53 protein-coding genes and 1 tRNA gene are annotated in these 55730 nt (G+C 72.8%); 26 read left to right on the top strand and 28 right to left on the bottom strand.

All coding sequences use genetic code 11. The features are described 5' to 3' along the window. Positions 1-1068 (bottom strand): homocysteine S-methyltransferase family protein (locus ACZ3IG_RS32845; RefSeq protein ID WP_467436682.1); only part of this gene is annotated, 1068 nt, incomplete at its 3' end. A gap of 390 nt (positions 1069-1458) precedes the next feature. Here ACZ3IG_RS32845 and ACZ3IG_RS32850 point away from each other — a divergent pair. From ACZ3IG_RS32850 to ACZ3IG_RS32875, 6 genes are all read left to right on the top strand, one after another. Next, on the top strand, positions 1459-2223 hold the full coding sequence (locus ACZ3IG_RS32850; RefSeq protein ID WP_215173705.1) for an IclR family transcriptional regulator: 765 nt from the start codon (positions 1459-1461) through the stop codon (positions 2221-2223). 355 nt (positions 2224-2578) lie between these two features. Further along, positions 2579-3373 carry an MIP/aquaporin family protein gene (locus ACZ3IG_RS32855; protein ID WP_467436683.1) on the top strand — a complete coding sequence of 265 codons (795 nt, stop codon included), beginning with the start codon at positions 2579-2581 and terminating at the stop codon, positions 3371-3373. A 47-nt stretch (positions 3374-3420) separates the two neighbouring features. Then, entirely contained in the window at positions 3421-4959 is a 1539-nt protein-coding gene (gene glpK, locus ACZ3IG_RS32860; RefSeq protein ID WP_467436685.1) for a glycerol kinase GlpK, read from the top strand. 8 nt (positions 4960-4967) lie between these two features. Then, the gene (locus tag ACZ3IG_RS32865; RefSeq protein WP_467436686.1) at positions 4968-6584 is read left to right on the top strand and encodes a glycerol-3-phosphate dehydrogenase/oxidase; all 1617 of its coding nucleotides are present in this window, start codon (positions 4968-4970) and stop codon (positions 6582-6584) included. Between the two features lie 90 nt (positions 6585-6674). Next, positions 6675-7346: a FadR/GntR family transcriptional regulator gene (locus ACZ3IG_RS32870; protein ID WP_467436687.1), complete on the top strand. Its 672-nt coding sequence runs from the start codon at positions 6675-6677 to the stop codon at positions 7344-7346. A 135-nt stretch (positions 7347-7481) separates the two neighbouring features. After that, positions 7482-8480 (top strand): PAC2 family protein, encoded by a 999-nt coding sequence (locus tag ACZ3IG_RS32875; RefSeq protein WP_467436688.1) that lies wholly within the window; start codon positions 7482-7484, stop codon positions 8478-8480. 41 nt (positions 8481-8521) lie between these two features. On the opposite strand, the gene ACZ3IG_RS32880 is transcribed toward ACZ3IG_RS32875, so the two are convergent. The 5 genes from ACZ3IG_RS32880 to ACZ3IG_RS32900 form a co-directional block, all read right to left on the bottom strand. Continuing rightward, a complete protein-coding gene (locus ACZ3IG_RS32880) occupies positions 8522-9472 on the bottom strand; it encodes an SMP-30/gluconolactonase/LRE family protein (protein ID WP_467436689.1) in 951 nt (316 codons plus the stop codon). A 130-nt stretch (positions 9473-9602) separates the two neighbouring features. After that, entirely contained in the window at positions 9603-10832 is a 1230-nt protein-coding gene (gene mshC / locus ACZ3IG_RS32885; protein WP_467436690.1) for a cysteine--1-D-myo-inosityl 2-amino-2-deoxy-alpha-D-glucopyranoside ligase, read from the bottom strand. A 96-nt stretch (positions 10833-10928) separates the two neighbouring features. Beyond that, complete coding sequence (locus ACZ3IG_RS32890; protein ID WP_467436691.1) at positions 10929-11771, bottom strand: SCO1664 family protein; 843 nt, start codon at positions 11769-11771, stop codon at positions 10929-10931. Beyond that, the gene (locus ACZ3IG_RS32895) at positions 11735-12325 is read right to left on the bottom strand and encodes a DUF3090 domain-containing protein (protein WP_467436692.1); all 591 of its coding nucleotides are present in this window, start codon (positions 12323-12325) and stop codon (positions 11735-11737) included. The genes ACZ3IG_RS32890 and ACZ3IG_RS32895 overlap by 37 nt, the downstream gene beginning before the upstream one ends. A gap of 65 nt (positions 12326-12390) precedes the next feature. Continuing rightward, positions 12391-13077 carry a histidine phosphatase family protein gene (locus tag ACZ3IG_RS32900; RefSeq protein ID WP_467436693.1) on the bottom strand — a complete coding sequence of 229 codons (687 nt, stop codon included), beginning with the start codon at positions 13075-13077 and terminating at the stop codon, positions 12391-12393. Between the two features lie 61 nt (positions 13078-13138). On the opposite strand from ACZ3IG_RS32900, the gene corA reads away from it, so the two are divergent. Then, positions 13139-14131, top strand: a complete 993-nt coding sequence (gene corA / locus ACZ3IG_RS32905; RefSeq protein ID WP_467436695.1) for a magnesium/cobalt transporter CorA — start codon at positions 13139-13141, stop codon at positions 14129-14131. Between the two features lie 13 nt (positions 14132-14144). On the opposite strand, the gene ACZ3IG_RS32910 is transcribed toward corA, so the two are convergent. Next, positions 14145-14936: a ferritin-like domain-containing protein gene (locus ACZ3IG_RS32910; protein ID WP_467436696.1), complete on the bottom strand. Its 792-nt coding sequence runs from the start codon at positions 14934-14936 to the stop codon at positions 14145-14147. Between the two features lie 245 nt (positions 14937-15181). Then, complete coding sequence (locus ACZ3IG_RS32915) at positions 15182-16237, bottom strand: LLM class F420-dependent oxidoreductase (RefSeq protein WP_467436697.1); 1056 nt, start codon at positions 16235-16237, stop codon at positions 15182-15184. A gap of 111 nt (positions 16238-16348) precedes the next feature. Here ACZ3IG_RS32915 and ACZ3IG_RS32920 point away from each other — a divergent pair, with 111 nt between their 5' ends. Continuing rightward, complete coding sequence (locus ACZ3IG_RS32920) at positions 16349-17335, top strand: aldo/keto reductase (protein WP_467436699.1); 987 nt, start codon at positions 16349-16351, stop codon at positions 17333-17335. Then, positions 17332-19737 (top strand): helix-hairpin-helix domain-containing protein, encoded by a 2406-nt coding sequence (locus ACZ3IG_RS32925; protein WP_467436700.1) that lies wholly within the window; start codon positions 17332-17334, stop codon positions 19735-19737. The genes ACZ3IG_RS32920 and ACZ3IG_RS32925 overlap by 4 nt, the downstream gene beginning before the upstream one ends. 91 nt (positions 19738-19828) lie before the next feature. On the opposite strand, the gene ACZ3IG_RS32930 is transcribed toward ACZ3IG_RS32925, so the two are convergent. Further along, positions 19829-20608: a hypothetical protein gene (locus tag ACZ3IG_RS32930; protein WP_467436701.1), complete on the bottom strand. Its 780-nt coding sequence runs from the start codon at positions 20606-20608 to the stop codon at positions 19829-19831. 47 nt (positions 20609-20655) lie between these two features. Between ACZ3IG_RS32930 and ACZ3IG_RS32935 the strand changes: the two genes are divergently transcribed. Then, complete coding sequence (locus ACZ3IG_RS32935; protein ID WP_215173731.1) at positions 20656-20844, top strand: DUF5703 family protein; 189 nt, start codon at positions 20656-20658, stop codon at positions 20842-20844. Positions 20845-20923: 79 nt separating this feature from the next. Here the strand turns inward: ACZ3IG_RS32935 and ACZ3IG_RS32940 are convergent, their stop codons facing one another. The 3 genes from ACZ3IG_RS32940 to ACZ3IG_RS32950 all read right to left on the bottom strand — a co-directional run bounded on the left by ACZ3IG_RS32940 (position 20924) and on the right by ACZ3IG_RS32950 (position 23676). Further along, positions 20924-21718, bottom strand: coding sequence for a chaplin (locus tag ACZ3IG_RS32940; protein WP_467436703.1), 795 nt, complete (start codon positions 21716-21718; stop codon positions 20924-20926). A 179-nt stretch (positions 21719-21897) separates the two neighbouring features. After that, complete coding sequence (chpH, locus tag ACZ3IG_RS32945; protein WP_467436704.1) at positions 21898-22131, bottom strand: chaplin ChpH; 234 nt, start codon at positions 22129-22131, stop codon at positions 21898-21900. A 219-nt stretch (positions 22132-22350) separates the two neighbouring features. Beyond that, entirely contained in the window at positions 22351-23676 is a 1326-nt protein-coding gene (locus ACZ3IG_RS32950) for a M20/M25/M40 family metallo-hydrolase (RefSeq protein WP_403545470.1), read from the bottom strand. Positions 23677-23861: 185 nt separating this feature from the next. On the opposite strand from ACZ3IG_RS32950, the gene ACZ3IG_RS32955 reads away from it, so the two are divergent. Both ACZ3IG_RS32955 and ACZ3IG_RS32960 read left to right on the top strand, forming a co-directional pair. After that, positions 23862-23949: transfer RNA gene (locus ACZ3IG_RS32955), tRNA-Leu, on the top strand. 102 nt (positions 23950-24051) lie between these two features. Continuing rightward, positions 24052-24426, top strand: coding sequence for a YchJ family protein (locus tag ACZ3IG_RS32960; protein WP_467436705.1), 375 nt, complete (start codon positions 24052-24054; stop codon positions 24424-24426). 8 nt (positions 24427-24434) lie between these two features. Here ACZ3IG_RS32960 and ACZ3IG_RS32965 read toward each other — a convergent pair whose 3' ends face one another. Continuing rightward, positions 24435-25136, bottom strand: a complete 702-nt coding sequence (locus tag ACZ3IG_RS32965; protein WP_467436706.1) for a FadR/GntR family transcriptional regulator — start codon at positions 25134-25136, stop codon at positions 24435-24437. A 137-nt stretch (positions 25137-25273) separates the two neighbouring features. On the opposite strand from ACZ3IG_RS32965, the gene ACZ3IG_RS32970 reads away from it, so the two are divergent. The 8 genes from ACZ3IG_RS32970 to ACZ3IG_RS33005 all read left to right on the top strand — a co-directional run bounded on the left by ACZ3IG_RS32970 (position 25274) and on the right by ACZ3IG_RS33005 (position 31784). Next, positions 25274-25798 carry a gluconokinase gene (locus ACZ3IG_RS32970; protein WP_467436707.1) on the top strand — a complete coding sequence of 175 codons (525 nt, stop codon included), beginning with the start codon at positions 25274-25276 and terminating at the stop codon, positions 25796-25798. Between the two features lie 68 nt (positions 25799-25866). Further along, complete coding sequence (locus tag ACZ3IG_RS32975; protein WP_467436708.1) at positions 25867-27264, top strand: GntP family permease; 1398 nt, start codon at positions 25867-25869, stop codon at positions 27262-27264. Between the two features lie 73 nt (positions 27265-27337). Beyond that, positions 27338-27847, top strand: coding sequence for an NUDIX hydrolase (locus tag ACZ3IG_RS32980; RefSeq protein WP_467436709.1), 510 nt, complete (start codon positions 27338-27340; stop codon positions 27845-27847). Between the two features lie 28 nt (positions 27848-27875). After that, a complete protein-coding gene (locus ACZ3IG_RS32985; protein WP_467436710.1) occupies positions 27876-28268 on the top strand; it encodes a YidH family protein in 393 nt (130 codons plus the stop codon). After that, on the top strand, positions 28265-28648 hold the full coding sequence (locus tag ACZ3IG_RS32990; RefSeq protein WP_467436711.1) for a DUF202 domain-containing protein: 384 nt from the start codon (positions 28265-28267) through the stop codon (positions 28646-28648). The genes ACZ3IG_RS32985 and ACZ3IG_RS32990 overlap by 4 nt, the downstream gene beginning before the upstream one ends. A gap of 428 nt (positions 28649-29076) precedes the next feature. Beyond that, on the top strand, positions 29077-29373 hold the full coding sequence (locus tag ACZ3IG_RS32995) for a hypothetical protein (protein ID WP_467436713.1): 297 nt from the start codon (positions 29077-29079) through the stop codon (positions 29371-29373). Positions 29374-29541: 168 nt separating this feature from the next. Beyond that, complete coding sequence (locus ACZ3IG_RS33000; protein WP_467436714.1) at positions 29542-30564, top strand: phosphotransferase family protein; 1023 nt, start codon at positions 29542-29544, stop codon at positions 30562-30564. 5 nt (positions 30565-30569) lie between these two features. Then, positions 30570-31784 (top strand): acyl-CoA dehydrogenase family protein, encoded by a 1215-nt coding sequence (locus ACZ3IG_RS33005; RefSeq protein WP_467436715.1) that lies wholly within the window; start codon positions 30570-30572, stop codon positions 31782-31784. A gap of 40 nt (positions 31785-31824) precedes the next feature. Here the strand turns inward: ACZ3IG_RS33005 and ACZ3IG_RS33010 are convergent, their stop codons facing one another. The 3 genes from ACZ3IG_RS33010 to ACZ3IG_RS33020 are packed head-to-tail and all read right to left on the bottom strand — an operon-like array spanning position 31825 to position 34904. Next, positions 31825-32418: a TetR/AcrR family transcriptional regulator gene (locus tag ACZ3IG_RS33010; RefSeq protein ID WP_467436716.1), complete on the bottom strand. Its 594-nt coding sequence runs from the start codon at positions 32416-32418 to the stop codon at positions 31825-31827. Between the two features lie 57 nt (positions 32419-32475). Then, positions 32476-34137: a class I adenylate-forming enzyme family protein gene (locus ACZ3IG_RS33015; RefSeq protein WP_467436717.1), complete on the bottom strand. Its 1662-nt coding sequence runs from the start codon at positions 34135-34137 to the stop codon at positions 32476-32478. Beyond that, complete coding sequence (locus ACZ3IG_RS33020; protein WP_467436719.1) at positions 34134-34904, bottom strand: SDR family oxidoreductase; 771 nt, start codon at positions 34902-34904, stop codon at positions 34134-34136. Before ACZ3IG_RS33020 ends, ACZ3IG_RS33015 begins: the two co-directional genes overlap by 4 nt. Positions 34905-35027: 123 nt before the next feature. Between ACZ3IG_RS33020 and ACZ3IG_RS33025 the strand changes: the two genes are divergently transcribed. After that, complete coding sequence (locus ACZ3IG_RS33025) at positions 35028-36263, top strand: exo-beta-N-acetylmuramidase NamZ family protein (protein WP_467436720.1); 1236 nt, start codon at positions 35028-35030, stop codon at positions 36261-36263. A gap of 21 nt (positions 36264-36284) precedes the next feature. On the opposite strand, the gene ACZ3IG_RS33030 is transcribed toward ACZ3IG_RS33025, so the two are convergent. Beyond that, positions 36285-39107, bottom strand: a complete 2823-nt coding sequence (locus ACZ3IG_RS33030) for a penicillin acylase family protein (protein WP_467436721.1) — start codon at positions 39105-39107, stop codon at positions 36285-36287. A gap of 303 nt (positions 39108-39410) precedes the next feature. On the opposite strand from ACZ3IG_RS33030, the gene ACZ3IG_RS33035 reads away from it, so the two are divergent. Further along, the gene (locus ACZ3IG_RS33035) at positions 39411-40013 is read left to right on the top strand and encodes a hypothetical protein (protein WP_467436722.1); all 603 of its coding nucleotides are present in this window, start codon (positions 39411-39413) and stop codon (positions 40011-40013) included. Positions 40014-40318: 305 nt separating this feature from the next. Here ACZ3IG_RS33035 and soxR read toward each other — a convergent pair whose 3' ends face one another. Next, positions 40319-40798 carry a redox-sensitive transcriptional activator SoxR gene (soxR, locus tag ACZ3IG_RS33040; protein WP_467436723.1) on the bottom strand — a complete coding sequence of 160 codons (480 nt, stop codon included), beginning with the start codon at positions 40796-40798 and terminating at the stop codon, positions 40319-40321. A gap of 138 nt (positions 40799-40936) precedes the next feature. Between soxR and ACZ3IG_RS33045 the strand changes: the two genes are divergently transcribed. Further along, complete coding sequence (locus tag ACZ3IG_RS33045) at positions 40937-41398, top strand: MaoC family dehydratase (RefSeq protein WP_467436725.1); 462 nt, start codon at positions 40937-40939, stop codon at positions 41396-41398. A 12-nt stretch (positions 41399-41410) separates the two neighbouring features. Here ACZ3IG_RS33045 and ACZ3IG_RS33050 read toward each other — a convergent pair whose 3' ends face one another. From ACZ3IG_RS33050 to ACZ3IG_RS33060, 3 genes are all read right to left on the bottom strand, one after another. After that, positions 41411-42058: a TetR/AcrR family transcriptional regulator gene (locus tag ACZ3IG_RS33050; RefSeq protein WP_467436726.1), complete on the bottom strand. Its 648-nt coding sequence runs from the start codon at positions 42056-42058 to the stop codon at positions 41411-41413. A gap of 74 nt (positions 42059-42132) precedes the next feature. Beyond that, a complete protein-coding gene (locus ACZ3IG_RS33055) occupies positions 42133-42420 on the bottom strand; it encodes a YiaA/YiaB family inner membrane protein (protein WP_467436728.1) in 288 nt (95 codons plus the stop codon). Positions 42421-42546: 126 nt separating this feature from the next. Then, entirely contained in the window at positions 42547-43698 is a 1152-nt protein-coding gene (locus tag ACZ3IG_RS33060; RefSeq protein WP_467436729.1) for an acyl-CoA dehydrogenase family protein, read from the bottom strand. A gap of 74 nt (positions 43699-43772) precedes the next feature. Here ACZ3IG_RS33060 and ACZ3IG_RS33065 point away from each other — a divergent pair, with 74 nt between their 5' ends. The 3 genes from ACZ3IG_RS33065 (at position 43773) to ACZ3IG_RS33075 (ending at position 46196) form a co-directional block, all read left to right on the top strand. Further along, positions 43773-44414 (top strand): TetR/AcrR family transcriptional regulator, encoded by a 642-nt coding sequence (locus ACZ3IG_RS33065; RefSeq protein ID WP_467436730.1) that lies wholly within the window; start codon positions 43773-43775, stop codon positions 44412-44414. A 73-nt stretch (positions 44415-44487) separates the two neighbouring features. Beyond that, on the top strand, positions 44488-45201 hold the full coding sequence (locus ACZ3IG_RS33070) for an ArsR/SmtB family transcription factor (RefSeq protein ID WP_467436732.1): 714 nt from the start codon (positions 44488-44490) through the stop codon (positions 45199-45201). A gap of 62 nt (positions 45202-45263) precedes the next feature. Further along, positions 45264-46196, top strand: coding sequence for a DMT family transporter (locus ACZ3IG_RS33075; RefSeq protein ID WP_467436733.1), 933 nt, complete (start codon positions 45264-45266; stop codon positions 46194-46196). On the opposite strand, the gene ACZ3IG_RS33080 is transcribed toward ACZ3IG_RS33075, so the two are convergent. The 7 genes from ACZ3IG_RS33080 to ACZ3IG_RS33110 form a co-directional block, all read right to left on the bottom strand. Next, complete coding sequence (locus tag ACZ3IG_RS33080; RefSeq protein ID WP_467436734.1) at positions 46193-47278, bottom strand: zinc-binding dehydrogenase; 1086 nt, start codon at positions 47276-47278, stop codon at positions 46193-46195. The genes ACZ3IG_RS33075 and ACZ3IG_RS33080 overlap by 4 nt on opposite strands. 101 nt (positions 47279-47379) lie before the next feature. Next, the gene (locus ACZ3IG_RS33085; RefSeq protein WP_467436736.1) at positions 47380-48768 is read right to left on the bottom strand and encodes an aldehyde dehydrogenase family protein; all 1389 of its coding nucleotides are present in this window, start codon (positions 48766-48768) and stop codon (positions 47380-47382) included. 129 nt (positions 48769-48897) lie between these two features. After that, the gene (locus ACZ3IG_RS33090) at positions 48898-49428 is read right to left on the bottom strand and encodes a DUF3574 domain-containing protein (protein WP_467436737.1); all 531 of its coding nucleotides are present in this window, start codon (positions 49426-49428) and stop codon (positions 48898-48900) included. 21 nt (positions 49429-49449) lie between these two features. Further along, positions 49450-50703 (bottom strand): MFS transporter, encoded by a 1254-nt coding sequence (locus tag ACZ3IG_RS33095; protein WP_467436738.1) that lies wholly within the window; start codon positions 50701-50703, stop codon positions 49450-49452. A gap of 143 nt (positions 50704-50846) precedes the next feature. Then, a complete protein-coding gene (locus tag ACZ3IG_RS33100; RefSeq protein ID WP_467436740.1) occupies positions 50847-52244 on the bottom strand; it encodes a CitMHS family transporter in 1398 nt (465 codons plus the stop codon). Positions 52245-52367: 123 nt separating this feature from the next. After that, entirely contained in the window at positions 52368-54665 is a 2298-nt protein-coding gene (locus ACZ3IG_RS33105) for a molybdopterin oxidoreductase family protein (protein WP_467436741.1), read from the bottom strand. 197 nt (positions 54666-54862) lie between these two features. Then, positions 54863-55480, bottom strand: a complete 618-nt coding sequence (locus tag ACZ3IG_RS33110; protein ID WP_467436743.1) for a TetR/AcrR family transcriptional regulator — start codon at positions 55478-55480, stop codon at positions 54863-54865. Positions 55481-55730 lie beyond the last annotated feature (250 nt).

The following is a 55730-nucleotide window of genomic DNA, read 5'->3' on the forward strand; positions in this document are numbered from 1 at the left end:
CCGCTCCCCGATCGCCAGATACGAGGTGTCCTGCCGGAACGGCACCGACTGGTACAACGAGGCGGCACCCGGTTCGGGACGCGGGTCACGCCGGGTCGGTGCGGTGCCACGCACCCGCTCCACCACCTGCCGCAGATGCTCCGGAGTGGTCCCGCAGCAACCGCCCACCAACGACAGACCGTACTCACGGACGAACGTCTCCTGCGCGTCCGCCAGCTCGGGGGCGCCCAGCGGGTAGTGGGCGCCGTCCTTGCCGAGGACCGGCAGACCGGCGTTGGGCATGCAGGACAGCGGGATGCGCGAGTGCCGGGCCAGGAAACGCAGGTGCTCGCTCATCTCGGCCGGGCCGGTCGCGCAGTTCAGGCCGATCATGTCGATGCCCAGCGGCTCCAGCGCGGTCAGCGCCGCGCCGATCTCGGAGCCCAGCAGCATCGTGCCGGTCGTCTCGACGGTCACCGACACGATCACCGGCATGTCCACGCCGAGCGCGTCCAGGGCACGGCGGGCGCCGAGCACGGCGGACTTGGTCTGGAGCAGGTCCTGCGTGGTCTCCACCAGCAGCGCGTCGGCGCCGCCGGCGACCAGGCCCTCGGCATTGCGCTGATAGGCGTCGCGCAGCACTCCGTACGGGGCGTGCCCGAGGGTGGGGAGCTTGGTGCCCGGGCCCATGGAGCCCAGCACCCAGCGCTGCCGGCCGTCCCTCGCGGCGAACTCGTCGGCCACCTCACGGGCCACCCGGGCACCGGCCTCGGACAGCTCGTGCACCCGGTGCGCGATGTCGTACTCACCCAGGGCGGAGTGGTTGGCGCCGAAGGTGTTGGTCTCCACACAGTCCACACCGACCGCGAAATACTCCTCATGGACCGAACGGACGATGTCCGGCCGGGTCAGGTTCAGGACCTCGTTGCAGCCCTCCAGCTGCTGGAAATCCTCCAGCGTGGGATTCTGCGCCTGCAGCATGGTGCCCATCGCACCGTCGGCGACCACCACACGGGTGGCGAGCGCCTCACGCAGGGCGGTGACACGGGTCCGGGTGTCGGCGGACGGGGTGGACGGCGACGAGGCCATGGACGGGCTCCCTAGGATGCGACGGCTGTCGGCTTTGCGGCTTCCCGGGGACATCGGTACACAACACACCGGGAGGGCGCACGCCGCCAGGGTAGCCGGGAGGCGGGGCCCGCGGTCAGGGCGTCCACGGGACGGACGAGGATGGGACGCCGGTGCCGGGGGTGTTCCGGGTGTTCCGGGGTGTCACGGAGCACGGTGGCCAGGGGGTGTGAGGGCGCCGCCGGGTCACCGCGCGGGCGCGGTGACCCGGCGGCGCCGTGGCCGAGGAGTGCCACAGTTGCGCTCCGACCATTGGCGAGAGGTCGGCATGGACCGGTAGTGTTCGGCATTGCCGAACAGTAGAAGTGACGTCGCACGTCGACGGTAGGACGGGACGGAGGCGGGACGGCGATGGCACGGAACATCCAGTCGCTCGAACGGGCGGCCGCGATGCTGCGGCTGCTCGCGGGCGGCGAGCGACGGCTCGGCCTGTCGGACATCGCCTCGTCGCTGGGCCTGGCCAAGGGCACCGCCCACGGCATCCTGCGCACCCTCCAGCAGGAGGGCTTCGTCGAACAGGACACCGCTTCCGGGCGCTATCAGCTCGGGGCGGAGCTGCTGCGCCTGGGCACCACCTACCTGGACGTGCACGAACTGCGGGCCCGCGCCCTGGTGTGGGCGGACGACCTGGCCCGCTCCAGCGGCGAGAGCGTCCACCTGGGGGTACTGCACCAGCAAGGCGTGCTGATCGTGCACCACGTCTTCCGCCCCGACGACAGCCGGCAGGTGCTGGAGATCGGCGCCATGCAGCCGCTGCACTCCACCGCCCTGGGCAAGGTGCTCTCCGCCTACGACCCGGTCGCGCACAGCGAGGCGCTGGAGACCGAGCGCCGGGCGTTCACCGACCGGACGATCTGCGAGCCGGACGCCTTCGAGCACGTACTGGACCTCACGCGCGCGCGTGGCTACGCGGCGGACATCGAGGAGACCTGGGAGGGCGTCGCCTCGATCGCCGCCCCCATCCACGACCGGCGGCGCATGCCGGTCGGCTCGGTCGGCATCACCGGGGCAGTGGAGCGGGTCTGCCAGGAGGGCGAGCTGCGTCCGGAGCTGATCGCGGCGGTGCGGGACTGCGCCCGCGCGGTCTCCCGGGACCTGGGCGCCGGACGCTTCTGACGCCTGCCGGAGCAGGCGGCACCGGGGCGCCGGGGCGGCGCTCCGGTCGTTCGCCTACCCGGGAGATCTGGCCAAATCTGCCAAACTGCCCATACGACGACACACCCGACCGGAAGACCGGCGGCACGAATCGATCAATAACGATCGTGTTTTCGACAACAGGGCTCTTGACGGGTGTGCGATGTCGGGATGAGACTCCGTCCATCGGTCGGCATTGTCGAACACCTACCGGCAATAAGCGCTAGAGTGGACGACGCCAAGGGCCGGCAACGCTCTCATTTCCCATGAGGGCGCCAGAACACCCGGACGAATCCGGGGGTTCGGCTTCCCTGGACGAAGGACAAAGGAGTCGCGGGTGTCCAGCTCCGACATCTTCATCGGCGAGACCATCGGTACCGCCATACTCATCCTGCTCGGCGGCGGTGTCTGCGCCGCCGTCACGCTCAAGGCCTCCAAGGCGCGCAACGCCGGATGGGTGGCCATCTCCCTCGGGTGGGGCTTCGCCGTCATGGTCGGCGCCTACATCTCCACGCCGCTCTCCGGAGCCCACCTGAACCCGGCGGTCACGCTGGCCCTGGCGATCAAGGACGGCAACTGGGGCGACGTCCCGGTCTACTGGGGCGGTCAGATGCTCGGCGCCATGATCGGCGCGACCCTGGTCTGGATCGCCTACCTGGGCCAGTTCCACGCCCACCTCACCGACAAGGAGATCGTCGGCGGCCCGGGCGCCCAGGACACCACCGCCAAGTCGGTGGAAGCCCAGGAGAAGGGCGCCGGCCCGGTCCTCGGCGTCTTCTCCACCGGCCCGGAGATCCGCAACGCCGCGCAGAACCTGGCCACCGAGATCATCGGCACCTTCGTGCTGATCCTCGCCATCATGACCCAGGGGCTGAACCAGGACGGTGACGGCCTCGGCGCGCTCGGCGTCCTGATCACCGCCTTCGTGGTGGTCGGCATCGGTCTGTCGCTGGGCGGCCCGACCGGTTACGCGATCAACCCGGCACGCGACCTCGGCCCGCGCATCGTGCACGCCCTCCTGCCGCTGCCCAACAAGGGCGGCTCCGACTGGAGCTACGCCTGGGTCCCGGTGGCCGGACCGCTGATCGGCGCCGCGATCGCCGCGGGCGTCTACAACGTCGCCTTCGCGTGAACCACGCCGGACCCCACCGCCACCACCACGGACCCCAGGAGCACACAGTGACCGACACCCACACCGCCGGCCCCTTCATCGCCGCGATCGACCAGGGCACCACCTCCTCGCGCTGCATCGTCTTCGACCGCGACGGACGCATCGTCTCCGTCGACCAGAAGGAACACGAGCAGATCTTCCCCAAGCCGGGCTGGGTCGAGCACGACGCCACCGAGATCTGGACCAACGTCCAGCAGGTCGTCGCCTCGGCCGTCGAGAAGGCCGGCATCACCCGCGACGACATCAAGGCCATCGGCATCACCAACCAGCGCGAGACCACGCTGATCTGGGACAAGAACACCGGTGAGCCCGTCCACAACGCCATCGTCTGGCAGGACACCCGCACCGACGCCCTCTGCCGGGAGCTGGGCCGCAACGTCGGCCAGGACCGCTTCCGCCGCGAGACCGGCCTGCCGCTGGCCTCCTACTTCGCCGGCCCCAAGGCCCGCTGGCTGCTGGACAACGTCGAGGGCCTGCGCGAGCGCGCCGAGGCCGGCGACCTGCTCTTCGGCACCATGGACAGCTGGGTCATCTGGAACCTGACCGGCGGCGTGGACGGCGGCCGGCACGTCACCGACGTCACCAACGCCTCCCGCACCCTGCTGATGAGCCTGCGCACCCTGAAGTGGGACGAGAAGATCTGCGAGTCCATCGGCGTGCCGACGCGGATGCTCCCCGAGATCCGCTCCTCCGCCGAGGTGTACGGCGAGATCAAGGGCGGCGCCCTGGGCGAGCTGCTCGGCGGCATCCCGGTCGCCTCCGCGCTCGGCGACCAGCAGGCCGCCCTGTTCGGCCAGACCTGCTTCGACGAGGGCGAGACCAAGTCGACGTACGGCACCGGCACCTTCATGCTGATGAACACCGGTGACAAGGTCATCAACTCCTACAGCGGCCTGGTGACCACCGTCGGCTACCAGATCGGCGACCAGAAGCCGGTCTACGCCCTGGAGGGCTCGATCGCCGTCACCGGTTCGCTGGTGCAGTGGATGCGCGACCAGATGGGCCTGATCTCCACCGCCGCCGAGATCGAGACCCTGGCGATGCAGGTCGAGGACAACGGCGGCGCCTACTTCGTACCGGCCTTCTCCGGCCTGTTCGCCCCGTACTGGCGCTCCGACGCCCGCGGGGTGATCGCCGGCCTGACCCGGTACGTCACCAAGGCGCACCTCGCGCGCGCCGTGCTGGAGGCCACCGCCTGGCAGACGCGGGAGATCGCGGACGCCATGACGAAGGACTCCGGTGTGGAGCTGACCACCCTCAAGGTCGACGGTGGCATGACCTCCAACAACCTGCTGATGCAGACCCTCGCCGACTTCCTGGACGCGCCGGTGGTGCGTCCGATGGTCGCCGAGACCACCTGCCTCGGCGCCGCCTACGCCGCCGGCCTGGCCGTCGGCTTCTGGAACAGCACCGACGACCTGCGCGCCAACTGGCGCCGGGCCGCCGAGTGGACCCCCCGCATGGACGCGGACACCCGCGACCGCGAGTACAAGAGCTGGCTCAAGGCCGTCGAGCGGACCATGGGCTGGCTTGAGGACGAGGAGTAAGAACCACCATGACCACCCAGTCCACCCTGCAGTCCGTACCTGCCCTGGGCACGCACCCGGCGTCCGGCTCGAACCCGAGCCGAGCCGTGACCCGGGAGCAGCTCTCCCAGGCGTCGTACGACCTTCTCGTCATCGGCGGCGGCATCCTCGGCATCTCCACCGCCTGGCACGCCGCGCAGTCCGGCCTCAGGGTGGCTCTGGTCGACGCCGGTGACTTCGCCGGCGCCACCTCCTCCGCCTCCTCCAAGCTGCTCCACGGCGGTCTGCGCTACCTGCAGACCGGCGCGGTGAAGCTGGTGGCGGAGAACCACTTCGAGCGCCGTGCGGTCTCCCGCCAGGTCGCCCCGCACCTGGCCAACCCGCTCACCTTCTACCTCCCCGTGTACAAGGGCGGGCCGCACGGTGCGGCGAAGCTCGGGGCCGGTGTCTTCGCGTACTCGGCGCTCTCCGCGTTCGGCGACGGCGTCGGCCACCTGCTCTCCCCCGCCAAGGCCCAGCAGGACGTGCCCGAGCTGCGCACCGAGAACCTCAAGGCCGTGGCCGTCTACGGCGACGACCAGATGAACGACGCGCGCATGGCGCTGATGACGGTCCGCGCGGCCGTCGACGCCGGCGCCGTGGTCCTCAACCACGCCGAGGTCTCCGGGCTGCGCTTCACCAAGGGCCGGGTCACCGGGGCCGAGCTGAAGGACCGGCTGACCGGCGAGGAGTTCGGCGTCGACGCCCGCCTGGTGCTCAACGCGACCGGCCCCTGGGTCGATCACCTGCGCAAGATGGAGGACCCGAACGCGGCGCCGTCCATCCGGCTGTCCAAGGGCGCGCACCTGGTGCTGAAGCGCACCTCGCACTGGAAGGCCGCGCTGGCCACCCCGATCGACAAGTACCGCATCACCTTCGCCCTCCCCTGGGAGGACATGCTGCTGCTCGGCACCACCGACGAGGAGTACGAGGGCGACCCGGCGGACGTCGCCGTCAACGACAAGGACATAGCCCAGATCCTGGACGAGGCCGCGTTCTCCGTCCGGGACCAGCAGCTCGACCGCGACCTCATCACGTACGCCTTCGCGGGTCTGCGCGTCCTGCCGGGCGGGCCCGGGAACACGGCGAAGGCCAAGCGCGAGACGGTCGTCACCGAGGGCCGGGGCGGCATGCTCTCCGTCGCGGGCGGCAAGTGGACCACCTTCCGGCACATCGGCCGCACCGTGATGCAGAAGCTCCAGGCGCTGCCGGGCCACCCGCTCGGCGACGACTTCGAGCCCGTCTCCTCCCTGCCGAAGAAGCTGCCGCTGCCCGGCGTCGCCAACCCCCGGGCCATCGCGCACCGGCTGCTGGTGGACCGTCCGGCACCCGGCCCGCGGATGGCGGCCGACACCGCCAAGCACCTGGCGACGCACTACGGTTCGCTGGCCCTGGACATCGCCCGGCTCGCCAACGAGAGCCCGGAGCTGGCCGAGCGGGTCCACCCCGACGCGCCGGAGATCTGGGCGCAGGTCGTCTGGGCCCGCGACCACGAGTGGGCCGAGACCCCGGACGACGTGCTGCGCCGCCGGACCACGCTGACCATCCGCGGCCTGGCCACGGACGAGGTGCGCGGCAAGGTGCAGGACCTGCTCGACAAGAAGTAGGACGTACGCGACGACCCCCTCGGCCACCCCATAATGGCCTGATACATCGGATGTCTGAACGGCATCCCGTACGAGGCTGGGAGGCCGAGGGTGGCTGTCACCGACGAGGCGATCGAGAAGATCAAGGACATGATCGTCTCCGGCGCGCTGCGCCCCGGCGACCGGCTGCCCAAGGAGAGCCGGCTCGCCGACGAACTCGGCCTGTCCCGCAACTCGCTGCGCGAGGCCGTGCGCGCCCTGTCCCTGATCCGCATCCTGGACGTGCGGCAGGGCGACGGCACCTATGTCACCAGCCTGGACCCGCAACTCCTGCTGGAGGCGCTGAGCTTCGTGGTCGACTTCCACCGCGACGACACGGTGCTGGAGTTCCTCGCCGTACGCCGCATCCTGGAGCCGGCCGCGACCGCGATGGCGGCGGCGGCGATCAGCGACGCGGAACTGGACGCGCTGGACGCCCAGTTGGACGCACTCGGCGACGACCCCTCGGTGGAGAGGCTGGTCGCGAGCGACCTGGAGTTCCACCGGGGCATCGTGCGGGGTTCCGGGAACTCGGTGCTGTGTTCGCTGCTCGACGGACTGTCCGGGCCCACCACCCGGGCCCGGATCTGGCGCGGTCTGACCCAGGAGGACGCGGTCGGCCGCACCCTGCGCGAACACCGCGCGATCCTCGCCGCGCTGCGCGACCGGGACGCGGAGGCGGCCCGTTCCTGGGCGACCGTGCACATCGCGTCGGTGGAGCAGTGGCTGCGCTCCACCCTGTGATCCGTGCCGGGTGTTCGACCGTGGGGAACGGGGCAGTGATCCGTTCACTCCCCCGTGCAAGGGGGCTGCGGACGCCCCCGCCGCACGCCGTAAGGTTGGGTCGTTAAGCGAGGGCACGTCGGAAGGAGGCGCTGGGTGATCGAGCTCGAGGGGGTTCCCGAGCTGATCGACCCGGTCATGGTGGCCGCGTTCGAGGGCTGGAACGACGCCGGCGACGCCGCCTCCACCGCGGTCGCGCATCTGGACCGGGAATGGAAGGGCGAGGTCTTCGCGGCGCTGGACGCCGAGGACTACTACGACTTCCAGGTGAACCGGCCGACGGTGTTCATGGAGGCCGGGGTCCGCAAGATCACCTGGCCGACGACGAGGCTGTCCGTGGTCCGGGTCGGCGGGGACAAGCCGCGCGACCTGGTTCTGGTCCGCGGCATCGAACCGTCCATGCGCTGGCGCTCGTTCTGCAACGAGCTGCTGGGCTTCGCCCATGAGCTGGGCGTCGAGCTGGTGGTCATCCTGGGCGCCCTGCTGGGTGACACCCCGCACACCCGCCCGGTCCCGATCAGCGGCACCACGTCCGACGCCGACCTGGCCCGCCGCATGGACCTGGAGGAGACCAAGTACGAGGGGCCCACGGGCATCGTCGGCATCCTCCAGGAGGCGTGCACGCACGCGGGCGTGCCGGCCGTGTCGCTGTGGGCGGCGGTGCCGCACTACGTGTCGCAGCCGCCCAACCCGAAGGCCACGCTAGCCCTCCTGAACCGGCTGGAGGACCTGATCGGCGTACGCATCCCGCTGGGCGAGCTGGCCGAGGACGCGCGGGCCTGGCAGGTGGGCGTGGACCAGCTGGCAGCCGAGGACAGCGAGGTCGCGGAGTACGTCCAGACGCTGGAGGAGGCCCGGGACACCGCGGAGCTGCCGGAGGCGTCGGGCGAGGCGATCGCCCGCGAGTTCGAGCGGTACCTGCGGCGCCGGGACGGCGGCGGACCGGGCGGCCACGCGACGGCGGACGGCGGCGAGGCACCGCCCGGCCCGCCGTTCCTGCGGGACGGCCGGGACGGCCGGGACGGCCCCAGCGGGCGTCCCCGGCCGCCGAAGCCGCCGAAGGCCGGCGACGACGAGGATTCCTCGGAGGAGTGACACAGGAGTGACAGGGAGGCGTCGCTCCGCCCCCCTGGAACTCAGACCTGGTCCACCGCCACCGCGTCGAATTCGGTGTCGGGCCGCGGCGGGTCGACGTCGAAGCGCGCGTTGGGCAGATAGAGGCGGTCGCCCCAGGCGGCGACGGTCGTCGGGATGCGGAACCGCGGGTCGGTGACGCGGGTGACCGCGGTACCCCGGGTCCCGGCCGCGTCCAGCCGGAACACGTCGACGGCGTTCTGCCACTGCTGGACGGCGTAGAGGGTCCGGCCGAGCAGCAGCAGTCCGTCCCCGTTCGGGAGCCGGGCGGAGCCGAGGCCGACAGCGCGGGCGAGGCCGGTGCGCGGGTCGACCCGCATCAGGCCGCCGCCGTTCGCGAAGGCGTTGACCAGCAGCAGCGCGCTGCCGTCGGGGGTGCGCTCGATGCCGTTGGCGGTGAAGTCCGGCCCCTGCTCCCAGTCACCGCCGAGGGGAACGGTCCGCAGCGCGCCGGGCCGGCCGTGCCGGTCGAGGGCGACCCGGTGGAGCACCGGCGCGAAGGAGTCGGTGAACCAGGCGGCGTCCGGGGTCAGGACCACGTCGTTCACGAAGGTGGTGCCGGTCGCGTACACCTGCTCCGTCTCGCCGGTACGGGCGTCGACGACGCGTATCTCGCCGCTCTCCCCGCCGGCGACGAAGAGTCTGCCGCGCCGGTCGACGCGCAGCCCGACGCTGGGGTGGCCGGCGCCCAGCCCCCGGGCGACGACCGCGCCGCGTCCGGTGGCCAGGCTCGCCCGGTAGACGTCGCCGTTCGCGAGGGAGCCGAAGTAGGCGTACGGGGCGCGGCCGATGGTGATGCCTTCGGGGCGGAAGCCGTCGGGCAGCGGGAACCGCCGGGGCCAGGGGGCCGCGCCGGCCGCGTGGGCGGTGCCGCCCAGCAGGGCCGTGCCGGTGAGGGCTGCGGTGCCGGTGAGCAGGGTGCGACGTGCGAAGGAGCGTTCGGTGGGTGCCACGGTGCGTCCTTCCGCGAGAGGGCCGGCCGTCGTGCGGCCGGCCATGGGCAGAGGAGCACAGCCCAGCACATGACGGAGGGCTTCCGCAGCGGGTGACCGCGGAAGCCCTCCTGTCACTTCACCACCAGCGCTACAGGGCGACGCCCAGCAACGCGTCCACCGCGCGGGAGACGACGCCGGGGGCGCCGGTGTCCGTGCCGCCCGACTGCTGCTGGAGCGCGGCCCAGCGGTCGACCGCGGCGAGCGCGGCCGGGGCGTCCAGGTCGTTCGCGAGGGCCTCGCGGATCTCCTCGACCAGCGCCTCGGCGGGCGGGCCGTCGGGCCGGGAGACGGCCGCCCGCCAGCGCTCCAGGCGGTCCTGGGCGTCCCGCAGCACCTGGTCGGTCCACTCCCAGTCGGAGCGGTAGTGGTGGGCGAGCAGCGTGAGGCGGATGGCGGCCGGGTCGACGCCGTCGCGGCGCAGCTGGGAGACGAAGACCAGGTTGCCCTTGGACTTGGACATCTTCTCGCCGTCCAGGCCGACCATGCCGGCGTGGACGTACGCCTTGGCCATCGGGAACTCCCCGGTGAGCACCTGGGCGTGCGAGGCGCCCATCTCGTGGTGCGGGAAGGCGAGGTCGGAGCCGCCGCCCTGGACGTCGAAGCCCATGCCGAGGTGGTCCAGGGCGATGGCGACGCACTCGATGTGCCAGCCGGGCCGGCCGCGGCCGAGCGTGCCGCCGTCCCAGCTGGGCTCGCCCTCGCGGGCCGCCATCCACAGCATCGGGTCGAGCGGGTTCTTCTTGCCCGGCCGGTCCGGGTCGCCGCCGCGCTCGGCGGAGAGCAGCCGCATGGCCTCGGCGTCCAGGTGGGAGACCTGGCCGAAATGCGGGTCGGACTCGACGGAGAAGTAGACGTCCCCTTCGAGCTCGTAGGCGGCGCCCGCGTCGCGGAGCCGCTCGACGAGCGGGACGATGCCCGGTATGGCCTCCACGGCGCCTATGTAGTGCCGCGGCGGGAGCATCCGCAGCGCCGTCATGTCCTCGCGGAAGAGGGCGGTCTCCTGCTCGGCGAGGGCGGCCCAGTCGACGCCGTCCCGTACGGCCCGCTCCAGGAGGGGGTCGTCCACGTCGGTGACGTTCTGGACGTAGTGGACCTGGCGCTTGGTGTCGAGCCACACGCGCTGTACGAGGTCGAACGCGTTGTACGTCGCCGCGTGCCCCATGTGGGTCGCGTCGTACGGCGTGATGCCGCAGACGTAGATACGGGCGACGGGACCGGGGTCGAGGGAGACCGGACCGCCGGTCGCGGTGTCGTGAATCCTCAGGTCGCGGCCCTGACCAGGCAGGGCGGGGACCTCGGAAGCGGGCCAGGCATGCATGACACGAGCGTAACCGGACGGATGTTCCGTACACGAACCGGACGGCGGCAGGATGACCGGTTAGGCGTTCTTGCCGATCTCCCCGAGGTGTGCTGATCAGACCGGCGGCCAGGGGATGGCCGGCCACTCGCCGCCCGGCTCCGGATGGGTCCCGGAGGCCAGCAACGCGTCGACACGCGCGCGCGTGGCCTCGGTCTCGGCCGGTGTGATCAGCTCGCCCAGTCGGGTGGTCAGGCTCCCGCCGTCCTTCAGCGCCTCCCGGAGGGCGGCGAGCACCTCCAGGGCCTCCGCGGTGAGCGGTTCCCCCGCCCAGCCCCACAGCAGCGTGCGCAGCTTGTCCTCGGCGTGGAAGGTGACGCCGTGGTCGATGCCGTAGAGCCGGCCGCCGGCGGGCAGCAGATGGCCGCCCTTGCGGTCGGCGTTGTTGATGACCGCGTCGAGGACGGCGAGGCGCCGCAGCCGCGCGTCGTCGGCGTGCACCAGGAGCGCGGTCCTGCCCTCCCCGACCTCGGCGAAGCCGATCGCCTTCCAGCCGGGCTCCGGCTCCTCGCCGTCGACCAGGGCGAGGAGTTCGGCCTCCGGGGTGACCTCGATCCACTGCTGGACCATTCCCTCGCCGTACGGCCCGTCGCGCAGCACCGTCACCGGCACCAGGCCCCAGCCGGTCGCCTCGGAGACCTCGTACGCGGCGACCTCCCGCTGGGCGAGGGTCCCGTCGGGGAAGTCCCACAGCGGCCGTTCACCGGCCACCGGCTTGTACACGCAGGCGGCCTCGCGGCCCTGGTGGGAGACCGTGCAGTACAGCGCCGCGTTGGAGGCGTCGCGGATCCGGCCGCGGACGGTCAGCTCGCCCTGGGTGAGCAGGGCGGCGAGGGACCCGTCGGCGAGGGGTGCGTGCGGCGTCACGCCCCGCGGCGGTATCCGTTCTGGCGCGGACATACGTGTCCTTCCGGGTCGAGCGGGAGGCTGCACAGCGGGCACGGCGGCCGGCCCGCGTTGACGACGTCGAGGGCGCGTTTGGCGAAGGCCCTGGCCTGCGCGCCGGTGAGCCGGACCCGCAGCATCGGGGGGCCGTTCTCCTCGTCCTGGAGGAGCCGCTCCTCGGCCTCGGCGAGGTCCTCCTCGGAGTCGGCGTCCAGCTCCACCAGGGCCTGCGCCTCGACGATCATGCGCTGTTCGTCACCGTCCCAGGCCAGCGCCATGGTGCCGACCCGGAACTCCTCCTCCACGGGGGCCTCCAGCGGGGCGGTGTCGGCGGGCTCGGCGGGGGCCATCGCGGGGACGGCGGCGCTGCCGCCGCTGCGGCGGACGACCTCGTCGAGCAGCTCGTCCATGCGTTCGGCGAGCGCGGCGACCTGTGTCTTCTCCAGGGCCACGCTGGTCACCCGGGGGCCGGCGGTGGCCTGGAGGAAGAACGTACGGCGCCCGGGCAGTCCGACCGTGCCGGCCACGAAGCGGTCCGGCTGGTCGTAGAGGAACACCTGACGGGACACGTCCTGTCTCCATGGAAGTCGGGGTGGCTACTGCTGGGACCGCTTCACCCTACTGCGGCCGACGATCACGGTGCGCCCGCACCGCCCCCGACGGTCGCGTCGTCGCCCGGCGGCTCCTCGGGGGGAGCCAGTGAGGTGAGGTCGCCGGTGTCGCCGAGGCGGACCAGGAAGGGCCGCAGCCGGGTGTAGCGGATCGCCGTGACGGAGCACGGGTCGACGTGGATGCGCTGGAAGAGGTCGAGGTGGAGGCCGAGCGCGTCCGCGACGAGCGACTTGATGATGTCGCCGTGGGAGCACATGAAGTAGACCGCCTCGGCGCCGTGGTCGCGCTCCACGCGCGCGTTCCACTCGCGTACCGCCTCGGCGGCGCGGGTCTGCATGGCGCGCATGGACTCGCCGCCGGGGAAGGCCGCCGCGGAGGGGTGCGCCTGCACGACCTCCATCAGCGGCTCGTCCTTCAGCTCGGCGAGCTTGCGGCCGGACCAGTCGCCGTAGTGGCACTCCCCGATCCGCTCGTCGGTGTGGGCGCGCAGCTCGGGCCGGGCGTCCAGCAGCGGCCGGATCGTCTCCTGGCAGCGTTGGAGCGGACTGGCGACGACTTCGGCGATCGGCAGTGCGGCGAGTCGCGCGGGCAGGGCGGCGGCCTGGGCGGCACCGCGTTCGTCGAGGGCGACGCCGGGCGTCCAGCCGGCGAGCAGCCCCTCGGTGTTGGCGGTGGAACGTCCGTGCCTGACCAGGATCAGCGTGGGCATGCGCCAAGGGTAGGCGTACAGCACCGGGCACCGGCGTCCGGGCGAGAGGAGAATGGGTTCGGTGATCGTCGACTGTGCCATCTACCGGGGCGGACACCGCACCGAGGGCCCGGAGGACTTCTCCGACGCGCTGGCTCAGGCGCGGTCCGCGGGCGGCTTCGTGTGGGTCGGGCTGCACGAGCCGACCGAGGAGGAGTTCGACCACGTCACCCAGGAGTTCGGGCTGCATCCGCTGGCCGTGGAGGACGCTCTGAAGGCGCACCAGCGGCCCAAGCTGGAGGTGTACGACGACTCGCTGTTCGTGGTCGTCAAACCGGTGGTCTACGAGCCGGAGAGCGACACCGTCTCCTCCGGCGAGGTCATGATCTTCCTCGGCGACGCCTTCGTGGTGGTCGTCCGGCACGGTGAGGGCGCCGCGCTCAAGGCGGTGCGGCAGCGGCTGGAGCACGAGCCGGACCTGCTCGGCAAGGGCCCGACCTCGGTGCTGTACGCGATCGCCGACGCCGCTGTCGACCACTATCTGGAGGTGGCCACCGAGCTCCAGACCGACCTGGAGGAACTGGAGGCGGAGGTGTTCTCCCCGGACGGCGGCTCGCGGAACACGGCCTCGCGGATCTACACCTTCAAGCGGCAGGTCCTGGAGTTCCGCCGGGCGACCGGACCGCTGGTGCCGCCGCTGGCCCGGCTGGCCGGCAACGGCGCGTTCGGCGGGGCCGTGCCGTTCGTGAACGACCACGCGCGCCCGTTCTTCCGGGACGTGCACGACCACATCACGCGCGTGAACGACTCCGTGGAGGGCCTGGACCGGCTGGTCTCGGACATCTTGTCGGCGCACCTGGCGCAGATGAGCGTCCGGCAGAACGACGACATGCGGAAGATCTCCGCGTGGGCGGCCATGGCCGCGGTCCCCACCATGATCGCCGGGGTCTACGGCATGAATTTCGAGCACATGCCCGAGCTGCACTGGGTGTGGGCGTACCCGGCCGTGATCGTCCTGATGGCCGCCCTGGAGGTGCTGCTGTACCGGACCTTCAAACGCAGGGGCTGGCTGTAGCCTTCCGTCCCCTTCAGGCGGGTTCGGGGGCCGCCGACGTCGCCGGGCCGCCGAGGGCGTCGCGGCGTTCGGGCATCTTGAGGGTCACCATGCGGCGCCAGCCGCCGAGCCGCTCGTAGACGTACACCGCGCGGATGCCCGCCGCGAGCGCCGCCGACTTGGCGCGGGGCCAGCCGAGGACGCGGCCCATGTGCGCCATCACCGCGAGGCTGACGTCCCGGTAGACCTCGATCTCGGCGAGCGCGCACTCGCGCAGGGTGCGCTGGATCAGCCGGCCGTGTCCGGCGGCGGCGAAGCGGAGCAGTTCCTCGTGGGAGTAGGCGAGGTGGTTGTCCTCGTCGCCCGAGATCATGCGGACCGCGTTGCCGATGTCCGGGTGGGAGGCGAAGTACTTGCGGAGCATGAGCATCTGGTCGGCGGCCCGCTGCTCGGTGACCCTGCTGTGCGCCAGGTACGTGATGATGTCGTCCACGGTGAGCGGCTGGTCGGCCTTGAGCTTCTCGTGGGCGAGACCGATGCCGCGCCGCTCCAGGAGCGCGGTGTAGTCGGTCTCCGGAGGGACGGGTGCGGGCTCCAGGCCGCGCTTCTTCAGCAGCGCGTTGAAGATGCGGCCGTGCTTGTCCTCGTCCGCCCCGTGCCGGGTGATCTTGGGGGCGAGGGCGCGCTCGCTCTCCGGTACCAGCGCGGCGATCCGCGCGTTCTCCCAGCCGCCCTGCGACTCACCGCTGGCCGCGATGGAGCAGAACAGCCGGAACGACTCGTCGTTGTCGAGGATCTCCTGGAACAGACTCCTGGCCGACAGCATCACCGGTCACCTCTCCGCCTCTGCAAGGTTCCGAAGGTTCCGCAAGGTCCCGCAAAAGTTCCCCGAAGAACGAGTCAAGTCCGGGACGTGAGGGACGGCAACAGATGTGTCGGACAATTCAGCCGAACGAAGGACAGGCGGGCCCATGAGCGGGCGTAACCACGCGCGCGTGGCGGCGTTGTTCCCCGTGACGGCCGTGGCGGGGAAGACCCCCGAGCCCCCACCACGGCCGTGAGACTTCCCCCTCAGGCGAGCCCGGCGCGTTCGAGTGCCTCCGTGCCGGCCCGCAGTGAGGCGAGCCGCTCCTCCAGGGTGAAGCCCGCCGGGGCCAGGGTCAGGGTGGTGACGCCAGCCGCCGCGTAGGCCCGCATCCGGTCGGCGATCCGGTCGACGGAGCCCAGCAGGGTGGTCCGGTCGATCAGGTCGTGCGGTACGGCGGACGCCGCGCCCTGCTTGTCGCCGTCGAGGTACCTGTCCTGGATCTCGGCGGCCTCCTTCTCGTACCCCATGCGCCGGGCGAGCTGGTTGTAGAAGTTCTGCTTGCGGCTGCCCATGCCGCCGACGTACAGCGCGGTGTACGGGCGGAAGGTGTCGGCGAGCGCGGTGACGTCCTTGTCGTCGCCGACGGCGAGCGGGACGGTCGGGCAGACGTCGAAGCCGTCGAGGGACTTGCCCGCCTTCTCGCGTCCGGCGCGCAGGTGCCGGATCGCGGTCTCCTCCAGGTGCTCGGCGGACGGGAAGATCAGCAGGGCGCCGTCGGCGATCTCGCCGGTCTGCTCCAGGTTCTTCGGGCCGATCGCGGCGATGTAGAGCGGGATGTGCTCGCGCTGGGGGTGGACCGTGAGCTTGATGGGCTTGCCGGGGCCGCCGGGCAGCGGGAGGGTCCAGTGCTCGCCGTCGTGGGTCAGGCGTTCGCGGGACATGGCCTTGCGGACGATCTCGACGTACTCGCGGGTCCGGGCCAGCGGCTTGTCGAACTTCACGCCGTACCAGCCCTCGGAGACCTGCGGGCCGGAGACCCCGAGGCCCAGGCGGAAACGGCCGCCGGAGAGGGAGTCGAGGGTGGCGGCGGTCATCGCGGTCATCGCCGGCTGGCGGGCCGGGATCTGGAAGATGGCCGAGCCCACGTCGATGCGCTCGGTCTGCGCGGCGACCCAGGTGAGCACCGTGGCGGCGTCGGAGCCGTAGGCCTCGGCGGCCCAGCAGACGGCGTACCCGAGGCGGTCGGCCTCCTGGGCGACGGCCAGATTGTCCCCGTCCATTCCGGCGCCCCAGTAACCGAGGTTGATCCCGAGCTGCATGCCGATTCCCCTTACCGATCAGTAACGTCCCTGGTGCACCGACCTTAGCGGGCGGATCCGGTTGTCCACAGGCCCCCACAGGCGAAGCCGTGGCCAGTAATCTCGGCGTTCATGGAGCAGAGGCATCTCGGCCGCACCGGCCTGCGCGTGTCCCGCATCGGACTGGGGACCCTGACCTGGGGCCGGGACACGGACGAGCACGACGCGGCGGAGTGCCTGAAAACGTTCTGGGAAGCGGGCGGGACACTGGTCGACACCGCCGACGTCTACGGGGACGGTGACGCCGAGTACCTGCTGGGCCGGCTGATGGAGGGCCTCGTGCCGCGCCGGGACCTGGTGATCTCGACCAAGGCGGGCGGCGTTCCCGATCCCGACCGCCGCTTCGACGGCTCGCGCGGGCACCTGCTCTCCGCGCTGGACGCCTCGCTCTCCCGGCTGGGCACCGACCACGTGGACGTGTGGCACGTGCACGCCTACGACCCGTACACCCCGCTGGAGGAGACGCTGCACGCCCTCGACCTGGCGGTGAGCAGCGGACGCGCCCGCTACGCCGGAGTCGCCAACTTCTGCGGCTGGCAGCTGGCCAAGGCGGCGACCTGGCAGCTCGCGGCGCCGGGCGTGCGCAACCGGCTGGCGAGCACACAGCTGGAGTACTCGCTGGTCCAGCGCGGCATCGAGCGGGAGGTGCTGCCGGCCGCACTCGACCTGGGGATCGGGCTGCTGCCCTCCTCGCCGCTGGGGCGCGGGGTGCTCACCGGGAAGTACCGGGGCGGGACGACGCCGGGCGACTCGCGCGGCGCCTCGGAGCACATGGCGCCGTTCGTCGCGCCCTACCTCGACGACACCGCCGGGCGCATCGTGGACGCGGTCACCACGGCGGCCGACGGGCTCGCGGTGACGCCGCTCCAGGTGGCCCTCGCCTGGGTCCGGGACCGGCCGGGGGTGGCCGCGCCGATCGTGGGCGCGCGCAACGCGAAGCAGCTCACGGCGGCGTTGTCAGTGGAGGCGCTTAGTCTTCCTGACGAGATCTGCCGGGCGCTCGACGACGTGTCGGAGCCTGTGCACCGCTATCCCGATCACGACTGGAGCACGCTGTGAGCACGGAGCCCGAGCCGGCCGAGAACACCGGGGACGCCGTGGACGACGCCGCGCCGACGGCGCCGGGCGCCGTGGAGGACGACGCCGCCTCGGCGGCGGGGGGCGGCTCCGACGGGGGCGGGGGCGCTCCGGAGCGGGCGGGCGGGGGCGAGGAAGATGCTCCGCCGGCGGAGGCCGGGGCCGAGGCACCGACCGGGGCCGAGGACGGCGGAACCGGGAGCGGCGGTACCGAGGACGGAGGCGTCGAGGACGGCGGAACCGAGAACCGAGGCGTCGAGGACGGCGGAACCGGGAGCGGCGGAACCGAGGACGGAGGCGTCGAGGACGGCGGAACCGGGAGCGGCGGCGTCGAGGGCGCGGCCAAGGAGTTGTCCGAGGCCGAGGCCGAGCTGGCCGCCCAGCGGATCGAGCGCGAGCGGATCGAGCGGCGGAAGGCGGAGCGCAAGGGACCGGTGGCCGCCGGGGCCAAGCTCAGCGGCACGGCGGCCGACCTGCTCGCCGCCGTCCGGGCCGTGGAGAGCGGCGCGAAGCCGGTGGCGACGGTCTTCGCCGACCCGGAGCCCGCCCCGCGCCGCCCGTCGCCCGAGGCCCAGCCGGCGCCCCGCCCCCAGCCGGTGCCGGACCGGGCACCCGGCGCGGCCCCGCCGCCCGCGCCGGAGGCGGTCCAGGCCGTGCGCCAGGTACTGGCCCGGGGCGGCGCCCCCGAGACGCTCGCCGTGGCGGCCGCCACGCTCCTCGGCGAGGGGGCGGACGACGCCCTGCGCGCGGACCCCTGGCAGTTGCTGCGGATTGTTGGGGTGCGGCCGGAGCAGGCCGACGGCTTCGCGCGGGGGCTGCTCGGGGCCGAGTGCCGCCCGGACGACGAGCGGCGCGGGCGGGCGGTCACCGTCTGGCTCCTGGAGCAGGCGGCGCTCGCCGGGCACACGGCGCTGGAGCTGCCCAGGCTGACCGCGGCGCTCGCCCAGCGCGGCGTGCCGGACCCGGACGCCGCCGTACAGAGCACGCTCGCCGAGGGCGAGGCCCTGGCCTTCCAGGACGCCCTGGAGGAGACCGGTGTCCCGGTTCCCCCGCGGGCCGAGGGCGAGGAGGACGGGGCCGAGGCCGAGGAGCGTCCCGTCCGGGTGCTGATCGGCCTGGAGCGGTACGCGCTGGCCGAGGAGAGCCTCGCCGACGGTCTGGCCCGGCTGGCCGGCTCGGTCCCGAAGGAGGGCGGTTCCCCGGAGGGCTGGGAGCGGGCCGCCGCCTCGGCGCAGGGCGCGGCAGCCGAGCTGATCCGCGCGACCGGGAGGCACGGGCTGGTCCTGCACACCGGCGGCGAGGCCGCCCTGGCCGAACCGGTGGCCCTGCTGCGCGCGGCGCACGGACTCGGCCTGCGCGCCTGGGCCGCCACGCCCAGCCTGACCGGCCGCGACCGCTTCGTCGCCCTGCTCGCGGCGGACGGCGCCCCACCGGTCACGACCGTCGCCGGTCTGCTGGCCGGGACCGAGGGGCCCGGCCGGGACGCGGAAGGCGCCCTCGACCTGGACCTGCTCGTCGTCTTCGACGCCCCGCAGGTGGACGTGGAGTCGGCCGCCCTGCTCACCGAGTCCCTGCCGGACGGGGCGCGCCTGGTGCTGGCCGGTGACCCCGCGGTGCTGTGGTCCGTGGGCCCGGGGCGGGTCTTCGCCGATCTGCTGGCGGCACGGATCTGCCCGCAGATCGCCTCCCGGCGGCCGGACCCCGGCCCGCTGGGCGAACTGGTCTCCGGCATCGGCATCGGTGAGCTGCAGCAGGTCCGGGCGCCGGGCAAGGAGGTCGTGATCGTGCCGGCGCGGGACCCGGGCGAGGCCGTGCACCGCACCGTGCAGCTGGTCTCGGACTCGGTGCCGCGGGCGATCGGCGTACCCGCCGAGGAGACCCAGGTGATCACCCCCGGGCACGGCGGACCGGCCGGCACGCGCGCCCTCAACGCGGCGCTGAAGGAGCGGCTCAACCCGGGCCCGGGCCGCTTCGGCGGCTTCGACCCGGGCGACCGGGTCGCCTACACGCCCGTGCCCGGCCGTACGCTGCCGGGCCGTGTGGTCGACGCCGACGCCGACGGACTGCGCCTGTCCTGCGCGGGCGAGACCGTGGTCGTACCGAGGGAGTGGGTGGAGAGCCGGGTACGGCACGGGTGGGCGCTGACCGCGCACCAGGCGGCGGGCGGGCGATGGCCCGCGGTGGTGGTGGTCCTGCCCGGTGACGCCGCGCAGGCGCTCAGCCGCCCCTGGGTGTACACGGCGTTCGGCCGGGCCGGGCGTCATCTGTCCGTCGTCCACGGGGTGGACCAGGCACTCCCCCGGGCCGTGGCCGAGGTCCCGGCGGCGCCCCGGACGACCCGGCTGCCGGTGCTGCTCGCTCCGCGGGAGCCGGCGGCGGACTGACTTTACGGCGGGGACGGCAACCGCACGGCGGGGACTGCGACGGCGGTGGCCCCGGGACGACCGCTCCCGGGGCCACCGCCGTACGGCCTGCTCAGCGGCGGTCCGCGTCCAGCGGCTCCAAGTCCTGGTCGTCCTCGTCCAGCTCCTCGTCATCGGCGTCGTCGGCGTCGATGTCCTCGTCGACGTCGATGTCCTCGTCGACGCTGTCGTCGGCGTCCTCGCCCAGTTCCTCGGGGTCGAAGTCGTCGTCGAGATCGTCATCGGGCTCGTCGTCGAAGACCGCGCTGACGTCGAAGCGGCACACCACCCGCTGTGGATCGACGTGTTCGAACGGTGCCTCCAGCCACTCCCCGGCCTCGGCGGGTTCGTCCGCGGCCGTGACCCAGAGCGTGGAGTCGCCCTCCTCCAGACCGAACTCCTTGTGCCGGGAGGCGACCTCGTCGGGTTCGAACTCGCCGAAGAGCAGCCCCAGCGCCCCGTGCACCGTGCCGGAGGCGCCGTTGCCCGGGCCGCGTTCGCCGTCCGCCTCCTCGACCCGCCGGGCCTGCGCCAGCAGCCGCTGCGGCTCCGCCACGGCGTAGTCACGGCGGATCAGCACGCTCACCGCGTTCGGTTCCTCGGGGCCCGTGTACGGCGGCAGCGCGTCCTCCGCCGCGGGGATCTCGAAGGGGGTGACCTCGTCGTACCGCTCGTAGAGCAGCTCGTCATACGCCTCGGCGGCGGCTGCCACCTGGTTGAACGCCTCGTAGACGGCCGGGTCGTCGTCACCCGACCGTCGTTCGACCGCGGCCAGGTGACGGTCGAGCGCGGTCTTGACCGCCTCGGCGGCGGCGCGTACCTCGGCAGCGGTGGGCTGCACAGCATCAGACATACAGCAGACGCTATCCGTACCGGGCCCCAGCCCGCACAATAGATGCGATGCCGGAATACGAATTTGTCGACGTGTACGTACCGCGCGGGGTCTCCCGCAAGGAGACGGCACGTCTGCTGACGGACCACGCCGAGTACGGACACTGGGAGTTGTACCGCCTGAGCCTGCTGCGCGACGGCAGCCGCAGGGTGCGGTTGCGCCGTCGGATCATCCGACAGATGCGCGCCACTTGGTGAGACGCGGCAGGGCGGCGGTGGAGACGGAGCGGGCCCCGCCGGCGCGGCGGGGCCCGCTCCGTCTCCACCGTGAGGAGCGTCACACCGAGGTGCGCGCCTTGCGGTACAGCACCGCGCCCGTGAGCAGTACACCCGCGCCCATCGGCAGGGCGAGGCCCAGCGGCAGGTCGCTGCCGGTGGCCGCGAGCTGCGCCTCGGGGGCGGGCTGGGTGACCGACGGGCCGTCGGGCGTCCCTCCGCTCCGGACGGGCGGGGTGCTCGGCTCGCCCGGATCGCCGGGCCGGCCCGGGTCACCGGGTTCTCCGGGGTTGCCCGGCTCTTCGGGGCTGCCGGGGTCGCCCGGGTCACCCGGCTCCCCGGGAGGCGTCTCCGTGCCGCCGCCCGGCGGGTCGGTGGGGTGACCGCCGCCCTCCTGGCCGCAGTCGTTCCCGGTGGCCGGGTTGGCGACGCCGATGACGCTCACGCTGTTGCCGCAGACGTTCACCGGCACGTGGACCGGCGCCTGGACATGGTTGCCGGAGCCGACGCCGGGCGAGTCGGTGGCGTGGCCGCCGGCGTCCGCGCCGCCGCCGTGCGCCCCGTGGCCGCCGGACGACCCTCCGGAGTGGTCACCGGAGTGCCCGCCGGAGTCTCCGTTGGCGCACGCGTTGCCCACCGCCGCGTTGAGGCCGCCGATGACGGTGACCGTGTTGCCGCAGATGTTCACCGGCGCGTGCACCGGTGCCTGCACCAAGTTGCCGCTGAGTACGCCCGGCGATCCCGAGGCGGCGCCCTGGGCGCCGGAGCCCGTCGCGTGGGCGGTGCCGCCCGCGGCGGCGAGCACGCCGGTGGCCGCCGCCATCGTCATCAGGCCCTTGCGGGTGACCTGTCGCATGTGCTGAATTCCCTGCCTTCGACTTTGTGCCGACGTTCCACGTTGTTTACACGTTCCGCGGTCCACATTCCGCGTCCTGCGGTTCGCGTTCCGCGTTCCGAAAGGCCGGTCGGCCCCGGAGCACACGGCATGCGCTCCGGGGCCGACGGGCTCAAGCCCTCACCGGGCGAGGCACAACGTCACTTGTTGACGCAGGTGTTGCCGAAGGCGGGGTTCAGCAGGCCGATCACGTTGATCGTGTTGCCGCAGACGTTCGCGGGGATGTGAATCGGCGCCTGGACGACGTTGCCGGAGAGCACACCCGGGGACTGAACGGCGGCACCCTGCGCACCGGAGTCGGCGACGGCCAGACCCGCACCCGCCATAACCAGTCCACCGGTGGCAGCGGCAGCGGCGACGACCTTCTTGATCATTATTCCTCCTAGTTGGCAAGCGCGATCCAAATTGCGGATCACATGACCAGTAACGAGGAGGGAGTAATCGGGCTACGAGCCTATGGTCGCATTCACTCATCCCGGTCGGGCTCCGCACACCCGCCCGATTAACAGAGTGTCGTTTCAGCAGCCCAATTCAGGACGCATCCCCCTCAGGACGCATGCCCTCAGGACACACGCCCTCGGGAGGCATCATCTTCAGGACGCGTCGATGAAGCGGTCCAGCACCCGCACCCCGAACTTCAGGCCGTCCACCGGCACCCGCTCGTCGACACCGTGGAACATCCCGGCGAAGTCCAGCTCCGGCGGCAGCTTCAGCGGGGCGAAGCCGAAGCCCCGGATGCCGAGGTCGTCGAAGGACTTGGCGTCCGTGCCGCCGGAGAGCATGTAGGGGATCGCCTTCGCGGCCGGGTCCTCCGCGACCAGCGCGGACTGCATCGCGGCCACCAACGCCCCGTCGAAGGTGGTCTCGACGGCCTTGTCGGAGTGGACGTCCTCGCGCCGCACCTTCGGGCCGAGGATGCGGTCGAGGTCGGCGAGGAACTCCTCCTCGTGCCCGGGCAGGAACCGTCCGTCCACGTGCGCGGTGGCCTCGCCGGGGATGACGTTGACCTTGTAACCGGCCCCCAGCTGCGTGGGGTTGGCGGTGTTGCGCAGGGTGGCGCCGATGAGCTTGGCGATGCCGCCGAGCTTGGCGAGGGTGCCCTCCATGTCCTCCGCGTCGAGTTCGACGCCCATCGCGTCGCCGAGTTCGTCGAGGAAGGCCCGGGTCGTCTTGGTGACCCGGATGGGGAACTGGTGCCGCCCCAGGCGCGCGACGGCCTCGGACAGCTCGGTGATGGCGTTGTCCCGGTGGATCATCGAGCCGTGCCCGGCGGTGCCGGCCACCGTCAGCTTCATCCAGTGCATGCCCTTCTCGGCCGTCTGGATCAGGTAGAGCCGGCGCTGCTCGCTCACCGTGAAGGAGAAGCCGCCGACCTCGCTGATGGCCTCGGTGACGCCCTCGAAGAGGTCCGGGTGGTGGTCGACGAGGTAGCGGGCGCCGTACGTGCCGCCCGCCTCCTCGTCGGCGAGGAAGGCCAGGACGATGTCGCGCGGCGGCTTGCGTCCGCTGCGCAGCCGGTCGCGGACGACCGCCAGGGTCATCGCGTCCATGTCCTTCATGTCGACGGCGCCGCGGCCCCACACGCAACCGTCCGCGATCTCGCCGGAGAAGGGGCCGTGGGTCCAGTCGTCGGCGTTGGCCGGGACGACGTCGGTGTGGCCGTGGATGAGCAGCGCGGGCCTGGACGGGTCCTCGCCCTCGATCCGGGCCACAGTGGAGGCGCGTCCCGGGTGGGATTCGAAGATCTTCGGTTCGAGTCCCACTTCGGCGAGCTTCTCCGCGACGTACTCGGCCGCCTTGCGCTCGCCCGGCCCCGAGTGGTCGCCGTAGTTGCTGGTGTCGATCCGGATCAGGTCGCGGCAGAGGTCGACGACCTCGTCCTCGCCGGTGACGCTTCCGGTCGTGCCCGAGTCGCTCACGTGCTTCCTCCCGCTGTCACTGCTGGTGGGTCCCCCTCATCCTCCTCCCCCCGGCGGGTGACGCCCAAGACCGGTCCCGGCCCGTCACACGCCGTTCACGTGGGAGCGGGGTGATCGGGCACCCCGGCAAGCCTGGTAATGTTTACGTCGTCGCCGCGGGAAACACCCCGCACGACAGACACCTTGTCCGGGTGGCGGAATGGCAGACGCGCTAGCTTGAGGTGCTAGTGCCCTTTATCGGGCGTGGGGGTTCAAGTCCCCCCTCGGACACCAGATGAGACCCCTGCTCGCCAGGGGTCTTCTGCTTTTCCCGTGCTCCGGCGAGGAGCGGGGACGCTCTCCGGCGCGGAACGGCGACCCGGCACAATGGCCGTCATGACCACCCGTACCTGTCCCTGTGGACTGCCCGAGGCGTACGAGCGGTGCTGCGGCCGGTTCCACACGGGCGCCGCCTCAACGCCGACCGCCGAGGCCCTGATGCGCTCGCGCTACAGCGCCTTCACGCGGCTGGACGCGGGCTACCTGCTGCGCACCTGGCACCCGCGCACCCGCCCCGCCCGGCTCGACCTCGATCCGGGGACGCGGTGGACCGGACTGGAGATCCTGGAGACCACGGACGGTTCCGCCTTCCACTCCACCGGCACGGTGACGTTCCGGGCGTCCTACCGGGGCGGCTCGCTGCACGAGCGCAGCCGCTTCCAGCGGGTCGACGGGGCGTGGGTGTACGTCGACGGGGAGTTCCTGGACTGAGGGCCGCGCTACGGCGCGAGGATGTCCAGTTCCTGGAGGGCGCCGACCGTGATCTCGCGGGTGAGCGCCTCCGCGCGCTCGGCGTCGCGCTCGCGCACGGCCTCCGCGAGGCGGACGTGGAGGGTGACGGCGGCCGGGTCCGGGTCCTCGAACATCACGGCGTGGTGGGTGCGGCCGGAGAGGACCTCGGCGACGACATCGCCGAGGCGGGCGAACATCTCGTTGCCCGAGGCGTTGAGGATCACGCGGTGGAAGGCCACGTCGTGGAAGAGGTACTGCTCCAGCCGGTGGCCGCTGGAGTTGGCGACCATGCCGAGGGCGCACTCGGTGAGTTCCGCGCACTGGCCCGCCGTGGCGTTGCGGGCGGCGAGGCCCGCCGCCACCGGCTCCACCGCCGAGCGCAGGACGGTGAGCGAGCGCAGCTGCCGGGGCCGGTCGGCGCCGGCCAGGCGCCAGCGGATGACCTGGGGGTCGTAGACGTTCCACTCGCGCTCGGGCAGGACGGTCACGCCGACGCGGCGGCGGGACTCCACGAGGTGCATGGACTCCAGGACCCGTACCGCCTCGCGCATCACGGAGCGTGAGACGTCGAAGCGCTGCGCCAGTTCGTCGGTACGCAGGACGCTGCCCGCAGGGTACTCGCCGGCGGTGATGGCGGGGCCGAGGGTGTCCAGTACATGGCCGTGCAGACCCCGGCCCGGTGTGCTCATGCACTCAGCGTACGTGCCGGATCACACGGACAAAAAGTCAGACTTATATGTCACAGGCTCTTGAATTCGTCGTACCTAATGGGTTTCAGTTGCGTCGACATCACGTGTCGACGAAGACAGCAGACAGCGAGAGCACGATGCAGCAGCCGCAGATCCCCCATGTCGTCGTGGTCATGGGCGTGGCGGGCACCGGGAAGACCACCATCGGTCCCCTGCTCGCCGCCCGCCTCGGCGTTCCCTACGCCGAGGGCGACGACTTCCACCCGCCGGCCAACATCGCCAAGATGACGGCCGGCACCCCGCTCGACGACGACGACCGGTGGCCCTGGCTGGACGCCATCGGCGCCTGGGCGCACGAGCGGGCCGGGCTCGGCGGGGCGGTCAGCTGCTCGGCGCTGAAGCGGTCGTACCGCGACCGGCTGCGGGCCGCCGCGCCCGGTCTCGTCTTCGTCCACCTCACGGGCAGCCGTGAGCTGATCGAGGACCGGATGTCGCACCGCGAGGGGCACTTCATGCCGACGGCGCTGCTGGACTCCCAGTTCGCCACGCTCCAGCCGCTCCAGCCGGACGAGGCCGGGGTCGCCGTGGACGTCTCGGGCAGCCCCGAGGAGATCGCCGAACGGGCCGTCACCGCCCTCCGGGCGCTCCCCGAACCCGCGTAGCCCCCGCGCTCCCCCGCATCCCGTCCCCACCCCCCCCCCCGCATTTCCATCACCGCAAGGGAAACACCGTGACCAGACTCAGCGTCGAGATGCTGGCAGCGGACACCGTCGAGCCGATCACCTCGGCCGGTCACGCCCAGCTGGGCATCGCCGTGCTGCTGGGCATCGCCGTCATCGTCCTGCTCATCACCAAGTTCAAGCTGCACGCCTTCCTGGCGTTGACCATCGGTTCGCTGGCGCTCGGCGCGTTCGCCGGGGCGCCGCTGGACAAGGTCATCACCAGCTTCACCAGCGGGCTCGGCTCCACCGTCGCCGGCGTGGGCGTGCTGATCGCCCTCGGCGCGATCCTCGGCAAGATGCTCGCCGACTCCGGGGGCGCCGACCAGATCGTGGACACGATCCTCGGCAGGGCGAGCGCGCGCTCGATGCCGTGGACGATGGTGCTGATCGCGTCCGTGATCGGCCTGCCGCTCTTCTTCGAGGTCGGCATCGTCCTGCTGATCCCGGTCGTCCTGATGGTCGCCAAGCGCGGCAACTACTCGCTCATGCGCATCGGCATCCCGGCGCTGGCCGGTCTGTCCGTGATGCACGGTTTGGTGCCGCCGCACCCCGGTCCGCTGGTCGCGATCGACGCGCTCGGCGCCAACCTCGGCGTGACCCTGGCGCTGGGCGTCCTGATCGCCATCCCGACGGTGATCATCGCCGGGCCGGTCTTCTCGAAGTTCGCGGCCCGCTGGGTGGACGTCCCGGCGCCCGAGCGGATGATCCCGCAGCGCGCCTCCGAGGACCTGGAGAAGCGCCCCGGCTTCGGCGCGACCCTGGCCACGATCCTGCTGCCGGTCGTGCTGATGCTCGCCAAGGCGCTCGTCGACATCATCGTCGACGACCCGGACGCGCTGGTGCAGCGGACCTTCGACGTCGTCGGCAACCCGCTGATCGCCCTGCTGGCCGCCGTGATCGTGGGCGTCTTCACGCTGCTGCGGCCCGCCGGGTTCGCCAAGGACCGCGTCTCCGGGCTGGTCGAGAAGGGCCTCGCGCCCATCGCGGGCATCCTGCTGATCGTCGGCGCGGGCGGCGGCTTCAAGCAGACGCTGATCGACTCCGGCGTCGGCCAGATGGTCCTGGAGATCTCCGAGGACTGGTCGATCCCGGCGCTGCTGCTGGCCTGGCTGATCGCGGTGGCCATCCGGCTGGCGACCGGTTCGGCGACCGTGGCGACCGTCTCGGCGGCCGGTCTGGTCGCGCCGCTGGCGGCCGACATGTCGACGACGCACGCCGCCTTGCTGGTCCTGGCCATCGGTGCCGGTTCGCTGTTCTTCAGCCACGTCAACGACGCCGGCTTCTGGCTGGTCAAGGAGTACTTCGGACTTGACGTCGGCCAGACGATCAAGACCTGGTCGATCATGGAGACGATCATCTCGGTGGTCGCCGGCGCGCTGGTCCTGCTGGTCTCCCTGATCCTGTAGGTCCCGCACGGCCGACGGACGGCCCGAGCCCCGGTGCCCGCCGGGACTCGGGCCGTCCTGCTTGGATGGCTCCATGAGCGCTGCGGACGAGATCCTCGACATCGTCGACGAGCACGACCGGGTCGTCGGCCGGTCCCCGCGCGGTGCGGTGTACGCCGAGGGGCTGCGCCACCGCTGCGTGTTCGTCCAGGCCCGGGACGCGCGGGGACGGATCTTCGTCCACCGGCGCACGCCGCAGAAGCTGGTCTTCCCCTCCCTCCACGACATGTTCGTCGGCGGGGTGGTCGGCGCGGGCGAGTCCTACGACGACGCGGCGCTGCGCGAGGTGGAGGAGGAACTGGGGGTGAGCGGGCTGCCGCGCCCCCGGTTCCTGTTCAAGTTCCTCTACGACGACGGGGGCGGGCGGAGCTGGTGGTCGGCGGTGTACGAGGTGCGCTGCGAGGCGGCCGTACGGCCGCAGGCGGAGGAAGTCGCCTGGTACGGCTTCCTGCCGGAGGAGGAGTTGGTACGGCGGCTGGACGAGTGGGAGTGGGTGCCCGACGGGCTGGCGGCGTACCGGCGGCTCACCGGGCGGGAAGGGTGACCGGCACCGGCCCGATAGGGTCCCGCTCGTGATCGACTTCGCACGCAACGTCCGCCTGTGGTTCGCGCCCGACGCGGTCCGGCGGGAGGGCGGCACCCCCGACTACCGTTTCTCACTGGCGAACGAGCGCACCTTCCTGGCCTGGCTGCGCACCGCGCTCGCCCTGATCGGCGGCGGGTTCGCGGTGGACCAGTTCCTCCCCGGCCTGCGCTGGGGCTGGCGCGTCGGGCTGGCGCTCGCGCTGCTGGCGTCGGGGGTGCTGTGCTCCTTGCGCGCCGTCAACCACTGGGTCCGCTGCGAGCGGGCGATGCGGCGCGGCGAGGACCTCCCGGTGTCCCGCTTCCCCGCGCTGCTCGGCGTGGTCGTCGCCGTGGTGGCCGTCGCCATGGTCGTGGTGGTGCTCGTCGGGTGGGAGGGGTGAGCGGCGCCCCTCCCCCGCGCCACGAGCCGGAGGTCCCCGGCCCGGCCTCGGACCCGGACCCGGACCGTGACCCCGACCGTGATCCGGGGCTCCAGCCCGAGCGGACCCGGCTCGCCTGGCGCCGTACCACCCTGGCGGGGGCCGTCGCCGCGGTGCTCGGCGCGAAGACCGCGCTGCACGGCGGCGCCTCCGCCGTCTCCGTCACCGCCGGCGCGCTGGCCTGCTTGCTGTGGCTGGGCGTGCTGTTCCTCGCCCACCGCCGCATCGCCGCCGTCGCGTCCTCGAACCGGCCCCCGGCGCTCGCTCCGCCGCACGCCGCCGCCGTCGCCCTGTGCACGGTGGCGATCGCGGTGTGCGGGGCCGTCCTGATCGTGGCTTAGGACCTGTCGTCACATTCCCGTCGTGCGCCCGGAGGGCGGGCCTGGCGGCGTCAGATGCGTGCTCGGGGGAGCGTGCGTGGCGTCGCCGGGCAGACGGGAATGTGACGACAGGCCCAGCGGGCGGGCGCCCGCTTGTCACCTGCGGCGGTCGTGGCCGCGAGCCTGCCGCGGGTACGGCCCTCCGGGTTCTCCCGGCGGGCGTCCGGCCGGCCGTTCCTGGCGGTGCGTCCACGCCCCCGCGCGGCCGGGCCGACGTACCGGGCGCGGCTGATCGTCTCCATGGCTCCGGCCCTCGGGGGTACCCGGGCGCCACGCAAGTCGGAATGTACCGATACGCACCATCGGCGTGGCAGCCTGACCCCCGACGGCGGCCGCCCGCGCCGGCCGCCGCGAGCCAGTTCCCGCCGCCCCTTTCGAAGGTGAGCACCATGAGCACCCCGCACCTGGAACACCCCGCCCACGCGCACGCCCACGGTCCGGCCTGCGGACACACCGAGGTGCCGCACGGCGACCACGTCGACTACGCGCACGACGGACACCTGCACCGCGAGCACTCCGGCCACTGGGACGAGTGCGAGACCACCGGACACAGCGCGCACCAAGGGCACGAGCACCAGCACGGCGAGACGTGCGGGCACGCGCGCGTGCGCCACGGCGACCACGTCGACTACCTCCACGACGGCCATCGGCACGCGGCGCACGACGGCCACTGGGACGACCACTGACGGCGCCCCCTCGGCCGGCCGGCGGCTCCTCGCGCACCCGCGCGGGGAGCCGCCGGCGCGTGGTGGCGCGGATCACGTTCCCGTCCGCCCTCTGGACGGCATACCGACCGGTCGGCATCATGATCCAGGTACGGTCCACCCCTCGTCCACCCCGCCGGAGGAGCGCCGATGAGCCCCGACCACCCGCCCGGACTCGATCCCGACCGGCTGTGCGGCCTGCTCGACCGGGAGCGGCCCGGCCTGGTGCGCGGCCCGCTGACGGGCCGGCTGATCGAGGGCGGACGGTCCAACCTCACCTACGCGGTCACCGACGGCGTGTCCCGCTGGGTGGTGCGGCGCCCGCCGCTCGGCCATGTGCTGGCCACCGCGCACGACATGCGGCGCGAACACCGGGTGATCAGCGCCCTGCACCCGACCGGCGTACCGGTCCCCGGCACGGTGCTGCTGTGCGAGGACGAGGAGGTGCTCGGGGCGCCGTTCTACGTGATGGAGTTCGTCGAGGGCACGCCGTACCGTACGGCGGACCAGCTCGCCCCGCTGGGCCCCGAGCGCACCCGTGGTGCCGTACTGAGCCTGGTGGACACCCTCGTCGAGCTGCACGCGGTGGACCCCGGCGCGGTGGGGCTCGCCGACTTCGGGCGGCCCGAGGGGTTCCTCGACCGCCAGCTGCGCCGCTGGGCCAAGCAGCTCGACGCCTCCCGCAACCGCGACCTGCCCGGCATCGACGAACTGCACGCCACGCTCGGCCGCGAGCTGCCCCGCTCCCCCGCCCCCGCCGTGGTGCACGGTGACTACCGGCTGGACAACGTCCTGGTCGGCGACGACGACCGGATCACGGCGGTGCTCGACTGGGAGATGTCCACGCTCGGTGATCCGCTGACCGACCTCGGACTGCTGGTGATGTACAGCCGGCCGCTCGGGATGCCCGGCTCGCCCGTCTCCACCACCGCCGAGGCTCCCGGGCATCCCAGCCCCGGGGAGCTGGTCGAGCGGTACGCCGCGCGCTCGGGGCGCGATGTGTCGGGGATCTCCTGGTACACGGCGTTCGCCTGGTTCAAGCTCGCCGTGATCCTGGAGGGCATCCACTACCGCTACACGCTGGGACAGACGGTCGGGCGCGGCTTCGACCGCATCGGCGACCTGGTGCCCGTCTTCATCGAGCACGGACTGACCACCCTTCAGGAAGGCTGACCGGCATGGACTTCGCGTTCGACGCCCGTACCGAGGAACTCCGCACCAGGCTGCTCGCCTTCATGGACGAGTACGTGTACCCGGCCGAAGCGGTGGCGCACGAGCAGCGCGGCCGGCTGGCGTCGCCCTGGCAGACGCCGCAGGTCGTGGAGGACCTCAAGGCCGAGGCGCGCCGCCAGGGCCTGTGGAACCTGTTCCTGCCCGACGCCGAGCACGGCGCGGGCCTGACCAACCTCCAGTACGCGCCGCTCGCCGAGATCACCGGCCGCAGTCCGCAGCTGGCGCCCACGGCCCTCAACTGCGCGGCGCCGGACACGGGGAACATGGAGGTGCTGGCCCAGTTCGGGGACGAGGCGCAGCGGAAGCAGTGGCTGCGGCCGCTGCTCGACGGGGAGATCCGCTCCGCGTTCGCGATGACCGAGCCGGAGGTGGCCTCGTCGGACGCCACCAACATCACCACCCACATCCGGCGCGAGGGTGACGAGTACGTCATCACCGGCCGCAAGTGGTACATCTCCGGGGCGATGAACCCGGACTGCAAGATCTTCATCGTGATGGGCAAGACCGACCCGGACGGGGACGACATCCGCCGGCAGCAGTCGATGGTGCTGGTGCCGCGCGACACCCCGGGGGTCACCGTCGTACGCGGGATGCGGGTCTTCGGTTACGAGGACCACTGGCACGGCGGGCACGCGGAGGTCGTCTTCGACCACGCGCGCGTGCCGGTCTCCAACCTGGTCGGTGAGGAGGGCGGCGGGTTCGCGATCGCCCAGGCGCGGCTCGGGCCCGGCCGCATCCACCACTGCATGCGGCTGATCGGCATGGCGGAGCGGGCGATCGAGCTGATGTGCCGGCGGGCCGCCTCCCGGACCGCGTTCGGCAAGGCGCTGGCCCAGCAGGGCGTGGTGCAGAACTGGATCGCCGACGCGCGGGTGGCCGTCGAGCAGCTGCGGCTGCTGGTGCTGAAGACGGCCTGGATGATGGACACCGTGGGCAACCGGGGCGCGCACACCGAGATCCAGGCCATCAAGATCGCGACCCCGCGCACGGTCGTCGGCATCCTCGACCGGGCGATCCAGCTGCACGGCGCGGGCGGGGTGAGCCAGGACTTCCCGCTGGCCGAGCTGTACGCGGGCGCCCGGACCCTGATGCTGGCCGACGGTCCGGACGAGGTGCACCAGCGGTCGCTGGCGCGGCGGGAGCTGAAGAAGTACCTCTGAGGGCCTGGGGCGGGGGGCGGGCGTCCTTGGCGCTCGCCCCTTACGGTCGCAGCGCGCGCAGCAGCAGGTCGGCGAGGTGGTCGGCGAGTTGCTGGGGGGTGAGCGGGCCGTCGGGGCGGTACCAGGTGGACAGGTGGTGGATGGAACCGAAGTGGTAGTCCACCACCAGGTCCGCGGGGGTCTCCTTGGAGAAGACGCCGGACTGCTGGCCCTCCTCGACCAGGGCGCGGAAGCGTTCGTGGTAGCGGCGGCGCTCGGCGCGTACCTGCCGGTTCTTCTCCGGGCTCAGGTGGTGCATGGAGCGGAAGAAGATCGACGCGTCGTCCAGGTTGTCGATGGTGGTGACGACGACGTCGGCCGCCGCGTCCCGCAGCCGCTTCTCGACCGGTGCGTCGGCGTCCGCGAAGGTGTCCAGGCGTTCCTGCTGGAGGCGCAGCACGCGCGCGTACACCTCGTGCAGCAGGTCGTCCTTGGAGCCGAAGTAGTGGTAGAGCGCGCCCTTGGTGACGCCGGCCGCCTCGACGATCTCCTGCACCGAGGTGCGGTCGTAGCCCCGCTCCGCGAAGAGCCGGGTGGCGGCGGCCAGGAGCCGCTGCGGCACCGGGGTGCCGTCCCCGTCCGTCGTCCTGGGCACTGCCGCCACCTGCCTTTCCGTGACACTGTTCCAGTCGTCGCGTCTAGAACGTCGCGCCTAGACGTCGCGGGAACGCAGTTCCCGACGGAGGATCTTGCCACTCGCCGTTTTCGGCAGCTCGGGCAGGATCTCCACCTGGCGCGGGTACTTGTAGGCGGCCAGTCTCTCGCCGCAGTACGCGGCCAGCTCGCCGGGGTCGGTCTCGGCGCCCGGCCGGAGGCTGATGTACGCCTTGACGGTCTCGCCGCGGTAGCCGTCGGGCACCCCGACGACGGCCGCCTCGCGCACCGCCGGGTGGGTGTAGAGGACGTCCTCGACCTCGCGCGGCCAGACCTTGAAGCCGGAGGCGTTGATCATGTCCTTCTTGCGGTCGACGACGTACAGCCAGCCGCGCTCGTCCATGAAGCCGATGTCGCCGGTGCGCAGCTCGCCGCCGGGGAAGGTCTCGGCGGTGGCGTCGGGGCGGCGCCAGTAGCCGGGGACGACCTGGGGGCCGCTGACGACGATCTCGCCCTGTTCGCCGAAGGGCACCTCCTCGCCCTGGTCGTCGAGGACGCGGACGACGGTCTGCGGGCCGGGCACGCCCACCGCGAGGGTCCCGGAGACCGGGTCGACGGGTGCCTCCAGGTGGGGCGGTACGGAGGCGCAGGGGGCGGTGCACTCGGTGAGGCCGTAGCCGTTGCGGATGTACGGCCCGAAGCCGGCCCGGAACCGCTCCACCAGGGCGGGCGGCAGCGGGGCGCCGCCGGAGGAGATCACCGTGAAGGAGGCGAAGTGGTCGCGGGTGACGCCGGGGTGGGCGGCCAGGGCCATGAAGGCGGTGGACGGGCCGACGGTGTAGTGCGGGCGGTGCTCGGCGAACGCGTCGAGGACGACGCCCGCCTCGAAGCGGTAGGCGAGGACGAGCGTGCCGCCGCTGGCCAGACAGGCGCCGAACTCGCAGACCAGGCCGGTGATGTGGAACAGCGGCGCCAGCGCGAAGTAGACCGGTGCCTCGGGAAGGCCCAGTCCGGTGCGCTGCCGTTCGGCGTTGTACATGATGTTGCGGTGGGTGTTGGTGGCGCCCTTGGGGGTGCCGCTGGTGCCCGAGGTGTAGCTGATCAGCGCGGTGCCGTCGGCGGCCGGGTCACGGTCCGGCGGGGCCGGACGGCCGGCGCGGGCCGCTTCCGTGAGGTCGTCGGCGTCGGTCACGGGCTGCCGTGCGACGGCCAGTACGCGCGCGTCCCCGCGGGTCTGGAAGTCCAGCTCGCACGCCGTGAGCGCGATCCGCACCGGCGACTCGGCGGCCGTGTCGCGCAGATACGCCTCCCAGGCCCGGTCGGAGCAGATCAGCGCGGTCGCCTCGGCGTCCCGCAGGACGTGCCCGGTCTCCCCCGACTTGTACATGGGGTTGACGGGGACCACGATCCCGCCCGCCTTCCAGGCGCCGAGGACGGCGAGGACGAAGTGCGGGGAGTTCTGGAGGACCACCGCCACCCGGTCGCCGCGCTCCAGGCCGCGGGCGGCGAGGTGGCCGGCGACGGAGTCGCTCAGCTCGTCCACCTCGCGGTAGGTGAGGCGGCCGTCGAAGTAGGCGAGGAAGGTGCGGTCGGGGGTCGCGGCGACGGCCCGGCGCAGGGCGTGCACCAGGGAGGGGTCCGGGTGCAGCGGGGCCTTCTGGGCGTCGGTGAGCAGATCCAGCCAGGGCTTGGCCGCGTACCGGGAACCGGTGGCCGTCATCGGGCGGCCCCCTCCTCCCACTGGCGCTGGAGGCGGTTCATGCCGCGCAGCCAGCGGTCCGGTTCGGCGGCGCGGGCCTGGTAGTACGCGGCGACCTCGGGGTGCGGGAGGATCAGGAAGCGGTTCTCGTCGATGCCCCGGAACAGGGCGTCCGCCACGTCCTCCGGTTCGATCGCGGTCGGCGCGAGCACCAGGTCGCCCGCGCTGCCGCTGGCGGTGAGCATGTCGGTGCGCACGCCCTGCGGGCAGATGGCGTGCACCTTGATCCCGCGGTGGCGGTACGTGAGCGACAGCCACTCGGCGAAGGCGTAGGCGCCGTGCTTGGTGACGCTGTAGGGGGCGGCGCCGATCATGGTGAGCAGGCCGGCGGCCGACACGGTGGAGACGAACCGGCCCCGGCCGCGCTCCAGCCAGTCGGGCAGCAGGGCGTGGGCGGCGCGGACATGGGCCATGACGTTGACGTCCCAGGCCAGTGCCCAGACGGCCTCGTCGGCGGCCTCGGTGCCGCCGGAGCCGACGCCCGCGTTGGCGCAGTAGACGTCGACCGCGCCGCCGAGCGCCTCGCGGGCCTCGTCGACGACGGCCGAGGCGTCGCCGGGTACCGCGATGCCGTCGATCTCCTCGGCGACCGCCTTCGCCTTGCCGGGGTCCAGGTCGTTGACGACGACGCGGGCGCCCCCGGCGGCGAAGCGGCGGGCCAGCGCGGCCCCGATGCCGCCCCCCGCTCCGGTGACGACGACACCCGCGTCCTGCACGGTCTCCACCATCGGTCTCCTTCGACGCGACGCCAACTGGCCGTGACAGACTAACCAGTCGGTATGTTCTGCGGAAGGGTGTTGCGCGGTTCGCCTCGTTCCGCCGGGCCGGGGCGCGCACTAGCGTGCGTGGGCATGACACTGTCCAGACGGGCCTTGCTCACCACGGCGACGGCGACCGCGACGGCGGCCTCCACCGGTACGGCGCGGGCGTCCGGCGGGCGCCGGACGCGGACCGGCTTCGAGCGGCTGGCCGCCGACGGGTACGCCCTGCTCGACGGCGACCGGGTCGGCGTCGTCACCAATCCGACCGGCGTCACCCGGGACGTGCGGCACATCGTCGACGTCATGCACGCCGACGACCGGGTGGACCTCACCGCCGTCTTCGGCCCCGAGCACGGCTTCCGCGGCACCGCCCAGGCGGGCGGCTCGGAGGGCCGGTACGACGACCCGGCGACCGGGCTGCCGGTCTACGACACGTACCTCAAGAGCGGGCAGCCGCTCGCGGACGTCTTCACCGCGTCCGGCGTGGACACCGTCGTCTTCGACATCCAGGACGTGGGGGCGCGCTTCTACACGTACATCTGGACGCTGTACGACTGCATGGAGGCCGCCGCGCTCGCGGGCAGGCGGTTCGTGGTCCTGGACCGGCCCAACCCGGTGACCGGGCGGGCCGCGTTGGGTCCGGTGCTGCACCCGGAGTTCGCCACCTTCGTCGGCCGCCGGCCGATCGCGCAGGCGCACGGCATGACCGTGGTGGAGCTGGCGCGCCTGTTCGACGGGGAGTTCCTGACGACGCCCGTCGCCCTGGAGACCGTACCGATGACCGGGTGGCGGCGGTCCGACTTCTACGACGCCTCCGGCCTGCCCTGGGTGCCGCCGAGCCCCAACATGCCGACACCGCAGACCGCGCTGGTGTACTCGGGGACCTGTCTGTTCGAGGGCACCAATCTGTCCGAGGGGCGCGGCACCACCCGCCCGTTCGAACTGCTGGGCGCGGAGGGGATCGACGGGGCGTGGGCCGCCGCCGCGAACGGACTGGGACTGCCGGGGGTGCGGTTCAGGGAGGCGTACTTCGCGCCCGTCTTCTCCAAGTTCCAGGGCAGGACGGTCGGTGGTGTGCAGCTCCATGTGCACGACCGCGCGGCGTTCGACCCCGTGCGTACGGGGATCGCGCTGCTGGTGACCGCCAGGCGGGTCTGGGACGGGTTCGCCTGGCGGTCGGACGGGTGGATCGACAAGCTGACCGGTTCCGCGCGGGTGCGCACGATGATCGACGCGGGCGCGGACACCGACGAGGTGGTGGCGGGCTGGCGGGCGGAGCTGGAGGCGTTCCGCCGGGTGCGGGAGCGGTATCTCGTCCACCGCTGACCGCCCGCCGCCCGCCCGTACTCACCTGTGGGACGTGAACTCCACCACCTGCTGGTAGGTGGGGCGGTTCTGCCAGCTGACCGGGCCGTGCCTGATGCCGCCCAGGGTGCGGTGGACGATCGCGTCGGCGCACCACTGGTCGCCCGCCGCGCAGTTGTCGTCGCCGGGGTAGACCTGGGCGGGCGTCTTCGCCGCCGCCTGCGCCAGGGTGGCGATCAGCGTGTCCCGGCAGGCCGCCGGGGAGCCGCCGCCGCAGTAGGCGCGGGCGAGGGGGCCGCGTACGGACTCGCCGAGCACCGCCCGCAGATCCTTGTCGACAAAGCTCCACCAGCCGTACTGGAAGGCGCTGCCGGCGTGTCCTCCGGTCGGGCCGTGGGCGGCGGACGGCGACTCGTCGACGGGGAGGTTGGCGGTGAAGGCGTCGTACAGGCCGCTGCCGAGGCCGGGTTCGAACACGGCCCGCACCAGCAGCGGCCACCAGGCGTCCATGGTGCGCACGGCGTCGGCGTGGGCGTACGTCTTCGCACCGGCCGAGGTCTCGGTGCGTTCGCCGCCCGCCGCCAGCCAGGCCCGGAGCCGGTCGACGGCCGTCCTGGCGGCGGGGTCGGTCACCGGGGCGGTGTCGATCACCTTCAGCAGGTCCGGCAGGACGCCCTCGGCCCGCAGGTCGGTGAGGCCCGCGTCGGCCATCGCCCGGACGAGCGAGGCGCGCGTGACCGCGCCCTGCTCGACCAGGTTCCGCACCCGGTCGTCGAGCAGGTTCCCGCGGTGGACCGAGCCGTTGCCCCAGGAGGCGACCGTGTAGCCCTCGGCCACCTTGTTGTTCCAGGAGACGTAGTAGTCCTGGTCGGCCGAGCGCGGGTGGGCGGAGGCCGGGGTGTAGTCGGCGGTGTTGGCCGTCGGGTCCCAGCCCCGCCACTCCCCCGCCGGACGGGCCCACACAGGGAAGTCGGCGTCCACGCCCTCGGCCCGTACCGGGTTGTCGCCGCTGTTGTAGTACGCGGTGTGCTCGGCGTCGGCGTAGAACCAGTTGAAGGTGTAGTTGATGTGCTGGACGGCGCGCTGGAAGTCCTGCGGGCCCTTGACGTAGTCGGGGTCGTTGAGCATCTGGAAGCCGATGATCGAGTCGGCCTCGTGCAGGAAGGACGAGCGCAGGGAGACGTAGGCGACCTTCGTGCCGCCGACGGTCGCGCGGTGCTCCACCGGGCCGTACTTCGTGCGCCAGACCCGCAGGGTGTAGGAGCCGGCGGCGGTGGAGTCGGCCACGGTCGGGGTCCAGGCGTTCTCGCGCTCGACCTTCTCCATGGGGGTGCAGGTGCCGCGGTAGAGGTAGTGGTAGTCGTCCTGGCACAGCTCGACGGCGTACGTGTCGATGATGTCCTGGCCGGAGGTGGTCGCGCTCCACGCGTAGTCCTGGCCCCGGCCCAGTTCGACGTACATGCTCAGGCCCGCGAAGGAGGCGCCGCGGGCGCTGAGGCCGGGGCCCTGGATCTCCTGGAGCATCAGGAGCTGGGGCGCGAAGTAGCCGGTCTGCGGTCCGAAGACGGCGACGGGGTGCCCGCTCGCGGTGTGGTCGCCGCTGACGACGAGGGCGTTGGACATGCCGCGCCGGGCGGAGGAGAGGGCGCCGGTGGCGGCGGTGGCCTGTTCGGCCGCGCTGCCCGTGCGGTCGTACACGAGGGGTTCGGCCGTCACCGAGCCGGCGTCGGGCAGGGCCCGGTGCCGCGGGTCGGCGGGCGGGGTGAGGTACGGGAAGGCGCCGTCCCGGACGGTGCGGGCGGCCTCGGGGTCGTCGCGCTGGCGGAAGGACTCCCAGACCTTCGTGCCCTCGGTCACGCCGTACTTCTCCTGGGCGGCGAGCAGGGACAGGGCGTTGTTCACCTCGCCCCCGCCGCCGGAGCCGAACAGGGCGCCTATGACGGAGGCGAGGGCGACCAGGTCGGCGGGTTCGAAGTGCTCGATGGTGCCGGCGTTGGTGAGCGCGTCCTTGTGGCCGGTCAGGACGTACTCGCCGGGGAAGTTGCGGGCCTGGTCGGAGGCGTCGATGTAGGCGTTGACACCGGCGACGTAGGCCTCGACGTCGGCCAGGGCCTGCGCGCCGCGTTCGCCGGCCTTCGCGGCGGCGCTGTCGATCTGGGCCCGCAGCTCGGCCTCGGTGTAGGGGGCAGCGCGCCAGAACTGCTGCTCCAGGCCCTGGTTGGCGGGGGCGCCGCCCGCGAAGGACGTCAGCTCGCCGCGGCCGACGTGGCGGAAGAGGTCCATCAGCCACAGCCGGTCCTGGGCGGCGGCGTAACCGGCGCCGAACTCGGTGCCGTAGCGGGTAGTGCCTGTGATGTGCGGCACACCGGTCTTCTTGTCGCGGACGATCGTCACGTCGGTGCGGCCGGCCGGGCGGACGGTGGAGGCGACCTGGTCGGCGGGGACGCCGAACGAGGCGTCGTTGAAGAAGGTGTTGATCGTGTCGTTGGTGAGGGCGCGGTGGCCGGTGGCGAGGTTCGCGTAGGGGCCGAGCTGGTCCTCGGCGTGCGCGGGCTGGGTGCCGAAGGCCTGGTTGAGCAGGATCTGGGCGAGGGTGGCGTTGCCGTTCTGGCCGGGCGGCAGGATGTCGGAACACTGTCCGCCGCAGTGGTCGCCGGCCGCCGCGGTGCCGCCCGGCGCCCCGGCGGGGGCGGTGCCGGCCGGGGCGGCCGAGGCGGTGCCGGCGCTCGCGGCCGTCACGGCCGGGGAAAGCGGTGCCAAAAGACCGGCAATGAGGGCGCATAGCGACGCGCTCTTCAGGAACCCGTGGATTCCGCGGGGAGTTCTCAGTCTGTCGAGGGCCGTGCGTGGGGTGCGCCGTGACATGGGGCAGCTCCTCCCGACGGGGACGCGCCGGATGTTACCGGCGGTATCCCCGGGTTCGAAGATGAACATGCGTCACTTTCGGCGAGAGCACAGCGGAGCGACGGAACAGAGCGACGGAACAGAGCGACAGAGCAGACACACAGGTCACGGGAGTCGACTCGGGAGGCGGTCCGGCCGGCTTATGGAGGCCATCGGAAATCGGATGGAGCCGAATCGTGTGTCGATACGTCTATTCGGCGACGTCCGTACGACGACGCCGAAGTGACCGGAAAACAGGTGCAGGTGTGACGGAGGTGCAGGGCGATGGCCGGTTTCCGGAGTCTGGCGAGACAGGTCCGCGATCCGCGGTCCGACCTGGCGCTGCGGCGCTACTCGCTGCGCAAGTGCCTTGAGCGGTTCGCCCCTTACGGACACAGGGCGACCTGGGACCACCTGTGCTCCCGTTGGGGGTTCGGGCCGGAGGACAGGTCCCCGGACCCGGCGCGGCTGGTGGCCGCGCTGGAGGAGCTGGAGCAGGCGCGGTCGGTGTGGCTCGCCTATGAGGTGAAGTTCGCCGAGCGCCGCAGGAAGGAGAAGCACGACGGGCTGCGCCGGCCCGGCAGCGTGGACGACTGGCACCGGCTGACCTGGGGCGGGTTCGGTGTGGCGTGGTGCGACGACCCGCGGGTGCATCCCCGTGAGCCGCTGGCCGAGGTACTGCGCCGGCTGATAGCCGCGCTGGAGCGCGAGCCGGGGGCGGCGTGCCCGGTGTGCGCGGGTGAGCGGCTCATATGGAAGTACGACCTGGACCACGAGCCGTCGGCCGGTCCGGTCTGCGCGGACTGCGGGATCCTGGTGCCGCGGCCCGTACTGACGCCGGAGGCCCTGTCGGCCACCCGGCGGGAACGGCTGCTGGTGTCGGCCTGAGCCGGCGTGAGGTACGGCGCGACGACGTGCGGTGAGGTACGGGGGGGGTGGTGCGGCACGGCCCGGGAGCGCCGGGCGCCGCACCGCCTGGGCCTCCGCCCGGGCCCGCTCGGGCCCGCCTGAGGGGGCGTGGGGTGGGGCGTGCGGCCGTTGACGTGGTGTCACCGCGAGTGGCCGGGGCCGCTCACGTCCGCGCCCGCGCCCGTGTCCCGAGGACAGGAGCCTGCGCCGCCGGGCGGGCAGCCGCCGCCCGGGCCCCGCGCAGGCCGCCGCCCCGCGGGCAGAAGCCCGCCGAACCCTGCGGGTCAATACGCCTGGGGTCGGCCGCCGCCCCGTTCCACCATCAGCCGGGACCCGGCCCGGCTCTCGCCGAAGACGTCGTCCGGATTGGACAGCACGCAGGTGTCCAGGGACAGACACCCGCAGCCGATGCAGTCGGTGAGGTGGTCCCGCAGCCGGTTGAGCTGCTTGATGCGCTCGTCCAGCTCACAGCGCCATGCCTCGGAGAGACGGGTCCAGTCGTCCCGCGTGGGCGTGCGCTCCTCGGGCAGCTCGGCGAGCGCCTCACGGATCGTGGCGAGCGGGATGCCGACCCGCTGGGCGGCCCGGATGAAGGCGACCCGGCGCAGGGTGTCCCGGCTGTAGCGGCGCTGGTTGCCCGAGGTGCGGCGGCTGCTGATCAGGCCCTTGGACTCGTAGAAGTGGAGGGCGGAGACGGCGGCGCCGCTGCGCGCGGCGACCTGGCCGACCGTGAGTTCGTGGATCTTCTCTGGAATCTGGGGCACCCCTCGAAGACTACCCATCCCGCACTCCGCCCGGTCCGTTGACAGGGGCCGCACGGCCGACCATGCTAAGCAGTCGCTTAGTAGAGACGACATGGCACACGCAGTAGAAACGACATGGCACACGCGGGAGGCCGGGACATGGCAGAGCCGAGGATCTTCACCTCCGCCGACGAACTGAAGGCGGCGGTGGGCGAACGACTGGGGTACACCGACTGGCTGGAGATCGACCAGAAGCGGATCGACCTGTTCGCGGAGGCGACCGGCGACCACCAGTGGATCCACGTCGACCCGGAGAAGGCCGCCGCCGGGCCGTTCGGCACCACGATCGCGCACGGCTATCTGACCCTGTCGCTGCTGCCCCTGTTCGGGCCGCAGCTCCTCGCCGTCGAGGGCGTGAAGATGGGGGTCAACTACGGCACCAACAAGGTCCGTTTCCCCTCCCCCGTACCGGTCGGCTCGCGGCTGCGCGCCACCGCGACCCTCACGAACGCCGAGGACGTCACCGGCGGCGTCCAGGTCACCGTCGCCTTCACCGTGGAACGCGAGGGCGGGGACAAGCCGGTGTGCGCCGCGGAGTCGGTCTCGCGGTACTACTTCTGATACGTCCCGCCGCTACTGGTCGGCGGCGGCGGCCGGGGTCTTCGCGCCCACCATCCGCAGCACGAGGTCGGCGTAGAGCGCGCCGACCTCGTCGGGCGTCCGGGTGCCGTTGACGTTGAACCAGCGGGCCACGTCGATGCAGAGCGAGAGCACGGCCAGCGTGGTCCCCTTGAGGTCGAGCACCTCGAACTCGCCGGTGGCCACGCCGTCCTCGATGATGCCGCGCACCTCGGCGTCGCACTGGCGGCGCAGCGCGACGATCTCCGCGCGGGCGTCGGGGCCGAGCGCGTCCAGTTCGTACTGGACCACCCGCGCGGTGGTGCGCCGCCCCGCGTGCCAGCGGACGAAGGAACTGACGGCGTCGGCGAGCCGCTCGGTGGCGCCGCCCTCTCCCCGGGCCGCCGTGCGCAGGATGTCCAGCGCCCGGGCGTGGCCGATCCGGCTGATGCGGTGGAGCAGCTCTTCCTTGGTCTTGTAGTGGATGTACAGCGCGGCCGGGCTCATGCCGGCCCGCCCCGCGATGTCCCGGGTGGTCGTGGCGTGGTATCCGCGCTCGGCGAAGGCCTCCACGGCGGCGACCAGCAGCCGCCGGGCCGCGTCAGGGGTGACCTCGCTCCAGGGCTCGGTGTCGCCGCCCCTGGTCTCCTCCGCCGTACTCATCGCCTTCTCGCCCCTCTCGGTGACAGGAGGACCACCATACCGCCGAAGCTGAGCGGGCGCTTAGAGCGCTCACCTCACAGTTTCTGGAACGGATCGTGCTGGGCGAGCAGCTGTTCCACCCGTGCCTGGTCGACGCGGCTGACGATCTGCCCGGCCTCCTGCCGGTCGCGGATGATCTTCGCCAGGGTGAAGGACGAGGTGACGAGGTACAGGACGGCGATCCCGAGGAAGGCGCGCACCCAGGCGTCGGCCTCCAGGTTGAAGATGCCGATGGCGGTCGCGGCCATGGCGACCGCGAAGGACGCGACGGCCTGTCCGTAGAAGGCGGCCGTGCTCTGCTGCTTGACCGGTGTGTCACTCATGGGGACAAGCGTCGGCGGATGTGGCCGCGGCCACATCCGCCCGCCTACTCAGACCGCCTACTCAGACCGCACGCTCGGGCCGCGTGCCGGGGCCGCACGCTCGGGCCGCGCACTCGGGCCGCGCGCTCAGAACGCCGATACGCCCGTCAGCGCCCGCCCGATGACCAGTTTCTGGATCTGGCTGGTGCCCTCGTAGAGGGTCATCACGCGGGCGTCGCGCAGCAGCTTGCCGGCCGGGTACTCGTCGATGTAGCCGTAGCCGCCGAAGACCTGGAGGGCGTTGTTGGCGGCGCGGACGGCGGCCTCCGAGGCGAACAGCTTGGCCTTGGAGGACTCGACGGCGAAGGGCCGCCCGCGGTCGATCAGGTCGGCGACCCGCCAGGTCAGCAGGCGGGCGGCGTCCACGTCGACGGCGATGTCGCTGATCAGTTCCTGGACGAGCTGGTGCCCGGCGATGGGCTTGCCGAACTGCTCGCGCTCACCGGCGTACTTCACGGCCGCGTCCAGCGCGGCCTGGGCTATGCCGACGCAACCGGCCGCGACCGACATCCGGCCCTTGGCCAGGGCCGACATGGCGACCGAGAAGCCCTTGCCCTCGGGGGCCAGCATCGCGGAGGCGGGTACGCGGACGTCCTCCAGGACCAGTTCGGCGGTGGCCTGGCCGCGCAGGCCGAGCTTGCCGTGGAGGGTGCGGCGGGTCAGGCCGGGGGTGTCGGCGGGGACCAGGAAGGCGGAGACGCCCTTGTGGCCGGGGGCGTCCGTGGAGCGGGCGAAGAGCAGCACGACGTCGGCCCAGGTGCCGTTGGTGATGAACATCTTGGTGCCGTTGATCACGTAGTCCCCGCCGTCGCGGACCGCCCGCGTGGTGAGGCTGCCCGCGTCCGACCCCGTACCGGGCTCGGTCAGGCCGAAGCAGCCGACGTACTCGCCGGAGGTCAGGCCGGGCAGCCAGCGGCGCTTGTGCTCCTCGTCGCCCCAGGCGGCGATCGTCTTGGCGACCAGGCCGAGGGAGACCGACACGATGCCGCGCACGGAGGAGTCGCCGCGGCCCAGTTCCTCCGTGACCAGGCAGTACGCGAGGTGGTCGCCGCCCGAGCCGCCGTACTCCTCGTCGATCGTCAGGCCGAGGAAGCCGACCTCGCCGAGCTTCTTGACGACGGCGCGGTCCACGTCCTCCGCGCGGTCCCAGGCGACGACGTGCGGGGCGATCTCGCGGTCGACGAAGTCCCGGGCCAGCTGCCGGACGGCACTCTGTTCCTCGCTGAGCTCCAGGTTCATGCCGCGCCACCTCACAGACGAACGAACATTAATTAGCACTGCTAGTTTCTTGTCGCAGCCCTACTATGTGCGCCATGGCCCGACCGCGCAAGCCCCTGCTCAGCACCGAACGGATCGTCACGGCGGCCCGTGCGCTGGTGGACGAGGAGGGCCTCGCGGCCGTCTCCACCCGCCGGCTCGCCGCCGAACTGGGCGTCAGCGGGCCCTCGCTCTACAACCACTTCCGCACCAAGGACGAGATCCTGGAGGCGGTCGCCGACTCGGTGAGCGGACAGGTCGACCTGTCGATGTTCGAGGACGGCCGGCCCTGGCGGACCGCCCTGCGCGACTGGGCCGTCTCCTACCGGGCCGCCCTGCGCGACCACCCCAACATCGTCCCGGTCCTCGCCCACGGCCCCGGCCACCGCCCGGCCGCGCTGCGCCTCGCGGACGCCGTCTACGGGGCGATGGTCGAGGCGGGCTGGCCCCCGGCGCAGGCCACCTCGATCGGCGCGCTGATGCGGTACTTCGTGATGGGCTCCGCGCTGGGTTCCTTCGCCGCCGGCTTCCCTGCCGAGCCCGGCGCCTACGATCCCGCCGACTATCCCCACCTCCAGCAGGCCCACCGGCTCGCCGAGCAGCAGGAGAAGATCGACGAGCGGGCCTTCGAGACGGGGCTCGCGGCACTGCTGGACGGACTGGCCCTCCAGTACGAGCAGGTCGCGCGGGGCGGCTGAGCGGCTGCGGCTGAGAGACTTCGGCACGGACACTTCGGTGCCCGCCGAAGTGTCCGTGCCGCATGCTGGTGCCATGACCGACAAGGACCCCGGTGCGGCCGGGCTGGCGCGGCTGGCCGGGCTGATCGCCGACGAGACGCGGGCCGCCTGTCTGCTGGCGCTGCTCGACGGGCGGGCGTGGACCGCCGGTGAGCTGGCCCGGCACGCGGGGGTCGCGCCGTCCACGGTCAGCGAGCACCTGGGCAAGCTGGTCGCGGGCGGCCTGCTGACCGAGGAGCGGCAGGGGCGGCACCGGTACGTACGGCTGGCCGACGACCGGGTGGCGCAGCTCGTGGAGGACCTGACCGCGCAGGTGGCGCCCGAGGCCGTGGCGCGGCGTCCGCGTTCGCTGGCCGCGGCGGGCGCCGGGTCGGCGATGGCCCGGGGGCGCACCTGTTACGACCACCTCGCCGGGCGGCTCGGGATCGCCGTGACCGACGCGCTGACCGCTCGGGGGCTGCTGCGGCAGGACACCGGGTTCGCGCTCACGGACGCGGGTCTCGCCTGGTTCGACGCGACCGGCATCGGGCTCGCCCGCACCGGGCGGCGGCCGCTGGCCCGGGCCTGCCTCGACTGGACCGAACGCCGCCCCCATCTCGCCGGTGTCGCGGGCGCCGCGCTGTGCCGGCACGCCCTGGACGCGGGCTGGTGCGTGCGCATCGGCAGCGGGCGGGCGGTGAAGGTGACGGCGTCGGGGGCGCGGGCGCTGTCGGAGCTGCTGGGCGTGACGGCGGACGCCTTGCGCTGAGCACCGACGGCATTCTCCGGCGACCGCCGGTCTCCACCACCCTTCTTCCCTGACTCTGGAGCATGATGATGTCCCCCTCTCGGTCGGCGGCCGGTGCCGCCGCGGTCACCGTCGTCCTGTGGGCCTCCGCCTTCGTCTCCATCCGCAGCGCGGGCGACGCCTACTCGCCGGGCGCGCTGGCGCTCGGCCGCCTGCTGTCGGGGGCCCTGGTGCTGGGGCTGATCTGCCTGGTGCGGAGGGAGGGGCTCCCGCCCCGGCCGGCCTGGCGGGGCATCGCGATATCCGGCGTGCTCTGGTTCGGCTTCTACATGGTCGCCCTCAACTGGGGCGAACAGCAGGTGGACGCCGGTACGGCCGCCCTGGTCGTCAACGTGGGCCCGATCCTCATCGCGCTGCTCGGCGCGCGGCTGCTCGGGGACGCCGTGCCGCCCAGGCTGCTGGCCGGGATGGCGGTGTCGTTCGCCGGGGCGGTGACCGTGGGGCTGTCGATGTCGGGCGAGGGTTCCGCCTCGGTGCTCGGGGTGGTGCTGTGTCTGCTGGCCGCCGTGGCGTACGCGGGCGGGGTCGTCGCCCAGAAGCCGGCCCTGGGCCGGGCGAGCGCGCTCCAGGTGACGACGTGGGGGTGCCTGGTCGGGGCCGCGGTCTGTCTGCCGTTCGCGGGGCAGTTGGCGCGCGACGCGGCCGACGCTCCCCTGTCCGCGACCCTCAACATGGTCTACCTGGGCGTCTTCCCGACCGCGCTGGCGTTCACGACGTGGGCGTACGCGCTGGCCCGCACGACCGCCGGCCGGATGGGTGCGACCACCTACGCGGTCCCCGCGCTGGTCGTCCTGCTGTCCTGGCTGGCGCTGGACGAGGTGCCGGGCCCGCTCACCCTGGTGGGCGGGGCGCTGTGTCTGGGGGGTGTGGCGGTGTCGCGGTCCCGGGCGCGGACCCGGGACCGCGACCGGACCCGGGACCGCGACACCGCCGAAGGGGACGCGGAACGGGTCTAGAAGACCACCAGCGCCCGTCCGCCCTTGCCCGCCAGCATGGTGTCGAAGGCGGCCGGGATGCCGTCCAGGGCGATGCGTTCGGTCACCAGGGCGCCGAGGTCCAGGCGGCCGGCGCGGACGTGTCCGGCGAGGACCGGGAGGTCGCGGGCCGGGTCGCTGTTGCCGTAGACGCAGCCGGTCAGGGTGCGGCCCCAGTGGAAGATCTCCAGGGCGTTGAAGGTGACCTGCTGGTCCTTGCCGCCGATGCCGACGACCGTGGTGCGTCCACCGCGGCGCGTCGATTCCCAGGCGGTGCGGATGGTGACCGCCCGGCCCACGCACTCCACGGCCACGTCGACGCCCTGTTTGCCGGTGAGGGCGCGGATCTCGCGGGCGGTGGTGTCGGAGGCGAGGACGTAGTCGGTGGCGCCAGCGGCGCGGGCCAGTTCCTCCTTCTCCGGGGAGACGTCCACGGCGACGATCTTCGAGGCGCCCGCGATCCGGGCCGCCTGGAGGGTGGCGAGGCCCACTCCCCCGACGCCGAAGACGGCGACCGTCTCGCCCTTCCGGACCTGGGCCGCGTGGTGGACGGCGCCGTAGCCGGTGAGGACGGCGCAGCCGAGCAGGGCGGCGTCGGTGAGCGGGACGCCGTCGGGGGCGGGCAGGACGCAGGACGCGTCGACGACCGTCTCCTCGGCGAACGCGGCGACGTTCAGCCCGGGGTGCAGTCCGGTGCCGTCGTCGGCGCGGCGGGCGTGCGTGTTCGCGGCGCCGGACAGGGCGTTCGCGCACAGCCAGACCTCGCCGAGCGAGCAGGCGTGGCAGGTGCCGCAGGACGGGGCCCAGTTGAGGACGACGGCGTCACCGGGGGCGAGGCGCTCCACACCCTCGCCGACGCCGACGACCGTACCGGCGCCCTCGTGGCCGAGGACGGCGGGCAGCGGCACCCGCATGGTGCCGTTGGACAGGGACAGGTCGGAGTGGCAGACGCCGGCGGCGGCGAGCCGGATCCGGACCTGACCGGGGCCGGGGTCGGGCAGTTCTATCTCGGTGATCTCCAGCGGAGAACCGACGGCGGGTACTACGGCGGCACGGACAGCCATGACGGCGGGACTCCCCTGGGACTCGGAACGAACTCGGAGAACGGACTCGGAGCCGGCCCACAACTGACTCAGGCCGGACTCAGAACGGGCTCAGAACGGGCTCAGAACTGGAGGGACTTGGTCTGGAGGAACTCGGCCAGGCCGTGCCGGCCCAGTTCGCGGCCCACGCCGGACTGCTTGTAACCGCCGAACGGGGCCAGCGGGTTGAACCGGCCGCCGTTGATGTCGACCTGTCCGGTCTCCATCCGGCGGGCGAAGGCGACCGCCTCCGCCTCGTCCCCGGCCCAGACGGCACCGGCCAGCCCGTAGACCGTGCCGTTGGCGATCCGCAGGGCGTCGTCCTCGTCCTCGTACCTCAACAGGCACAGGACCGGGCCGAAGATCTCCTCCTGCGCGATGGTCATGTCCTCGGTGACGTCGGCGAAGACGGTGGGGCGGACGTAGTAGCCGCGCTCGCGCGGGGCGTCGGGGCCGCCCGCGACCAGCCGGGCGCCCTCGGCGACGCCCTTCTCGATGTAGCCGCGCACCCGCCGGCGCTGCCCGTCGTTGACGACCGGTCCGATGCGCTCGCCGTACTTGGCGGCGGCGGCCGAGGCCAGCTCGACGGCCTCGTCGTACTGGTCGCGGTGGACCAGCATCCGGGTCCAGGCGCTGCACGTCTGGCCGGAGTTGGACATGACGTTGGCGACGCCGACGTTGACCGCCTTGGCCAGGTCGGCGGTGGGCAGGATGACGTTGGCGGACTTGCCGCCGAGTTCGAGGGCGACGCGCTTGACGGCGGCGCCGGCCGTCGCGCCGATCCGGCGGCCGACGGCGGTGGAGCCGGTGAAGGAGACCAGGTCGACGCCGGGGTGCTCGGCGAGAGCCTGGCCGGCGACCGGGCCGCGCCCGGTGACCAGGTTGAACACGCCCCCCGGGACCCCGGCTTCGTGCACCGCTTCCGCGAAGAGCTGGGCGACCAGCGGAGTGTCCTCGGCGGGCTTGAGCACGACGGTGCAGCCCGCCGCGAGCGCCGGGGCCACCTTGGCGACGATCTGGTGCAGCGGGTAGTTCCAGGGGGTGATGGCGCCCACGACGCCCACCGGCTCCTGGTAGACCGTGGAGTTGCCGACCTTCTCCTCGAAGGCGTACGTCGTCGCCAGCTCGGCGTAGGAGCCGGCCACCGCGATCGGGGCGCCCGCGTGCACGGCCTGGGAGAACTTCAGCGGGGACCCCAGCTCCGCGGTGACCGTCTCGGCGATCTCGTCCTTGCGGGCCACCAGGACGTCCCTGAGCGCGGCCAGCCGGGCGCCGCGCTCGGCCGGCGGGGTGGCGGCCCAGCCCGGGAGGGCGGCGCGGGCGGCCCGCACGGCGGTGTCGACGTCCTGCGCGTCCCCGGCCGGGACCCGGCCGATCACCTGCTCGTCGGCCGGGTTCACGACGGCGATCGTGTCCCGGCTCGCGGCGGGACGCCAGGCGCCGTCGATGTACATGCCGTCTTGTGCCTTCATCGCGTTCGCGTTCCTTCCGGCCGGGCGGTCTCCGTCGTCCGCACCCCAAACTAGCGCCGTTAGTTTTCTGGCACCAGGGGCCGCCCGAATGGCGCGGCTCACCTTGCCCGGGAACGGGGAACCGACGGCTCAGAAGTCGGCGCTGCCCCGCAGATCGACGCGGCCCACGGACTCCTGGCCGAAGGTCTTCTCGTACACCCGGCGGATCTCCTCGATCCTGCGGTCGCTCGGGCCCGCCTCGGCGACCGGGTAGAGCAGGATCAGCTCGTACGACCGCTCCTTGGCGATGGTGCCGGTCGCGTCCCGCCACTGCCCGTGTCCGCTCTGCACGGTCAGCCCGTCGGGGAAGTCCGGGGTGACCTCGTCGTCGACGAAGTCCATGAACTGCCGCTCGGTGACGGCCGGTCCGCCGTCGGGCCGCTCGGTGCCGAAGAAGAGCTGGGTCTCCACGTACGGGGTTCCGCGCCCCGGTGCCGGGGAGGCCGCGGCGGAGGCGTCCTCGCCGTCCAGGGCGGCGTAGGCCGCGGGCGCGGCGACGGCCAGCAGGAGCCCGGCCGTGGCAAGGGCCGTCCGGCCCCGCAGGGGAGACCTGTCACGAGTACGCGTACGAGTACGAGGTCGGGGGCGGGTTCGGGGTCGGGGGAAGTCCGTGAGGCGCATGGACCCTTTTCCTACCGGGTCTCACTCCTCCTGGCCCGGCAGCCGCGCCGGGGTGGACGCACTCGCCTCGCCGGCCGGGTCGGCGGGGCGTGGCGGGGGCGCGGCCGCGGCCGGGCGGGGGGCGCGCAGGGCCACGCCCGAGGAGAGCAGGAGCAGCGCGCCGAGCATGACGAAGGGGGCGGCCACGCCCGCGATCCCGGCGATCAGGCCGGCCGCGGCGGGGGCGGCGACCTGGCCGAGACGGTTGCCGGTCAGGCGCAGGGCGAGGGCGGTGGAGCGGGCCTCGGCGGGGGCCGCCTGGACGACGGTCGTCATGGACAGCGGCTGGCCGACGCCCAGGCAGAAGCCGAGGACGACGAGGAGCAGCCCCAGCGCCCAGACCGGCAGGGGCAGTGCGACGCCCGCGCAGAGCAGGGCGGCGAGCAGGCAGGTGACGGTGAGCAGCGCGGTGCGGCCCAGCAGCCGCAGCAGCGGCGTCAGCACCAGCCGGCAGGCGATGGTGGCCGCCGCGCGCAGGCTGAGCAGGACGCCGATCACCGAGGGGGCGATGCCCCGGTGCTCGCCGACCACCGGCAGATAGGCGGTGAGGATGTCGGTCGCGGACAGCACGGACAGGCTGATCAGCATGCCCGCGGGCACGCCCCGCGCGCGCAGGATGCGGCTCACGGGGACGCGCGCGCCCGGCGTCGCGTCGGATTTCACGGCCGTACGGTGCTCTATGCGCCACAGCGACGTCAGCGCGACGGCGCCGCCCGCGCCCGCCGCCACCAGGGCCACCGCGCTGCTGTGCGCCATGTCGGAGCCGCCGATGACCGCGCCGGCCGCGATCGGGCCGACGAGCTGACCCAGCGAGGCGCCGATGGTGAAGTGGCCGAAGTTGCGGTCCTGTTCGTGCGGCGCCGACTGGCGGGCCACCAGCGACTGCGCCCCGATCACGAAGCACAGGTGCCCCAGGCCCATCACGCCGCTCCACAGCGCCATCGCCCACAGGGACCCGGCGGCGCCGCTGAGCGCGCAGCCGCCGGAGATCAGGACGACCCCGACGGGCAGCAGCGGGGCGCAGCGGCCGTGATCGGTGCGGCGGCCCAGCGGGACGGCGGCGAACAGCGGCAGCAGCGCGTAGACGCCCGCGATCACACCGACCGCCCGCTCGTCGGCGCCCAGCGCCAGCGCCCGGTACGAGACGGCGGGCCGGGCCATCGACACCGCCCCCTGCGCGAAGGAGAAGGCGATGACGAGGCGGAGCAGCCAGCCGCGGTTCCCACCGGGCCTCATGGGCGAATCCTCCACTGTGCGGGGCCGGGCGACCGGTTCGGACGACTCGGTTCGGACGACCGAGGTCGGACGACCGGATCAGACGGCCGGTTCGGACGACCGGTTCGGACAACCGGATCAGACGGCCGGTTCGGACAACCGGATCAGACGATGCCGAACAGGATGCCCGCCGCGAGGACGGCCAGGCAGGTGAGGGCCGCCCACTTCACGACGAACCGGGTGTGGTCGCCGAACTCCACCTTCGCCATGCCGACGAGCACGTACACCGCGGGGACGAGCGGGCTGGACATGTGCAGCGGCTGGCCGACGATCGAGGCGCGGGCGATCTCCAAGGTGGACACGCCGTGGGCCTGGCCCGCCTCGGCGAGGACCGGCAGGACACCGAAGTAGAAGCCGTCGTTGGACATGAAGTAGGTGAGCGGCAGGCTCAGGAGGCCGGTGACCAGGGCCATGTGCGGGCCCATGCCCTCGGGGATCGCGCTCACCAGCCAGTCGGCCATGTGGTCGACCATGCCGGTGCCGGTGAGGACGCCGGTGAAGACGGCGGCGGCGAAGACCATGCCGGAGACGTTGAGGACGTTGTCGGCGTGGGCGGCGATACGGGCCTTCTGGTCGGGCATGTGGGGGAAGTTGACGGTGAGCGCGAGCGCGGCGCCGATCAGGAACAGCACCGGGATCGGCAGCAGCTCCATGATCATGGCGGTGAGCAGGGCGACGGTGAGCAGCGCGTTGAACCAGTAGAGCTTGGGGCGCAGGGTGGGGCGGTGCGGGTCCAGGCCCTGGAAACCGTCGTCGTCGGTCCGGTCGGCGGCCCCGCCGGTACCGCTGGGGACCTTCGTCGCGCCGCCGCCTGCCGCACCGGCGCCGACCAGTACCGTCTCCTTCTCCTCCGCCTTCTCCTCCACCAGCACCTCGTCCAGGGTGAGCGTGCCGACCCGCTTGCGCTCGCGCAGGCCGAGGACGTAGGAGAGGACCAGGACGAACAGCAGGCCGACGGCGAGGGCCGGGATCATCGGGACGAAGATGTCGGTGGCGTCCACCTTGAGCGCGGTGGCGGCGCGGGCGGTGGGGCCGCCCCAGGGCAGCGTGTTCATCACGCCGTTGGCCATCGCGGCGACGCCGGTCATGATCACCAGGCTCATCTTCAGCCGCTTGTACAGCGGGTACATGGCCGAGACGGTGATCATGAAGGTGGTCGAGCCGTCGCCGTCCAGGGAGACGATCGCGGCGAGCAGCGCGGTGCCGACGACGATCCGCATCGGGTCCGCCTTGCAGAACCTCAGGATCGCCCGGACGATGGGGTCGAAGAGCCCGACGTCGATCATCACGCCGAAGTAGACGATCGCGAACATGAGCATCGCCGCCGTGGGGGCGAGGCTGGAGACGCCGTCGATGACGTAGTCACCGAGGTGGGCGCCCTTGCCGACGATGACGCAGAACAGTGCGGGGATCAGCACGAGCGCCGCGATCGGCGACATCTTCTTCATCATGATCAGGACCAGGAAGGTCGCGATCATGGCGAAGCCGAGGATGGTCAGCATGAGTGAGTACCTAACGTTCGCCCTTGAACATCCCACCTGGGACCGGCGGTGCGATGACGTTAGGTGCCGTCGGACGGTGTTAACAAGATGTTGACACGCGAGCAATAAGCGCAAAACTCCAGGTCACGGCGTGGGGGTGAGGGTGACGGGGACGCCGTTGAGCACGGCGTTGCCGGACAGCGGGTCGAGCAGGCTGCCGTCGAGGAGCTGGTTGACGTTGACGCCGGGGCCGGTGGCGGCGTGGCGCAGGCGGGTGCCGGGGCGGTCGTGGCCCCAGCCGTGCGGCAGGCTCACCACGCCCGGCCGCACGCTGTCGGTGACCTCGGCGGGGACCGTCACCTCTCCTCCGGCGCCCTTCACCCGCACCGCCGCGCCGTCCCGTACGCCGAGCCGTGCGGCGTCCTCGGGGTGGAGATGCAGGGTGCAGCGGTTGGAACCGCCGGTCAGCGCGGGGATGTTGTGCATCCAGCTGTTGTTGGACCGCAGGTGGCGGCGGCCGACCAGGACGAGTCCGGCGGGACGGTCGGCCAGGGCCCGGCGCAGCCGGGGCAGGTCGGCGGCGATCGGGCCGGGCAGCAGCTCGACCTTGCCGCTGCGGGTCCTCAGCGGCTGCGGCAGGCGCGGGCGCAGCGGTCCCAGGTCGATGCCGTGCGGGTGGGCGAGCAGCTGGTCCAGGGTCAGCCCGTCGGGCCGGGCGCCGAAGCCGTCGCCGTAGGGGCCCAGGCGCAGCATGAGGTCGAGGCGGCGCTCGGGGCCGTCGGCGCCGGTGAGCAGGGCGGTCAGCTCGCCGGGGTCCCGGCCGTGGACCGGCGAGTGCGGTTCGCGGACCGCGCGCCGGAGGGTCTGGCCGATCACCATGTCGTCCACGGCGGCCGGATCGGTGCCGCCGGTACCGGTGACGGCCAGTACCAGCCGGGCCATGATCTCGGTCTCGGCCATGCGGCCGGGCTCCAGGGGGACGGCGGGGCGGGTGTAGCGGACCTGGTTGCGGACGGCGAGGGTGTTGAGGGCGAAGTCGTGGTGGGGGCTCTGCGCGGGCGGGGGCGGGGGCAGGACGACGTGGGCGTGGCGTGAGGTCTCGTTGAGGTAGGGGTCGACGCTGACCATGAAGTCGAGGGAGGCCAGCGCCTTGTCGAGGCGGTCGCCGTCGGGGGCGGAGAGGACGGGGTTGGCGGCTACGGCGACGAGCGCGCGGAGCGGTTCGTCCTGCGCGGTGGGGGTGCCGGCGGTCGCGGTGGCGGCGGTGGCGCTCCCGGCGACGGCGGTGGCTGCCCCGGCGACGGCCGTGTCGATCTCCTCGGCGAGAGCGGCGAGCGGCAGTTCCCCCTTGGCCTCCGGATGTCCGCTCACCCGGGAGTGCCAGCGGCCGAGCGCGAAGCCGCGGCCCGGTCCGGCGGGGCGCGGGGTCTTGTCGGTGGCGGCCTGCGGGAAGAGCGCGCCGCCGGGCCGGTCGAGGTTGCCGGTGAGGACGTTGAGGACGTCGACGAGCCAGCTGGCGAGCGTGCCGTGGGCGACGGTGCAGCTGCCGATGCGGGCGTAGACGGCGGCGGTGGGGGCGGCGGCGAGTTCGCGGGCGAGGGCACGGGTCGTCGCGGCGTCCACGTCGCAGGCCGGGGCGACCGACTCGGGGGTGAAGTCCCGTAGCGCCGCGCGGACTTCGTCGACGCCCTCGACGTGGGGGGCGAGGGCACCGAGGTCGGTCAGCCCTTCCTCGAACAGCACGTGGGCCACGGCGGCCAGCAGCAGCGCGTCGGTGCCGGGCCGGATCGCGACGTGCCGGTCGGCGAGCTTCGCGGTGCGGGTGCGGCGCGGGTCGATGACGGTGAGGGTGCCGCCGCGGGCCCGCAGCGCCTTGAGGCGGCCCGGGAAGTCGGGGGCGGTGCACAGACTGCCGTTGGACTCCACGGGGTTGGCGCCGATGAGGAGGAGGTGGTCGGTGCGGTCGAGGTCGGGCACGGGGATGGCGTTCGCGTCGCCGAAGAGCAGGCCGCTGGAGACGTGCTTGGGCATCTGGTCGAGCGTGGAGGCGGTGAAGACGGCACGGGTGCCGAGGGCGCCGATCAGGACGGGCGGGTAGAGGGCGCCGGCCACGGTGTGCACGTTGGGGTTGCCGAGGACGACGCCGACGACTCCCGCTCCGTACCGCTCGACCAGGGGCCGGATGCCGGCGGCGACCGCCGCGAACGCCTCCTCCCAGCTCGCCTCGCGCAGCTCGCCGCCGCGCCGCACCAAGGGCACCCGGAGGCGGTCCGGGTCGGCGTCGAGAGCGCCGAAGGAGGCGCCCTTGGGGCAGATGAACCCGCGGCTGAAGACGTCGTCGCGGTCACCGCGGGCGGCGGTGACGCGGGAGCCGTCGAGCGTGAGGGTCAGGCCGCAGGTGGCCTCGCACAGGGGGCAGATACGCAGGGCGGTGCGGGTCACGGGTCCTCCCGGGAGGCGACGGCGGTGGCGCGCGGACGGGGCATGAGCATGAGCGCTGGCAGGGCATGGGACCGGGACCGAGCATACCGACCGGTAGGCATGTCGGGGAGGGGTGGTGGGGAAACCCGGACGACGTCCCGTCCCGGCGCGTCCGCGCCCCGGGACGGGCCGCTCGCGCGGCGGTGCCCCCGCCGGGATCAGTCGAGCACGCGCGCCAGATACGCCCGCAGCAGTTCCCGCGCCTCGTCGATGATCTTCTGGTCGCCGTCCGGCGCGACCCGGAAGGCGAGCTGGACCAGGGTGTCGGCGGTCTCCACGGCGATGAGGAAGACCCGGCGCAGATCGTCGTCGGGGCGGCGGTCGAGAGTGCCGGCGAGCAGGTCGGTGAGGCGGTCGGCGACGCGGTGGTTGGGCGCGGCCCGGCGGCCGCCGACCGGTATCTGGTTGCCGAAGTCGACCAGGCAGAAGCCGGGTGCGGTCCGCTTCATCGCCAGGTACTCGTCGAGGACCGTGTCCAGCGCCGTGCGCCAGCCGCCGTCACCGGCCCGCTCCAGGCGCTCGGCCACGCGCCGCGCGAAGCGGTCCAGGTTGCGCTGGGCCAGCGCGTCCACCATCTGCCGCTTGTTGCCGAAGAAGCGGTACACCGAGCCGATGGGGACGCCGGCCCGCTGGGCGACGGCACGGGTGCTCAGCTCCTCGTAGCCGGCCTCGTCGAGGAGGTCGGCGCAGGCGTCGAGGATGCGGGTCAGCCGTTCGGCACTGCGCCGCTGGACGGGGGCACGGCGGAGCGAGGTCGCATGGGGCACGCCGTTCATGATGCCCGCTCGCCCCGGTCCGGTGAACCGGGGTCTGCGGTGCGGCGCCCGCCGCTCCGGGCAGCCGGGGCGGGCCCGGGCAGGGACGAGGCGGGCGGGGAGCCGGTGACCGGGGCCGCGCGGCCGGCCGACGCGTACCCGTCGACGCGGCACCGGCGAGTACCGCCGCCCCCGTACCGCCGAGTACACCGTCGGTCCAGTACCGCCGGACAAAGCCGACCCATGACCGACGAGAACACCGCCGCCCCGA

It is taken from the genome of Streptomyces sp. NPDC016677, assembly GCF_055562815.1.

Bases quoted from the DNA above. Each gene is read 5' to 3' on its own strand.
- ACZ3IG_RS33110 (WP_467436743.1), bottom strand. From the start codon at position 55,480: ATGAACGGCGTGCCCCATGCGACCTCGCTCCGCCGTGCCCCCGTCCAG.
- ACZ3IG_RS33085 (WP_467436736.1), bottom strand. From the start codon at position 48,768: ATGAAGGCACAAGACGGCATGTACATCGACGGCGCCTGGCGTCCCGCC.
- ACZ3IG_RS32970 (WP_467436707.1), top strand. From the start codon at position 25,274: ATGCAGCAGCCGCAGATCCCCCATGTCGTCGTGGTCATGGGCGTGGCG.
- ACZ3IG_RS32920 (WP_467436699.1), top strand. From the start codon at position 16,349: ATGGAGCAGAGGCATCTCGGCCGCACCGGCCTGCGCGTGTCCCGCATC.
- ACZ3IG_RS32960 (WP_467436705.1), top strand. From the start codon at position 24,052: ATGACCACCCGTACCTGTCCCTGTGGACTGCCCGAGGCGTACGAGCGG.
- ACZ3IG_RS33055 (WP_467436728.1), bottom strand. From the start codon at position 42,420: ATGAGTGACACACCGGTCAAGCAGCAGAGCACGGCCGCCTTCTACGGA.
- ACZ3IG_RS32850 (WP_215173705.1), top strand. From the start codon at position 1,459: ATGGCACGGAACATCCAGTCGCTCGAACGGGCGGCCGCGATGCTGCGG.
- ACZ3IG_RS32915 (WP_467436697.1), bottom strand. From the start codon at position 16,237: ATGCAGCTCGGGATCAACCTCGGTTACTGGGGCGCCGGAATGGACGGG.
- ACZ3IG_RS33000 (WP_467436714.1), top strand. From the start codon at position 29,542: ATGAGCCCCGACCACCCGCCCGGACTCGATCCCGACCGGCTGTGCGGC.
- ACZ3IG_RS33030 (WP_467436721.1), bottom strand. From the start codon at position 39,107: ATGTCACGGCGCACCCCACGCACGGCCCTCGACAGACTGAGAACTCCC.
- ACZ3IG_RS33015 (WP_467436717.1), bottom strand. From the start codon at position 34,137: ATGACGGCCACCGGTTCCCGGTACGCGGCCAAGCCCTGGCTGGATCTG.
- ACZ3IG_RS33060 (WP_467436729.1), bottom strand. From the start codon at position 43,698: ATGAACCTGGAGCTCAGCGAGGAACAGAGTGCCGTCCGGCAGCTGGCC.
- ACZ3IG_RS32865 (WP_467436686.1), top strand. From the start codon at position 4,968: ATGACCACCCAGTCCACCCTGCAGTCCGTACCTGCCCTGGGCACGCAC.
- ACZ3IG_RS32965 (WP_467436706.1), bottom strand. From the start codon at position 25,136: ATGAGCACACCGGGCCGGGGTCTGCACGGCCATGTACTGGACACCCTC.
- ACZ3IG_RS33025 (WP_467436720.1), top strand. From the start codon at position 35,028: ATGACACTGTCCAGACGGGCCTTGCTCACCACGGCGACGGCGACCGCG.
- ACZ3IG_RS33070 (WP_467436732.1), top strand. From the start codon at position 44,488: ATGACCGACAAGGACCCCGGTGCGGCCGGGCTGGCGCGGCTGGCCGGG.
- ACZ3IG_RS32900 (WP_467436693.1), bottom strand. From the start codon at position 13,077: ATGCCCACGCTGATCCTGGTCAGGCACGGACGTTCCACCGCCAACACC.
- ACZ3IG_RS33095 (WP_467436738.1), bottom strand. From the start codon at position 50,703: ATGAGGCCCGGTGGGAACCGCGGCTGGCTGCTCCGCCTCGTCATCGCC.
- ACZ3IG_RS33090 (WP_467436737.1), bottom strand. From the start codon at position 49,428: ATGCGCCTCACGGACTTCCCCCGACCCCGAACCCGCCCCCGACCTCGT.
- ACZ3IG_RS32910 (WP_467436696.1), bottom strand. From the start codon at position 14,936: ATGCTGTCGGCCAGGAGTCTGTTCCAGGAGATCCTCGACAACGACGAG.
- mshC (WP_467436690.1), bottom strand. From the start codon at position 10,832: ATGCATGCCTGGCCCGCTTCCGAGGTCCCCGCCCTGCCTGGTCAGGGC.
- ACZ3IG_RS33005 (WP_467436715.1), top strand. From the start codon at position 30,570: ATGGACTTCGCGTTCGACGCCCGTACCGAGGAACTCCGCACCAGGCTG.
- ACZ3IG_RS32935 (WP_215173731.1), top strand. From the start codon at position 20,656: ATGCCGGAATACGAATTTGTCGACGTGTACGTACCGCGCGGGGTCTCC.
- ACZ3IG_RS32890 (WP_467436691.1), bottom strand. From the start codon at position 11,771: ATGTCCGCGCCAGAACGGATACCGCCGCGGGGCGTGACGCCGCACGCA.
- ACZ3IG_RS33065 (WP_467436730.1), top strand. From the start codon at position 43,773: ATGGCCCGACCGCGCAAGCCCCTGCTCAGCACCGAACGGATCGTCACG.
- ACZ3IG_RS33100 (WP_467436740.1), bottom strand. From the start codon at position 52,244: ATGCTGACCATCCTCGGCTTCGCCATGATCGCGACCTTCCTGGTCCTG.
- ACZ3IG_RS33020 (WP_467436719.1), bottom strand. From the start codon at position 34,904: ATGGTGGAGACCGTGCAGGACGCGGGTGTCGTCGTCACCGGAGCGGGG.
- ACZ3IG_RS32980 (WP_467436709.1), top strand. From the start codon at position 27,338: ATGAGCGCTGCGGACGAGATCCTCGACATCGTCGACGAGCACGACCGG.
- ACZ3IG_RS33080 (WP_467436734.1), bottom strand. From the start codon at position 47,278: ATGGCTGTCCGTGCCGCCGTAGTACCCGCCGTCGGTTCTCCGCTGGAG.
- ACZ3IG_RS32940 (WP_467436703.1), bottom strand. From the start codon at position 21,718: ATGCGACAGGTCACCCGCAAGGGCCTGATGACGATGGCGGCGGCCACC.
- ACZ3IG_RS33045 (WP_467436725.1), top strand. From the start codon at position 40,937: ATGGCAGAGCCGAGGATCTTCACCTCCGCCGACGAACTGAAGGCGGCG.
- ACZ3IG_RS33075 (WP_467436733.1), top strand. From the start codon at position 45,264: ATGATGATGTCCCCCTCTCGGTCGGCGGCCGGTGCCGCCGCGGTCACC.
- ACZ3IG_RS32930 (WP_467436701.1), bottom strand. From the start codon at position 20,608: ATGTCTGATGCTGTGCAGCCCACCGCTGCCGAGGTACGCGCCGCCGCC.
- chpH (WP_467436704.1), bottom strand. From the start codon at position 22,131: ATGATCAAGAAGGTCGTCGCCGCTGCCGCTGCCACCGGTGGACTGGTT.
- ACZ3IG_RS33035 (WP_467436722.1), top strand. From the start codon at position 39,411: ATGGCCGGTTTCCGGAGTCTGGCGAGACAGGTCCGCGATCCGCGGTCC.
- ACZ3IG_RS32995 (WP_467436713.1), top strand. From the start codon at position 29,077: ATGAGCACCCCGCACCTGGAACACCCCGCCCACGCGCACGCCCACGGT.
- ACZ3IG_RS33050 (WP_467436726.1), bottom strand. From the start codon at position 42,058: ATGAGTACGGCGGAGGAGACCAGGGGCGGCGACACCGAGCCCTGGAGC.